The organism is Nonomuraea sp. NPDC049419 (genome assembly GCF_040676995.1).
GTDB classification, from domain to species: Bacteria; Actinomycetota; Actinomycetes; order Streptosporangiales; family Streptosporangiaceae; genus Nonomuraea; species Nonomuraea salmonea.
This window is the reverse complement of the sequence record NZ_JBFAQB010000006.1, coordinates 167434-223924: the sequence shown is the minus strand read 5'-3', so window position 1 is coordinate 223924 and position 56491 is coordinate 167434. Positions and strand designations below refer to the sequence as shown.

Sequence of the window (56491 nt, the reverse complement as noted above, 5' to 3'; positions counted from 1 at the left end):
CGTGACCTCATCCCAATCGATCACTCCGCTGAGCACTGGCAGTCCGTCACTCCACTCCCATAGGACGTTCTCGGCGCCCAGATCACCGTGCACCACCGCGTCGGTGATGTGGGGAAGGCTGTCGAGCGCCGCGAGCTCTCGCTCGGCTCGTTGACGCCCGCCATCGGACATGAGCCCGAACAACTCGGCGCGGACGTCCGCTGCGAACTGCCGCCATCGATCTTGTGGTGCTGGCAGGGCCGCTCGCACCTTCTCCTCAGCGCCGATCCTGGCCAGTTCGGTAAGCAACGTGACGTACTGCGTCGCCGCGGCCTCGGCCATCTGGGGATCTTCGAGTGCTTCGGCCTCCAGCGGGGCTCCAGGAACGCGGCTGAGGACGAGAAACGGCAGCTCGTCTGTGCCGTGTGTGCTGCCTTCCAGCAGTGGCTGAGGCGTGCGGAAGCCGCAATCGAACCCGGCGAGCAGGCGCAAGACAGCGGCCCTGTGCGGCAGCCGGGCCGCCGCCGCCTCGGTGCGAGGCAGGCACACGACACGGTCTGCGCCGATCACTACCTGGTGGAATTGCCCTTGGCGGACGATGAGATCTTCCGGTTTGGCGCCCGGCAGCAGCCGACTCAGCACAGCGCGATTCGTCTGCAGGATTTGCATGAGGTGCGAACTGTCCTTTCCTTCAACGTGGCGGGACGGACCGGGCGGATGATCACGCGGCGGGCGCCAGCGGACGGCCGCCCCAGCGGATGCCTTTCTCGCTGCGGACGCGGGCGCGTTCGCGGCGTTGGGCGGCCAGCATGTCGGGATGACGGGCGTGAGCGTTGCGCCAGCGCAGGTAGGCGTGCAGCGCCCTGGTCTGCACGGTGTGGTTGGGATGGTCGGAGTTGGTCAGGGTGAACTGGCGCAAGCGACGTAGATCGGCGCGCCGTCCGGGCGGGCGGCACGGATCGACTTCAGGGCGGCCCAGGTGTGGTCGCTGCCCTTGCGCCGGTGGTTGACGCCCCACAGCAGGTCGTCGCCGACGGAGTAGCAGCCGTGGAAGTAGGTGACGCCGTGGGTGCGTGGTAGGTGGCCGGCAGCCGGTCGGGCTCACCCTGTGGTGCCCAGCCCGTCCCGGCGGTGGGGCGGATGCCGAGCGGCCCGAACTCGTCGAAGGCGAAGGTGCGCTCGGGCCGCTGGGTCAGGGCGTACTCGATCTCGTCCAGCTTGGCGTCGAAGTCGGGGTCCGGTGAGTCTTTCCAGGTCTTGGTGCGCCGGGCAGGCCAGCCCGATCTCGTTGAAGCGATGGATCACATCTCGCACGGTGTCCTCGTCCGCCTGAACGAGCCGGGCGATGGCCGGCACGGTGTTGCCGCCGGCCGAGGCCGGCAGGATCATCGCCCGCCGATAGCGCACGGTGCTGGTCGTGCCGCGCCGCACGATCCGCTGCAGCTTCTGCCCCTCCTGGTCCGTCAGCCTGCGGACCTTGACCGGTTGCGTCACGCTGCCTCCCCAGCATCGATCGATGTGATCAACACCATCCAACTGGCAGGAGCGCCCTCCGCGCCAATCCGGTGGTCATTTCCGGTCACAGCGCTGGATGACACGCCGCGTTGTCCTGCTATGGACGGGCGGCGCGGACGTAGTACATCAGGTGCGGGAGCCGGCCTTCGGCCTCCACCTGGAAGCCCGCGTCGGGGATCATGGTGCCGAGAAGGTCGCGGGGGTCGTGCCGCATGGCGGGGCCGCTGAGCAGGCCGACCAGGTGCCGGGTGAGGTGGCCGTCCGGCGGGCGGAACTCGGCGATGAGCAGCCGTCCGCCCGGGCGCAGTACGCGGAACATCTGCCGTAGTGCCTCGGGCCTGGCCTCGCTCGGCATGTGATGGATGGCCAGGCTGGAGACCACCAGGTCGAAGGAGCCGTCGGGGTAAGGCAGGCGCTGGCCTTCCCCGACGGTGTAGGAGCAGTTCGCGGGGGAGCGCCCGCGGGCGTGGTCGATCATCGCGGGGGACGGGTCCAGGCCGGTGACGTGGCCGGTGGGCGCGACGACGGGGGACAGGATGCGCGTGAGGTAACCGGTGCCGCACCCCACATCCAGGACGCGGTCGCCGGAGTGCGGCCGGGCGGCGGTGGCCAGGCGGGTGAAGGCGGTACGCCGCGCGCCGAGGAAGGCGATGGAGGCGAAGGTCTCGTACATGCGGGGACGGTCGATGGTGCCGCCCGCGTCGGCGTGCTCCTGATGGCTGTGCAGAAGTTTCCCCAGTCCCATGACGGCTCCTCTGATGCCGGACACTGTGTTCGGTTATGAAGCATGCGTTCATAATGGATCGTGGTCAACGAGCAGTCCGGCCGTGCTGTGCCGTACCGGACAAAAGACGGAAAAGTGTCTGGAGACCGGCGGGTGCGGCGGACGCGGCGGCTGATCCAGGAGGCGCTGGTGGCGCTGATCCTGGAGAAGGGCTACGACGCGGTGACCGTCACCGACATCATCGAGCGCGCCGACGTGGGCCGGTCCACCTTCTACGCCCACTTCACCGACAAGCAGGACGTGCTGTTCAGCAACCTCGACCAGCTCGCCTTCCTGCACCTCGCGCCGAGGGGCGAGGCAAGGGAGCTGTTCGCCTTCAGCCGCCCGATGTTCGAGCACGTCCGCGAGCAGGAACGGCTCGTACGCGCGCTGATGGGCCGGCGCAGCGGCGGGCTGGTGCACGCGCGGGGCGAGCAACTGCTCGGGACACTGGTCAAGGAGGAACTGCTCGCCGCGGGCAGTCAGGCGTCGGTCTCGCTCGATCTGCTGGTGACCTGCGTGGTCGGTGCGTTCATGGGGCTCCTGCGCGCCTGGATCGACGGTGAGACCACCGCCTCGCCGGCCGAGCTTGACGCCGCGTTCCGCGCGGCCGTCCTGCCCGGCGTACGCGCGGCACTGCGACAGGACGGGCCCCTTCGGATTGATCGGTGAGCGTCGCGGAATCCGAGGTCGCTCAGTCGTGGCGGGGGATGCCTGACACCTCGTGGTCGGCGTGGAAAAGGATCTCCTTGATGAGGGAACGGACGTGGGCGTCGCGGGCCCGGTACACCACGTGACGGCCCTCCCTGCGTGTCTGCACCAGCCCGCCCGATCGGAGCTTCGCCAGGTGCTGGGAGACCGAGGGACGTGCCACGCCGAGGACCGCGGCGAGGCTGCCGACGTCGTACTCACCGTGGGACAGCAACCACATCAGCCGCAGCCGCGTGCCGTCGCTGAGCAGGCGGAACGCGTCCACCGCCGCGCCGACCTGCTCGGCGGTGGGCTGCGCCGGCCGGGAGTCGTCGTCAGGTGCGTACATGACTCCATCATCGATGGGTGAGCAGGGGTGCGTGGTGGTCCACCCCGTCGGGACCGTCCGGATCGGCGTGCACGGTCGCGGCCTTCAGTCTGGGCAGGGCGTGGATCAGGCGGTGCTCGGCCTCCACGGCTACGGCGTGCGCCTCGACCAGCGTCGACTCGTGGCCGACCTGGATGTCGACCTCGGCGCGCAGGGCGTGGCCGATCCAGCGCAACCGTACGGATCCCACGCGCCGGACGCCGGGCACGTCGGCGAGGATGTGCTCGGCCTGCTCGACCAGCTTGGGATCCACCGCGTCCATGAGGCGGTGGTAGATCTCGCGGGCGGCGCCGCGCAGCACGAACAGGATCGCGACGGTTATCAGCAGGCCGACGATCGGATCGGCCAGGGGGAAGCCGAGCGCGGCGCCTCCCGCGCCGAGCAGTACGGCCAGGGAGGTGAAGCCGTCGGTACGGGCGTGCAGGCCGTCCGCGACGAGGGCGGCCGAGCCGATCTCGCGGCCGACCTTGATCCGGTAGCGGGCGACGAGTTCGTTCCCCAGGAAGCCGACGAAGCCCGCGCCGGCCACCCAGGCGAGCGCTTCGACGTTCTGGGGGTCGATGAGGCGCTTGACCGCCTCGTAGCCCGCGAGCCCGGCCGAGGCGGCGATGAGCAGCACGATGACGATGCCCGCCAGGTCCTCGGCCCGGCCGTAGCCGTAGGTGAAGCGGCGAGTGGCGGCCCGGCGGCCGATCCAGAACGCGATGCCCAGCGGGACGGCGGTCAGCGCGTCGGCGACGTTGTGCAAGGTGTCGCCCAGCAGCGCCACCGAGCCTGAGCAGGCGACGATGACCGCCTGGGCCAGGGCGGTGACCATGAGCGCGGCGAAGGATATGGCCAGCACCCGCAGACCGCGGGCGCTGGACTCCAGGGCCGCGTCGGTCTTGTCCACGCTGTCGTGGCTGTGCGGGGTGAGCAGGTGCTTGATCCCGTCGAGCACCCGGCTGATCCCACGGTCGTGACCGTGGCCGTGTCCATGTCCGTGCTGATCCGACATATCTGCCCCTCCCTGCCCGAATCGGACTGTGAGGGGAGCATATGTAGTCATGTACGCACGCGACAACGAATCACGTGCCACTCCTGCGCAAGAGCACATGCCAGGGACATGCAGGTCAAGATGGTTCTCGCCGTCTTCCGCAGCTCAACGGCCACCCGGCCCCGATCTGCGGTCCCTGCGGTGCCGTCGATGAGCGTCGCAAATCTCTCGGTGGATGGACCCGCGCGCTTGGACCGAGCACGCGATGCCCATGGCCGCTCCAGGACGGGACGGGCTCACGGGCTCACGGGCTCACGGGCTCACGGGCTCAAGGGTCGGCTTGACCGGGCGCAACCCCGGCGGCCGGGTATGCCGGCGCGGTCCCCTGCGCCGCGCAGATCGGCCGGCTGTCGTGCGAGGTGCTGCTGCAAGGGCGGCCGCAGGCCCGGAGAACGTGCGGTAAGGCAAAGTTTAGGGAGAGATCAACGTGTATCGCACTATTTGGGATGTCTCGTTATGTCTGCCCTGTTGTCGTATTTGATGGCCGAAGAGAAGAGGCCGAGAGGAACAGTGCAACAACCGGGGGAGATCATGCAGAGCAGGCAGTATCTCGGGCTACTCGGGGTGAGGGCCCCGTCGGTCCCGTATCCGGATCCGCGCACGCCCAGCGGGAGCGGCACGGACAGCAGCCGTAGTTCGCGTCGCCGTAGGCGTCGCCGCTGACGTCAGTCACGACCTTGGCGGCGAGCACGGTGCCGAAACGCGGAACCAGATCCCTCACTTCGATGGCGGGGGTGCAGGGATCTGGCATCGAACGTCTTCACCCCGTGCGCGTGAGGACGGCGGCGGCCAGTTCCTCGTGCACCTCGGTCGGCAGGGTGTGGCACATGCCTCGCACGACCATCAGCCGCGCGTCGGGGATCTGCTCGGCGCTGATCGCGCCGTGCCCCGGCTTGGCCGGCGCGTGGTTGCCTCCTGATGACCAGCGTGGGGCCTCGACCTGGTACGCCTCGTCCTTGGCCGTCTAAGCTCCGGGCCACTCTCGAGCCCGTAACCCCCAGATCCCAACCACCGCGACTGAAGCCCGACCAGGGCCCGCCCCACAGCTTGCCGGCGGACCTTCAGGACATGAAGCCTGCCGACGTCAGCGGGTAGGACGCGACATACTCCTCATGCCCCGCTGATGTGACCGTGGCGCCGGCCGCACCCGGGATGAGGGCGGCGGCGATCACACCGGCCAGCGCGACGACACTCAGACGCTTCGCGAGCATTTTCATGGTGCTCCTCGAACAGAGGGGTTCCGCATTTTCGCCGATGCGAAGCGAGCGAGGAACGCCTACCTCGACGCCGGTGGACCGCCGACTGCCAGGTGGCCGCTCCACACCGAGGTGGTCGCTGCCCACGTCGTTCGCCATGAGACGATCTCGGACGCCGTCGTTCTCGTCTCCGCAGGCACCAGCAGGAGGAATCAGTGTCATCCACGCGTCCGCACACCGCCGAGGAGAAACTCGCCGACGCGAAGAAGCAGCTGAGCCTTCCGCCTATCGTCGTGATCTGCGGCTCCACTCGTTTCATGCCCGAGATGAGCGAGGCCGACGTGCGGGAGACCGTGGCCGGGAAGATCGTCGTCAAGCCGGGTTGCGACATGAAGTCGTCGCACGAGCTCTGGTCCGATCCTGTTGCGGCCGAGGCGCTCAAGGTGCGACTCGACGATCTGCACCGAGCGAAGATCCGGCTCGCTGACGAGGTGCTCGTCGTCGGCGACTACATCGGAGACAGCACCCGAGCCGAGATCGGCTACGCCCGGTCGCTGGGCAAGCCCGTGCGGTTCACCCACCCCGAAGTCGACCCCGACGCCTGACCGCCCGACGTCACTGACTCATTCTCGTCATGAAGGGGCCTGGGGCTCGAATCCCAAGGCAGCTCCGAGCTCAAGGGATGTCGCGGACGCAATCGAGCTGCGGCGGGCTTCCGTCACCAGGCGGCATGGCGGCATGGCGGCATGACGGATCTCCGGTGGGGCGAGGCCAAGGACTTCTTCGATCCCGACTCGATGGGCGCGCTGCCGGACCTCTTCGTTCCGGACGCCACGGTTGAGGACTGGCAGACCGTTCTGGACCTCGTCAGAGCATGCGGGTGGCAGTGGCAGTACTCGCAGGGCGACACCGTAGGGCCGCTGCCCACCGCCGCCGAAGTGTTCGCGCGCACGCCTGAGGCTGAGACGGTGTCGTTGCGGGTCTGGCCCGTTCCGGGGGTGCTCGCGATCTTCTGGTTCTGGCGGAGACCGAGATCGACTTCGATGTCGACCTTCGGGAATTGCAAGGTCAAGTGGGCGTCGACATTCTCTGCGACTTTCTGAGGGCCATTGGAACCGGCCGCCGAACGCCTCCTATAGGTCAGGGCGGGGTGAGGATGCCGCGGGCGATGGCGGTGGTGACGGCGGCGGTGCGGTCGGTGACGCTTAGCTTGTCGAAGATGCGCATCATGTGGCTTTTCACGGTCGCCTCGCTGATGAACAGTTCGCGGCCGGTCTCCGGGTTTGACAGGCCGCGGGCCGCGCACTCCAGCACCTGGATCTCCCGGGGCGTGAGGGAGGGGGTCTCGCCGCGCATGCGGGTGGCCAGCTTGGCCGCGACCGGGGCGGCGAGCACGGTGCCGCCCGTCGCGGCCGTGCGGATGCCGGCGACCAGTTGTTCCGCCGAGGTGTCCTTCAGCAGGTAGCCGGTGGCGCCCGCCGCGACGGCACGCAGGATGTCGCCGTCGGAGTCGTAGGTGGTGAGGACGACGATCGCCTTCGCGGTCCCGGCCGCGACGATCTGCCGGGTCGCCTCGACGCCGCCCATGCCGGGCAGCCGCAGGTCCATCAGCACCACGTCGGGCTCGACGGCCGCCGCCAGCTCGACCGCCTCCTCGCCGGTGCCGCACTCGGCGACCACCGTGAGGCCCTGCTGGGCGGCCAGCACGGCGCACAGCCCCTGCCGGACTATGGGGTGGTCGTCGACGATGAGCACGCGTACGGTCACGACGGCAGCTCCACCCGCACCACGGTTCCGGAGGGCGGGTTGGGGCCGACGGTCAGCGTGCCGCCGATCTCGGTGACGCGCTCGCGCATACCGCCGATGCCGTACCCGGTGCCGGGTTCGCGGGGGTCGAAGCCGTGGCCGTCGTCGCCGATGCGCAGGGTCACGCTGGCGTCCCCGTACGCCAGCACGCCCTCCACCCGGGCCGCGCCGGACGCGTGCTTGCGGACGTTGGCCAGGGCTTCCTGGGTGACGCGTAACAGCACCACTTCCTCGTTGGGGGTGAGCCTGCGGGGTGTGCCGGTCACCGTGAAGACGACGTCGAGCGCGGTCTCCGCCGCGAACCGCTCGGTGAGCCCGCGCAGCGCGTCCGGGAGGGAGGAGTCGCGGAGCTGGGGCGGCGGCAGCGCCGCGACCAGGGCCCGGGCTTCGGCCAGGTTGTCGATGGCGGTGCGGCGGGCCTGTTCGAGGTGGCCGCGGGCGGCTTGGTCGTGCTCGCAGGTGCCGGCCTTGGCCGCTTCGATCAGGAGCAGGACACTGGTGAAGCCCTGTGCGAGCGTGTCGTGGATCTCCCTCGCCAGCCGCTCCCGCTCGGCCAGCACCCCCGCCTCCCTGCTGACCTCGGCCAGTTGGGTCCGCGCTGCGGCCAGCTCTTCGACGAGCCTGGCCCGCTGCCGGCTCTGCTCGATGATCCGGGTGATCCAGACGCCGAGCACGAGGGCGGTCAGCAGCGCCACCGCCGCCATCAGGAGCACCGAGGCCGGCTCCTGCCCGTACGCGTCACTGCGGACGATCATGACGGCGGCCATCGACGCCACGCTCGCGACCGTCACGGGGATGGCTCTGCGCAGCGGCAGCAGCGCCCAGATGTGCGGGTACAGCATGAACGACATCAGCGGGCCGGACGGCGCCGCGGCCCACAGGGCCGCCGACAGGGGGAGAGCGCCGGCCAGGTAGACGACACCCAGCCGGCCCTGGGCGCGGTGGAGTGCGCGGGCGCCGGTGACGGCGTACCAGCCGCACAGCAGTGCGAGGACGACCAGGGCGGCGGGCCGCTCGGCGGTGGGCGGGCCTGGGTCGCCCATCATGATGAGACCGGCGGTGAGCAGGGCGAACACGGCGAAGGCGAGATGCCAGCCGGGAACGGTCCGGTGCCAGTCGTCCCGTCCGGGATCGACCGGAGCTGTGAGGGCGCTGCCAGCCATCCCGCCAGTATGGACCGGCGGTGTCTTCGCCGGGTATCCGACTGTCGTCGGAATCGGGGTCCCGTCCTCCGGTGACTGTCGGCGTGCCGTCGTGCTCGGGAAGACTCACCGGCCATGAACGCGAAACTCTCCGCACGGATCCTCGTCGCCCTGTCCGTCGTCTACGGCCTGGCCGTCGGCCTGCTGGCCATGCTCGGCGTCGCCGAGACGGCCATGATGACCTTCCTCATCGCCGGCGCCGTGGTGCTCGGCGGCCTGTGGGTCGTGCGCGGCCTGTTCACCGGACGCGGCTAGGGCTTCGGATTCGTCCGGCGATGAGCAGGATGCGGGCGTCGGCGATCTGTTTGGGGTCAGGGCGCGAGGACGGCCGACGACGCGGCCTCGGGTGCGGGGCGGCGTCGAGGTCTTCGCGGGTGCGGCCGGCTGAGCCTGGGGCTTATGCGTGGGTCTGGAGCCGTGGCAGGCGGCGGAGTTCGCCGCGTACGTCGAGCGGGTCCGAGACGCGCTCAAGCCCTGGATTCCGTGGGCCTACACCATCCTCGACGAGGACACCGCCCGCGCCCTCCTGCAGAGCTACGCCGACCGCCAGGCGGCCGACAGCGGCCGCATCTTCGGCGTGTACGTGTCGGGTGAGTTGCAGGGCGGCGTGCTGTACCGGACGTTCGACGCCGAGCAGGGAGTGTGCGAAATCGGCGTCTGGCTCGCCCCGGAGGCGCGCGGCAGGGGCCTGATCACCCGGGCCTGCCGGATCCTCATCGACTGGGCGCTCGACGTGCGCGGCATGACCCGTGTCGAGTGGCTGTGCGACCCGCGCAACGCCCACAGCATCGCCACTGCCCAGCGCCTCGGCTTCACCCACGAGGGCACTCACCGCAAGTCCTTCGCCTTCAACGGCGAACATCGCGATGTCCAGGTCTGGGCAATCGTCACCTGACCGCTCCTCCGCCTTGACGCCACGCCGACGAACCCCGGACGAACGATCCGACCCCACACGAAGACCACCGCTCGGGGCCGTACCCGGCGCCCGGACGGGCGCCGGAACAGGCTCGAAGACGGCCGGCCAGGTTGGTGCCTGCCGCTCATGGCACGCGGACGCACGGGGGGAGCCGCCGCGGGGCTGATGATCGATCGGCCCGTGTCACCGGCCGCGGCGCTGCGGGTCGTGGTGCCGCGGCGACAGCGCCTGCCACGACGCCTCGTACGCGGGGGGCCGGGCTGAGCCACCTGCGGTCGTGGGGGCGTTCCGGATCTCAGGGCGGAGGGTGTCGCGTCAGGGCTGCATCGCCGTCACGGACGGTGAGATCCGCGGCGCTCGTCCGGGATGAGCTTGCTTCCGGCACATCGGCTCGTCAGGGGCGGACAGCTCATAGTCGCCAGGGGACACCCGGAGTCGGGTGCTGTCTGCCGGGATGGGCGTGCTCGGGTGATCGAACGGCCGGTTGCGGTGCCAGAGTGCCGCTTCTGGCGCGCGTATGGAGGTCCTTTGCTGACGCATGACCGCTTCTGACGCGAATGCGTCATCAGGAGGGTAGGGGCCGAAGTGTACGAATCGGCTCGCTGGTAACGCCGGTGGCGGAGTGAGGGGAACGGCGGCGGGGGAGACGCATGATGACGTCGCTCGCCGAAGGACCTGGTCTCGCACTCTATGAACTCGTCCGTGACTCGCTGCCCGCAGGCCATGGCAACGGCGACACGCCTTGCGAGGCCCGTTCGGGCGAACATTGAAAGGCAGACATCTGTGCACACCATGACGACCCGGGAGTGGCACGAGTTCGTCACGCGCGGCGCGCGTACCGGGAAATTCGCGACATTGGGAGCCGACGGCGCTCCCCACGTCACGCCCGTCTGGTACGTCTTCGACGGCGAGGACTTCGCCTTCACCACCAACGGTGAAACGGCCAAGGCCCGCCACCTGCGGCGTGATCCGCGCGCGGCGCTGTGCGTCGATGACGATGCCCCGCCCTTCGCCTACGTCGAGGCTCGCGGCGAGGTGACTTTGAGCGAGGACCTGGACGAGCTCCTGGATGTCGCCACCCAGGCCGCCGCCCGGTATGTGGGCCCGGACCAGGCGGAGGAGTTCGGCAGGCGCAACGGGGTGCCCGGCGAGGTCGTCGTCCGGCTCCGCCCCACCAAGGTCATCGCCTACGGCGGCATCACCGAGTAGGACCCCGCATCCCGGGCTGGGGACAAGGCCGGCCGGAACAGTGAAAATGGCGGGACCACGTGTGGACGCGCGGGACGTGATCGTGGTCCGTGCCGGTTGGGCGGGCGGCCTGGCGTTGCGGGCGCTGCAGTGGCGGAGTGGCGGCCGGGCTGTCGTCGGCGCGGCGCACTTCGTCAGAGCAGGCATCGGCGGAGCGCTCCCGCCGCCAGTCGCAGGGCCGGGGCGGGAGCGAAGGGCGCAGGTTCCGCTGCTGTCGGGTCAGCGAGGCGGAACGGTCGAGGAGGGAGAGGGCATCGAGGGACCCTGGGGCCGGTGCGCCGGCAGGAGGGGGAGCGCGGGCGATCGGCTGGTCAGCAGGATCGAGACGAGGGTGATGAGCGAGGCGAGCGTGAGGGCGGTGGCCAGCGCTCGCAGCGGGCGGTGCTGATGGTGATCACCCGAGCGCAGGGACGGCCGGTGGTGGCGGCTCAGCAGCCAGCACGAGACGCCCAGAAGCAGGATGATCAGGCCCACGGGTGGTACGGCCTTGATGACGGCGGCGCCCAGGGCCAGCAGGGACACGGTCGTCCTGATCCAGGCCAGATGCGTGCGTTCGGGGGCCAGGCCTGGATCTCGGCCGGGGGTGCCGCCATGGCGCCGGCGAGGCTCGGGGGTCATGAGCCGCGCAGGACGACGAGGGCGGCGAGCAGCGCGACCGCTGTGATGATGATGACGAGGATGCGGGGCAGCAGGGAACGTGGCAGGCGGTGGCCGTGGCGCATGGCGTGCTGGTTGCGCCGCCACTCGAGGTAGGCGCCGCCGGGCAGGAGCGCACCTAATGCGATCAGGGGCACCGCGAGCATGCGCCGCGCGCCGGGCAGGCCGGGGAAAGGGGGTAAGACCTGCACGATCGCCAGTCCCGCGATCAACAGGGCGAGGGCGGTGCGGCTCCAGGCCAGGAACGTGCGTTCGTTGGCGAAGGTGAAGCGGACATCGGGTTCGGCGTCGGTGGGGGTGGCGTTGTGGCCGGGGGCGGGGGCTGAAGCTGTATTCTCCATGTAATCAATAGATAACTGAACGCAGTCATTTGTCCAGGTGTAAGAGGCGCCGGGCGAGACGGGCGGCAGGGCCCCGGCGCCGGCCGGTCCGGCTGGAAAATGTCGCCGGCGGGCTCGGTGGGGCGGACGGTAATGGACTGCTTTGCGCCAGGTGGGCGCGCGGGGGCGACAAGCATCTGTCTCTGCGGCCACTTGATGCACAAGCATCACATCCAGCTACTGAGAGTAGTTGCTCATTACTCACGGTAAGGATCCTGGATGGCCATCTCCTTCGCGCTCCTGCACGGTCTGGCGCCTGCCCCGCGTCATCGCCGGCCATCACCGCTCAAACGCAGAAGACACGCCCGCCGCACGCCTCTGGTCCGCAGGAGGCAGTTCGCGTGATCGTCGACTTCCCTCTCCTGGCCGGCTCTTTCCTGGTCGCGGTGATCGTCGGCCTCACCGGGATGGGCGGCGGCGCCCTGATGACCCCCATGATGATGCTGTTCTTCAACGTGCCGCCGCTGGCCGCCATCTCCAGTGACCTGGTCGCCTCGGCCGTCATGAAACCCATCGGCGGCTACGTGCACCTGCGTCACGGAACCGTCAACCTGCGCCTGGTCGCCTGGCTCTGCGCCGGATCGGTTCCCGCCGCGTTCTGCGGAGTGTTCCTGGCCCGCGCCTTCGACACCGAGGCCGCTGCCCAGCAGGCTGTGAAGTACGCCCTCGGCGTCGCCCTGCTGCTGGCCGTGGCCGGCCTGGTCGCCAAGGCCTTCCTCGCCGTACGGGAACGGTCCGGAGCCGAAGCCGACATCGCGCAGATCTCCCTGCGCCCGATCCCCACCCTGCTCGTCGGCATGATCGGAGGAGCGACCGTCGGCATCTCCTCGGTCGGCGCCGGCTCCCTGATCATCGTCGCGCTGCTCGCCCTCTATCCCACGCTGAAGGCCAACCAGCTCGTCGGCACCGACCTGGTCCAGGCCGTCCCCATGGTCGCCGCCGCCGCCGTCGGCCACCTTCTCTACGGCGACTTCCAGCTCCACCTCACCACCTCTCTCATCCTCGGCTCCATCCCCGGCGTCTACCTCGGCGCCCGGATCTCCTCCCGCGCCCCCGGCGCCGTCATCCGCGCCATGCTCGCCGTGGTCCTGCTCGCCTCCGCCCTGAAGCTGCTGGAGGTGAGCAACCAGGCCACCGCGTGGATCCTGTGCGGCGCCACAGCGACAGCCACGGTCTGCTGGTACGTCCTGCGCCGCGGCCGCCCAGGACTGGAGGAGCAAGCCACTGCGGCACCCGCCCCGGCCAGCCGTCCGGGCTGAACGCCGAGCCCGCCCGGGGTTGCGCAGAGGTCATGCACGTCTGCGCCGTCGAGCGGGACGGCCACTTCCCGGACGCGGGCCGGTCATGTCGTGCTCAGGGGGCATCCTGCCGTTCCAGCCACTTCACCATCGCCTGGTTCGTTTCTTCCGGCTTCTCCTGCTGGATCCAGTGACCGCAGTCAAGGCTGACCACCTCCACGTCGGGCACGAACTCCGCCAGGTTCTCAGCCCGTGCGACCACATCCCTGTCGCCATAGATCATGAGTGCGGGCTGCCGGATGATCGGGTCCACGTCGGCCAGCAGGTGCCAGTTGCGGTCGAGGTTCCGGTACCAGTTGATGCCGCCGGTGAATCCCGATGATTCGAAGGCGGAGACGAGGACGGCCAGTTCGCCGTCGCTCATGATGGGCTCACCGCGGGGTGTTTCCGCTCGGGCGAGATCGATCAGCGCCATGCCCGGCTGAGGCTCCCCGGGGGGCTCGTTCTTCCGGTACAGGTTGCGGAGGAACTGGAAGGTGTGGTCTTCGAACACGGCGTCCGCGACGCCCGGCCGCCGGTTGAAGTGGACGAAGTAGAAGTCGCCGCCGAACGTGTCTTCCATGAACTCGATCCAGGGTTTCTCTCCCCGCGCCTGGTACGGCAGGCTCAGGTTGATCACCTTGTTCACACGGTCGGGATGCAACAGCGTCAGTCCCCAGACGACGAACGCCCCCCAGTCATGGCCGGCAAAGGCGGCGTCTTCGTATCCATAGTGGTCGAGGAGCGCGACGAGGTCACCTGACAGGTGTTCGATGTCGTAGTCCGTCACTTCGGCCGGGCAGGACGAGTTGCCGTAACCCCGCTGGTTCGGTGCGATGACGTGGTAGCCGGCTGCGGCGAGGGCGGGCATCTGGTAACGCCAGGAGAAGGCGTGCTCCGGCCAGCCGTGGCAGAGCACGATGGGTTTTCCCGCGTTTTCTCGGCCCGCTTCGAAGACTTCGAGTTCCACGCCGTTGACCGGTATAAGCGTGGGCTGGGGAAAATCGGTTGGATTGAACATCGCGTTTCCTGTCTGTCTTCTCGGGGTGATCGGGCGGCGGAGATGTGGCCATCTTGGCAACCGGAACCGGTCACCTCATGACCGGTTTTTTGTGCAAGTGTTGTCGGCGTGCGAACCGACCGGCTGGTGGCCGTCCTTCTCCTGCTGCAACGGCGCGAGCGGGTGACAGCAGCGGAGGTCGCCCGGGAGCTAGAGGTTTCCGAGCGGACCGCCCGCCGTGACCTCGACGCTCTGGCCATGGCAGGGGTCCCCGTGTACTCCGCGCGGGGCCGGGGAGGTGGCTGGCGGCTCGTGGGCGGCGCCCGTACCGACCTGACCGGGCTGACCGCTCGGGAGGCCAGGGCGCTGTTCCTGGTGGCCGGCCCGGCCGCGGCGGCGGACCCGGCCGCGAAGGCCGCTCTGCGCAAGCTCGTCCAAGCCTTGCCGGAGCCCTTCCGCGTACCAGCACAGGCGGCGGCGTCGTCGAGGCTGGTGGATCCGCATCGATGGGGTGTGAGCCGGGTCGAGTACCCACCCCCGCCGCTCCTCGACGACGTCCAGGACGCGGTGATCCGTGGCGTCCAGACTCGGCTCGGCTACGTCGACGGCGACGGCTCAGGAACCGAGCGGATCGTCCACCCGCTCGGCGTCGTCGCCAAAGGACCGACGTGGTACCTCGTCACGCACACCGACGCCGGTCGACGGACGTTCCGGATCGACCGCGTGTCATCCGTCGAGCCGACCGGCGATCCCGTGCACCGACCCGAGGGGTTCGACCTCGCTGAGAGCTGGAGGGAGATCGCCGACGAGGTCGACCGAAGGCGAACACCTCTTGAAGTCCAGGCCGTGTGCGCTCCCGAAGGGATCGGCAAGCTCCGCATGACGCTTGGGGACCGGCTCGAGGTCGGAGGTCCCACGATCGACGGCCGCATCGAGGTCGTGATCCGCGGCTACAACGAGTACGCGCTCGCGGGCGAGCTGGCCGGACTGGTCGAATGGCTCGAAGTGACCGGCCCACCTGGTGTGCGGGACCACCTCACCTTGATCGGCAACGCGCTCGTCGAGCGATACGGCTGAGACAACCCCGACGGTCCCGGCCTGAACCCGTCGGTGGAGGCAGGTCAGTCAGGCGGCAGTTCGCCGAGCAATTGCTCCACGCGCGAACGGATGTCGTCCCGGATCAGGCGGACGGCTTCGATGCCCTGCCCCGCCGGATCGTCGAGCTTCCAATCCTCATACCGCTTGCCGGGGAAGATCGGGCAGGCGTCGCCGCAGCCCATGGTGATCACCACGTCGGAGGCCTCGACCGCGTCGGCCGTGAGGACCTTGGGGTGGGCGGCGGTGATGTCGATACCGACCTCTCGCATCGCTTCCACCGCGACCGGGTTGACCTGCCCGGCGGGTTCCGACCCGGCCGAGCGGACTTCGATCCGGTCGCCGGCCAGGTGGGTGAGCCATCCGGCGGCCATCTGGGAGCGGCCGGCGTTGTGGACGCAGACGAACAGGACGGACGGCTTGTCAGGCACGGGCGGGCTCCTCGGGGGTGAACAGGCGGCGGCCGGCCAGGCTGACGTAGACCAGGGCGACCAGGACGGGAACTTCGATGAGCGGGCCGACCACGCCGGCCAGGGCTTGGCCGGAGGTGACGCCGAAGACGCCGACCGCCACGGCGATCGCGAGTTCGAAGTTGTTGCCGGCGGCGGTGAAGGCGAGTGTGGTCGTCTTGTCGTACGGCAGGCCGATCGCCTTGCCGGTCAGGAAGCCGCCGCCCCACATGAGGGCGAAGTAGGCCAGCAGCGGCAGCGCGATGCGGGCGACGTCGCCGGGCTGGGAGGTGATGGTGCGGCCTTGCAGGGCGAACAGGATGACGATGGTGAACAGCAGGCCGTACAGGGCGATCGGGCCGATGCGCGGCAGGAAGCGCTGCTCGTACCAGGTGCGGCCGCGGGCGCGCTCGCCGAGCTTGCGGGAGGCGTAGCCGGCGGCGAGCGGGATGCCGAGGAAGACGAGCACGTAGAAGGCGATGTCGAAGGCCGAGACGTCGAGAGCGGCCTGGGACAGGCCGAGCCAGCCGGGCAGCACCTGGAGGTAGAACCAACCCAGCGCGCCGAAGGCGATCACCTGGAAGATGGAGTTGAGCGCGACCAGGACGGCGGCGGCTTCCCGGTTGCCGCAGGCCAGGTCGTTCCAGATGAGCACCATGGCGATGCAGCGGGCGAGTCCGACGATGATCAGGCCGGTGCGGTACTCGGGCAGGTCGGGCAGGAAGATCCAGGCCAGCGCGAACATCAGTGCCGGGCCGAGCACCCAGTTGAGCAGGAGCGAGGAGATCAGCAGGCGGCGGTCGCCGGTGACGGTGCCGAGCCGGTCGTAGCGGACCTTGGCCAGCACCGGGTACATCATCAGCAGCAGGCCGAGCGCGATCGGCAGCGAGATCTCCCCGATCTTGACGGCGTCCAGCGCGGTGTCCAGGCCGGGCACCAACCGCCCGAGCAGCAGCCCTGCGCCCATGGCCGCGATGATCCACACCGGCAGGAACCGATCCAGCACCGACAGAGCACCGATCACGCCGGCCGGAGGCGCGGCGGCCTGTGCGGGTTGAGCCGACATCATCGCGGCACCGCCGCCGCACCGGCCGGCAGGCCGGCGGCTTCGCCGGTGGGCCCACCGGCGGGCAGGGTCAGCAGGGCCGACAGCTCAGCCAGCGTTTCGGGCACCAGCCGGTAGTACACCCAGGAGGCGCGCCGCTCGGAGGTCAGCAGCCCGACCTCTTTGAGCACCTTGAGATGGTGGCTGATGGTGGGCTGGGACAGGTCGAAGGCGTCGGTGATGTCGCACACGCAGACCTCGCCTCCGGCGCGGCTGGCCACGATCGACAGGATGCGCAGCCGTACCGGGTCGCCCAGCGCCTTGAACACGCGCGCCACCCCGGCCGCCTGCTCGGCGTCCAGCGGCTCGCGGGTCAGCGGCGGGCTGCACTCCAGGATGTCCAGCAGTTCCATCCACTGCCCTTCCGTATAGACACTCATCGAAATAGGTGGATGTCTATATTGACATGTGTCTCTGCCCGCTGGGTACGTGATCCTGCTCTCAGCCGGCCGTGGCGCTGCGGCGTTCGATCAGCATCACATCGCGCCAGAGGCCGTGGTGGCGGCCGCGCATCGACACGTCGCGCTCCGAGCCCGGCTCCCGAGGAGGCGGCTTCGATCCGGCTCCACAACAGGCTCACGATCAACGCCTCTCGGGCCGATTGATCGACGCCACCCAATCCCCCGAAACCATCACTGAACGGCGTGAAGTCAGGAGTTCAACGACGGGCGATCAGGAGCGCCGCCCGTTTCCGCCGTATTCCGGTGGCACTCCCAGGAGTAGTCGTTCCCGTCCCGGCAGGTCGCCGGGACGCGCCGGTTCGCGGTGGCCCGGCCAGCCGGAGAACGCGTGCTGGCCGCACTGACCTGCGACTACGTCCCGCTGATCATCGAGCGGGAGCCGGTGGCGGTGATCAGCGGCAGGCGCATCGTCACCGCCCCCGGCGAGCCCTCACGCTCGCGCCGGCCGCGCGCGCCCGCGCCCTGCTCTGGGGCGACCTCAACCCGGCCGTCGTCGCCTCCTTGCCGCCGGCCGCCGAGGTGCCCCTGGCGAAGCCGGCCTGACAGCCGATCAAGCGGTTGAAGGTCTGCGGATCAAGGACGGCGCCCTGAAGGACGTGTTCCGAGATGGAGCCTCCTGCACCAAGAACGACAACCATTGTCATAGTGCCATGATCGCCGCAAACCGTCCATCGCTATAGAAATGATTATCGTTCGCATCTATTCTGGCGGGGCACCGATGGACGGACGGCGGGCCTGCCCGCGCGTCGTCCTTCCATGAAGACCGGTTGATCGGAGATGGCATGTCCTTGTCCCACGCCCCGCATGACGACCTCGAAGCCGAGCTGAGCCGGATCTGGGGAGAGTTGCTCGACGTGGACCCCGAGGAGATTCCTGCCGACGCCGCATTCCTGCGGCTGGGCGGCGACTCGGTCCTGGCCGTACGCATGTCGGCCATGGTCCGCAGGCGGATGGCGGTGGAGCTGGCGCTGTCGGACGTGACGGTGGAGATCACCTTGGCCCGGCTCGCGGAAGCGATTCGCCGGCGCAGGGCCCGCGGGAACGGAGCACAACGCGCCCTGCCGGTGGAGATCGAGCGTCGTGCGGACCCGTCGGCGCCGTTCCCGCTGATGCCGCTCCAGCAGGGATACTTCGTCGGGCAGCACGACGGCTGGGAGCTGTCGTACGAGTCGGCGCACTTCTACGCCGACTTCGGGCTCGCCGGCCTGGACGGCGACGAGGCCCCGGAGGCGCTGGAGGACGCGCTGGCGCGGCTGGCCCTGCACCAGCCGATGCTGCGGGCACGGATCACCCCGCAGGGAGAGCAGTACGTCCTCGCGCCCGACGCGCCCGGCGCGATCCCGCGGCCCCGCGTGTACGACCTGCGCGCGGCCGGCCCGCAGGAGGTGCAGGCGCACCTGCTGGCCGTCCGGCACGAGATGCGCACCACCGGGCCGAACCCGCTGCACGGACCGGGCCTGGACATCCGGCTCAGCCTCCTGCCCGGCGATCGAGGGCGGCTGCACACCGGCGAGAGCCTGCTCATCATGGACGGCTGGTCGGCGACCCTCCTCAACCGCGAACTGCTCACCCTGGCCGCCGATTGGAACGCCGTCCTCGCCCCGCTGGACGTCGACTTCGGCGACTACGTGACCTCGCTCGGCCGGCTGCGTGACAGCGAGCCGTACGCCGCGGACCGCGACTGGTGGCACGCACGGCTCGGCGACGTGCCGCGCCCGCCCGCCCTGCCGCTGCGCGCCGACCCCCTGGACGTGCGGGCCAGCACCATGGAGACCCTGGAGAACCACGTGGCGGCGGACCGCTGGGCGGCGCTGCGCGACCAGTGCGCCCGCCGGGAGGTCACGCCGTCCGCCGCGATGCTGACCGCCTTCTCCGTGGTGCTCGCCCGCTGGGCCGGTCACCGGCGGATGCTGCTCAACTCCCTGCAGCTCAACAGGTTGCCGTTGCATCCCGACATCCATCGCGTCATCGGCGCGTTCGCCACCACGATGCTGATCCCGCTGGAGCCGGCGCGGGGCCGTACGTTCGCCGAACTGGCGGCGGAGACCCAGCGGACCTTCACCGAGCACGCGGCGCACAACCTGGTCTCCGGCGTGGAGGTGTCACGGGAGCTGGCCCGGCGGCGTGCCACCACCCGGCCGGTCGCACCCGTGGTCTTCCAGAGCACCCTCGGCATGGACGCGGCGATCGGCGCGCAGGCGGAGTCCGCGGGACCGCTGGGCGATCTGAACTTCGACGACTTCCACCAGCAGCTGCGCACCCCGCAGGTGGCGCTGGAGGCCCGCTTCTACGAGCTGCGCGACGAGCTGGTCCTCGTCTTCTCGCTGGTGAAGGAGCTGTTCGACACCGAGCAGGTGGACGCCGCCTTCGCCGACCTGCTGGCGCTGGTCGAGACGCTGGCCGACGAGGCGGGCTGGGACCAGGTCGTCGGCCTGCCCGCCGCGGCGGCTGCCGAGCCCGTGCCCGGCCTGACGCTGGACCGGCTGCCGGAACCCGATGCCGACCACGGTGACGGTCCGCCGGTCGACGAGCTCGAACAGCGGATCTGCGCGGTCTGGGAGGAGGTTCTCGGCGTCCCCGTGCTCGACCGGGGCGCCGGCTTCTTCTCCCTCGGCGGCGACTCGCTGCTGGTGGTCCGCACCCTGGCCCGGATCGCCAAGGAAACGGGCGGCGCGCCAAGCGTGCGCGAGGTCCTCAACGCCCCCACGGTGGCGGGCGTGGCGGCGGCGGTCCGGGCGCGCCTGGCGGACGCGCGGCCATGACGGTGATCGGCGTCCTCGGCGGCGCGGGAACGGTGGGCCGGGTGGCCGTGGACCGGCTGGCCGGCGAGGGCCTTGGTGAGCTGCGCATCGGCGGGCGGGACATCGACCGGGTGCGCGCCGTCTGCCACGCGACGCCGGGCGCGGCCGTTCCCCGGCGGGTGGACCTGCGCGACCCCGATGAACTGCGCGCCTTCTGCGCGGGCTGCCGGGTCGTGGTCAACTGCGCCGGGCCGTCCTACCAGGTGCTCGACACCGTGGCACGGGCCGCGCTGGCGGCAGGGGCGGACTACGTCGACGCCGGCGGGGACGTGACGGCCATCGGCGCCTTGGAGTCCGCCGCGCCGCCGGAACTCGCCGAGCGGGCGGCGGTGTTCTCGGCCGGGGTGATGCCGGGGCTGTCCGGGCTGCTGCCGCGCCTGCTGGCGACCGGACCCCTGGCCCGGCTGGACGGCTACGTCGGAGGCGCCGCCCGCATCAGCGCCTTGTCGGCGGTGGACGTGCTGCTGACCCGGGGCCCGCGCTTCGGCACCGCCCTCGCGGCCTGGCGGGACGGACGGACCGCACCCGGTGCCCTGGCCCCCCTGCACGAGGTGACGTTGCCCGGCTTCGCCGGGCGGGTGCACGCCTGGCCGTTCCTGTCGGCCGAGGTCGCCGGACTCGCCACCGAGCTGGACGTCGCGGAGGTGCGCAACTACACCGTGTACGTCACCGACGCCATCCCCCGGGCACTGGCGGCGGCATGGGCGGACGACGCGCCCATCGAGGAGCACGTCCCCTCGGTCGTGGCGGCGGCCGAGGCCGACCTCGCCGCCACCGGCCCGTACTACACGCTGCTCTTCCAGGCAGTGCCCGCCCCAGGGCCCGCCCCAGAACCCGCACAGAGCACGGCGCCGCGCCGCCTGATCCTGCGGACGCCGGACTCGTACGCGCTCAGCGGCGTCGTCGCGGCCATCGCCACCGGCGAGGTGCTGGGCGGCCGGGTCAAGCCGGGCGCCTGGTCCGCCGCCGAATGCCTGGACGCGGCCGCCGTCTTCGCCCGGCTGGCCGGAGACCCGCTCGTGACGCAGGCCGAGATCCGCTAGCGCCCCTCCTTTTCCGAGCATGAAGGATGAAGATGATCAACGGTAAGAGCCAGACGAGATACGACGTGATCGTGGCCGGCGGCGGCCCCGCGGGGCTGAGCGCCGCCCTGGTCTTCGGACGGCAGCGACGGCGGGTCCTGGTGATCGACGGGGGCGACGTGCGCAACGCGCCGGCCTCCGAGATGCACATGTATCTGAGCCGTGACGGGTTCCCGCCCGCGCGGCTGCTGGAGCTCGGCAGAGCGGAGCTGGCGGCCTATCCGTCCGTGGAGCTCCGGCGGGGAGCCGTGCGGTCGGCCCGCGGCAAGAAGGACGACTTCGAGGTCGAGCTCGACGATGGAGCGGTCATGCGGGCGCGGCGGCTCGTCCTGGCCACCGGGCAGGTGGACGAGCCGTACCCCATCGAAGGGCTGAAGGAGCGGTTCGGGCGCGGCGTCTACCACTGCCCGTTCTGCCACGGCTGGGAGACGCGCGACCGGTCCCTGGCCGTGATCACGCGCGTCCCCGCGGAGACCTCGCTCGCGCTGTACGTCGCCGACCGGTTCAGCGACGACGTGGTCCTGTGCACGCACGGCCCGCTGGAGCTGCCCCCTGTGCTCGCCACCAAGTTCGGCGAGCAGGGCGTCCGGGTGATCGACACCCCGATCGTCCGGGTGACGGGCGAGCCAGGCGCCCTGGAGCTGCACTTCGCCGACGGCAGCACGCTGGCCCGCCAGGACCTCTACCACCGTGCGCCCACCCGGCAGCACTCGGCGCTCGCCGCCGAGCTGGGCTGCGAGCTCAACGCCGACGGGACCGTCCGGGTGAACGAGCTGCAGGAGACCACGGTGCCGGGCGTAGCGGCGGCGGGTGACACCGCCAAACTTCCCGCCGTCCCGGACGCTCCCACGCTGGTCTCGCTGGGCGCCGCGGACGGGGTGCGCGCGGCGGTGTGGATGGACGGCGACCTGTTCCGCTCCGACCTCGGCCTGACCCCGTCCTGACCCCGTCCTGACCTGGTGTGGTGGCCGGAGCTCCAGGCTCCGGCCACCGTACCGGCTCACCTCCGGCGGGCCACGAACAGGTGCAACCCGGTGGCGGCGAGCGGGTGATCATCGCCCGGCAGCGTGAACATCGGGTCCAGGCCCGCCTCGCGCAGCACCTTGAGCCATTCCTCGCGGGTGAGGAACACCCGGTCCCCGGCGTCGCGCGGATCGCCGGGATAGAGCCGCGGCCCGCCGGTTCGCGGCGACATCAGGAACTGCATCGAGGTCAGGATGGCGGGCATCTCCCGGCAGGTCTCCACGAAGACGAACAGGCCGCCCGGCGCCAGCGACCGGCCGAGTGCGGCGACCGCGTCCGGTGCGTGGCGGGCGTTGTGGAGCACGTTCGCCGACAGCAGCACGTCCTGAGAGCCTGGCGGCACGCCCTGGCCGGCCGGGCCGGCGTTGATGTCGAAGAGCGCGAACCGCACCCCGGGCCGGTCACCGAAACGTTCCTGCCCCAGTGACAGGAAATAGCGCGACACGTCGGTGAACAGGTAGTCGATGTCCTGGCCGGTCAGCGCCCGCAGCGCGTCCACCGTCGTGCCACCGACCCCCGCGCCCAGCTCCAGCACCCGCAGCGGCTCCGCCCGTCGTCCGGCCGCCCAGCGCAACGTCTCTCCGGCGGCGGCGTTGAGGTAGCGGTTGACGGTGTTCTCCCGGTACGCGCCATCGGCCGTGCTCATGTCGTCGCCGGCGAACAGCAGCGCCTGCGCCGGCACCTCGTCGCGCAGCAGTTCCGGCAGCCGGTTCATGGCGGCCAGCAGGAACCGGGTCGTTTCCGCCGGATAGCCGATCGCGGCGCCGTCGGCCTCCAAGCCCCGGCCCGCCGCGACGACCTCGTCCCTGCGCACCTTGCGCAACCCGTGGAAGCGGCCCTGCGCGTCGCGACGCAGCAGCCCTTCGCGCGTGAGCGCCTCCAGCCAGCGGCGCAGGATCCACCCGTGCCGCTCAGCCACCTTCAGCGCGTCCATGATCTCGCCGGCCGTGGCGCCGTCCCTGATCAATCCGGCCGGACGCAGGGTGCACGCCATCGCCAGCAACGCCGCCTCGTCCAGCCGGCGCAGGAAGCCCGGCAGCCGCGCGGCGTCCACGTTCGCGACCGCCTCGGCGGCGCGCGCGGCGGCGCGTCGCCGTATCTCCGCGTCCCCGTCCCCGTCCTGATCCTCGTCCCGGTCCTCGCCGATGCCGGTGGCGGGTGGCTCGACCACGACGGCGATGTCGCGGTGGGAGGGCACCGACCGGCGCAGGACGGAACGCGAGATCTCCTGGAGCCTGCGGCGGGTGAACGCGATGAACGGGTCGTGCGCCGTCCCGCCCACAAGCTCTTGCACCGGCCGGGCCGCCGCGTCGGCCGGGCCGGCCACGCCCAGCGTCGCCGGGTCGCCGGGATCCGCCACCACCGCGGCGCCGGGACCGGCCGCGGCCCGCAGCCGGGACGGCGCCACCGCTCCCGGCCGATCGCGCCCGAGCACGGCGTTGGGGATGCCGCGCACGTGCACCGGCTCACCCGACAGCAGGGCCGTCAGCGCGCCGAGACGGTCGTCGCCGGGCAGCGACGTCCAGTCGACCTCCTTCGGCACGGGAGGCGGGCCGGCGTCCACCCGCAGCACCGCGTCGAAGCGGTAACGGGTCAGCTCCGTGTCGTCGGTCATGGTCTTGGGATGGACCCGCAACCGGGCGGTCCGCCCGCTGTCCCGGGCCAGGTCCGCGGCCAGCCGCGCCAGTAGCGGCGGGTCGAACAGCAATTCCTCGTCGCGGGCGGCACGGTCCGCGGCCCGCCGCGCGATCTCGCCGGCGGCGGTGGACGGGGCGGTGGCTTCCTCCACCCAGCGGGCATAGGCGTGCAGCAGCCGGGAGTCGCGGACGTCACCGACGATCACCGAGCCGCCCGGCGCGACCAGTCCCATCACGTCGCCCAGCACCACCCGCAGGTAGTCCACGCCGGGGAAGCACTGGGTGACGGAGTTCAGCACCACGCAGTCGGGACGGCCTCCGGGCGCGCCGATCTCCTCGAGCGCGGCGCGGACCGCGGGGGTGGTCGCCTCGTGGGCCGCCGCCCGCACGATCGCGGTCCGGGGAAGGCCGCGGGCACGCAGGGCGGCGACGGCGGCGGCCGAGACATCGGTGCCCACGTAGCCCTCGACGCGATCGAGCAGGCGGTGCATCAGCAGCCCCGTGCCGCTGCCGAGTTCCAGGATCCAGCGCGGACCGGTGCCGAGCACCAGGTCGACGGTGTGATCGATCCACTCGCGCATGTGGGCGACGGGCAGCGGGCGGCCCGTGTCGGATGCGCGCCAGCCGGACAGGTCCAGGTCGGGGGAGTGCCGGGCGTCGTCGTGCGTGTAGGTCCAGTCGTAGACCTCGCCCCAGTGTTCCAGGTACTCGGTGACCAGGCCGCCGACGGGCCGGATGGTCAGGGCGGAGTGGTCGGGGCGGACGTGCAGGCGACCGCCGGCGCCCGGCCGGGCTTCGCCGATCCAAGGGTGGGCGAGCAGGGTCAGGGCCGCTTCGGCGAGCGGGGATTCCGGATCAGGGTGCACGGGTGTGGGTCTCCGTTCCGATGGCTTCAGGGGACAGCCGGTGGCCCGCCAGGTACAGCACGCGGTCGGCGCGGGCCGCGACCTCGCGGTCATGCGTGACCAGCAACACGGCCAGGCCGCCGGCGCGCAGGCGTTCCAGCAGGCCCAGCAGCCTGGCGGCGGTCACGCCGTCCAGCGCTGAGGTGATCTCGTCGGCGAGCAGCACGGTGGGGCCGGCGGCGAGCGCGCGGGCGAGCGCCACCCGCTGTCGCTGCCCGCCGGACAGTTCCCCCGGTCTGCGGGCGGCCACGGCCGGGTCGAGCCCGACCTGCCGGAGCAGCCGCGGCACTTCGGCGTAGGCGTGGGCGCGGGGGAGCCGGCGAAGGACGCGCGCGGGCCGGGCGAGCGCCGTCGCCACGCGGTGGGCGGGATTGAGCGCCCCGGCCGGGTCCTGGCCGACGAGCTGCACGGCCCGCAGCGCCGTACGGGGCCGCCGGTCCAGCGGCCAGGCGAGGGGAAGCCCGCCGGACCACAGGCCGCCCGCCTCGGGAGGCAGCAGGCCGGCCAGCGCGCGCAGCAGGGTGCTCTTCCCGGCGCCGGACGGCCCGAGGATCGCGACCAGCTCGCCCGGACACAGGGTCAGCCCGGCGCCGGCCAGCAGCGTCTCGCCGCCTCGCGCCAGCCGCACCCCCTGCGTCCGGAGCAGCGGCTGCTCGCCGCGAGCGGGTCGCGCGGCCAGGAGAGCGGAGCCGGGGGCCGCGATGTCCGGCACGACGATGGACGAGAGAGCGGGGGCGCGCTCCGTGGTGTCCGGAACTCCGGCGATCGAGGGACCCGGGTCGAGGCCCGTCGCGTGCCGCACGCCTACGGGTGCGGGAGCCGGGGCAGAGCCCGTGGTCGACGGGCGGCTCGCGGGCGGTGCGCCGATGGTCAGGACGCGGTCGGCGACGCGGGACACGAACTCCTCGTCGTGGGAGATCACGAGGGTCACCGACCGGCCGTCGGCGCGGCGCCGTCCGATGGCCTGGACGACCAGGTCGAGGGCGGCGGGGTCGAGCCCGCTGGTGGGCTCGTCCAGCACCAGCAGGCCGGGTTCGCCGAGCAGGGCGCGGGCGAGCGCCACCCGCTGAGCCTGGCCGCCGGACAGCTGGTGGGGCCGGCGGTGCCACAGCCGGTCGGCGTCCAGGCCGAGCGCCGTCAGCATGGCCCGCACGTCTGCCGGCCGGCGAGAACGGTCCTCACCGACCAGGGCGCCCACGCCGAGCAGCGGATTCAGGGAGCCGGCCGGGTCCTGGTCGAGCAGGCCGGCGTGCCCCCTGCGCCAGCGTCGCGCGGCCCGCCCGGGGCGTACCGGGCTCCCGCGCCAGGTGACGACGCCGTCCGTCCTGCGCAGCCCGGGACCGAGGACGTCGAGCGCGGCCCGGACGAGCGTGGTCTTCCCGCCGCCGGACGGGCCCGTGATCGCGACGACCTCTCCGGGACCGGCGTGCAGGGCGCCTCGCGTGACGATCGGCCGCCCGCGGCCGTCGGCGACGGTGAGCCCCGCGACCTCCAGCACGGCGTCCCCGGCCGTCCGCCCGGCCCGGGACGCGGAGGGGCCGTCGTGCCTGGCGGGCACGGAGAGGTCGTGCCTGCCGGGCACGGAGGGACTGTCGCGCCCGGCCCGGGGCACGGTGCGCGGGCCGGGCGAGGAGCCGAGCGCGGCCGACAGCAGCAGGGACGCCAGGGCGAGCACGGTGAGCGCGGCGGCCGGGGCCACCAGGGCCGCCGGATTGAGCGTCGCGCCCGGCAGGTTCTCCCGCAGCATCGATCCCCAGTCGGGCGCCGGCGGCTGCGGCCCCAGGCCGAGCATGCCGAAGGCGGCGGCCAGCTGCACCGCCATGACGAAGCGGAGCACCACGTCCGCCGAGGCCAGCCCCGCGACCGACGGCAGGATCTCCCGCGCGACGATCGAGACGGCCGTCTCGCCGCGGCAGCGGGCCGCCTCAACGTAGCCGGTGTGGCGGGCCTGCCGGACCAGGTCGCGCACCATGCGCAGGCCCAGCGGTGCGCCGCCGCACACCGTGCCGGCGACCACGGCGGCCGGCGCCGGCAGGGCGACGGCGAGCACCAGCGCCGTCAGCATGAACGGCGCGGCCAGCAACAGGTCGGCCAGCGCCGTCAGCCACCGCCCGGTCCGCCCGCCCGCCCAGCCGGCGACCAGCCCGCCCGCGACGCCCGCGAGAGCGGCCGTCGTGGCCGCGACCAGCGCCGTCAGCGTGAGGTCGCGGCCCCCCGCCAGCACGCGCGACAGCACGTCACGCCCGGCCGCATCGGTGCCGAGCGGCCAGGCGGCGCCGGGCGGCGCCCACGGCATGCCGATCGACGCGGCCGGATCGTGCGGCGCGAAAGCACCGCCGCACACAGCCGCCAGCACGGTCACCGCCGCCAGTGCCGCGGCCAGTCCCGTGGCCAGTCCCGTGGCCGTCCCGTCACGCCGGCGCACGGACGCCTCCCCGTTCCTGATCCGACCACGCGGCGAGCACGTCCGCGACCGCCGACCCGGTCAGCACCACCACGGCGGCGAGCATCGCCACGGCCTGCACCACGGGGGTGTCACGGGTGCCGATCGAGCTGACCAGCAGCTCTCCCAGGCCGGCGTAGCCGAACATCATCTCGATCACCGCGGTCGCCGCGACCAGCGCGCCCCCCGTCATGGCCAGCACCCGCACGGCCGGAGCCAGCAGGAAGGGCGCCACGTGCCGCAGCGCCACCCGGTGGCGCGGCAGGCCGCGCGCCACCGCGTCCCGTACGTGCGGGCGCCGCACCGTGTCGGCGACCGCGCCGCCGAGCAGTCCCGCGCCGAACGCGGCGGCCGGCACCCCGAGCGAGAGCGCCGGGAGCGTCAGCCGCTCCACGTCGAACACCGGCGCGTCCGCGGCGGGCAGCAGCGACACCGGCGGCAACCAGCCCAGCACCACGGCGAACACGACGATCAGGCCGGTCGCGAACACCACCTGCGGGACCGCCGCCACCGCCGTCACCACGGTCGACAGCGGCTCGCGCCATCGCGGCGCCGCCGTGCCGACCAGCCAGGCCAGCAGCAGCGTCAGCGGAACGGCCACCGCCAGCGCACAGCCCGCCAGGGTGAGCGTGGCGGGCAGCCGCTCGGCGACGATCTGGGCGACCGGCCGGTCGGTGACGAGCGAGGTGCCCGCCACGCCCCGGCACAGCCCCGCCAGCCAGGACAGATAGCGCTGCCAGGCGGGAACGTCCAGCCCGAGCTCGGCCCGCAGCCGTTCGAGCTGCTCGGCGCCGGCCCGGCCCCCGGTACGGCTCTGCGCCGCGTCCGAGGGCAGCAGCTCCGTCGCGCAGAACACCAGCACCGACACCGCGACGAGCAGGACCAGCGCCCGTGCCAGCGCCACACCGGCGACGCGTGTCATCACCCGTCCAGCCGGACCTGCTCGATGAAGGCCAGGTCGAACCCGGGTCCGTCAGGCAGGCCGGAGACGCGCGACGAGGCCAGGTCGAGGCCGTCGCCGAGACCCCACACCACGTATCCGCCCTCCTCACGCAGTTCGCTCTGGAGCTTTCCGAGAGCCTCCCGCCGGCGCGTCTCGTCCTCGATCGCCATCGCCTCGTCGTAGCCGGCGTCCCACTCGGGGCGGTGCCAGGCGGTCTCGTTGGTGGGGGAGTCGCTGAGCAGGGAGACGCGGGCGACGTCGGTGAACGGGATGCCGCCGAAGAAGCCGGTGTAGAAGCCGCTCTGGGCGAACACCTTCGTCCAGTAGGTGTCCGGCGGCTCGGTGGTCACCCGCACGGTGATGCCGGCCTCGCCGAGCTGGCCGGCGAACAGCGTGGCGGCGGTGTCCATCCCCGGGTAGGAGGTGGTGGTGGCCAGCTCCAGGACCAGGCCGTCGGCGTGTCCGGCCTCCTTGAGCAGTTCCTTGGCGCGGGCGACGTCCCTCGCCCGCTGCGGCACGCCGGTCGGGCTGGAGGGATCGGCCGGGGTCAGCAGGTCGTTGCCGAGCTTCCCGTACCCCAGGAAGACCTTGTCCAGCAGTTCCTGGCGGTCGGTCGCGAGTTTGATCGCCTCACGCACGCGGGGATCGTCGAACGGCTTGCGATCCAGCCGCATCACGAACGGGTACATGGTGACGGCCGGGCGGTGCACGACCTTCAGGTTCGGGTTCCCCGAAACCTGGCGGACGGCGGCGGGGCTGACGCTGCTCGCCACGTCCGCCTGACCGGAGATCACCGCCTGGGCGCGGGCCTGCGGGTCCGGTACGGCCATGAGCTCGATCCGCGGCGTCGGCGGCGGGTCGCCCCACCACCGGTCGTTGCGTTCGAGCATGGCCCGCTGCGCGTTCCCGCCGGTCATCCGGTACGGGCCGGAGCCGGTCACGGGGCGGTCGAACGCGGTGGTGCCCTTGGGGACCACGAACGTGAACGACGCCAGCGCCCGCGGCACCTCGGCGTACGGCTTGACGGTGACGAGTTCGAGGGTGTGCTCGTCCACGACCCGGGAGGCGTCCATGTCGAACATCGCCATCCGGCCGAAGTTCTCGGCGGCCTTGTCCGCGATGCGGCGCAGCGAGAACAGCACGTCCGCCGCCCGCACGGGCCGGCCGTCGGTGAAGGTCACGCCTTGGCGCAGCCGGATCGTCCACGTCGTGAGCTTGTCGTCGGCCTCGAAGGAGGTGGCCAGCCGCGGCTCCAGGGTGCCGTCCGGCTGGAGGGTCGCCAGGACGTCATACATCAGGGCGAAGCGGGTCAGGTCGGACTGGTTGCCGACTCCGCCGTGCGGATCGTAGATCGCGGTGGCGGGGGCGCCGACCGCGACGTACCGCAGCGTCTGGACGGTCTGACCCGCCGGGGCGGCGGAGCCGCCGGCATCGCCGCCGCATCCGGCCGTCACCATGGCCAGACCGAGCGCGAGAGCGCCGAGGCGTGCGGGCAGGGAGATCATCAAAGGGTTTCCGTTTCTCGTGCGGTTCGGTCAGTGCCGGGCGAGCACCCGGTTGATCAGCTCGGCGAGCCGGGTGACGGCGGGCGGGCGCAGCACGCCGTAGTGGTCGGTGTCCAGCCCGTGGATCTCCAGCGGGCCGGCCAGGTGGCGGCCCCAGCCGAGGTCGGGCAGGTCCGGCGGGGTGTCGTCCACGCCCATGCCGATGCCGGAGTTGCGCGACGCCCGCCGCTCCGCCCGGACCAGCAGGGTGGTCGCGGCCGGGTCGGCGAGCCGCCGGGGCGTGTGGGCGCCCAGGCCGCGCAGGTGGCGGGCGAAGACGGCGACCCGTTCCCGGGGGTCCTCGCCGCGGCCCAGGAGCCGGTGCGCCCGCAGCCGCGCCGCGACCGTCTCCCACCGCTCATCGGCAGGTGCCGCGAGCAGCGCCGCACGCTCCTCCGGCGTGCCGACGCCCAGGTCGAGCCCGAGGTACGCCTCGAACGCGCCGAGCTGCCGTGCGGTCGCCTCGGCCATCTCGTCGCCGGGCAGCGGCGTGATGTAGGTCGGGTCGTTGGAGTCGACCATCAGCAGCAGCCCGACGGCGGCGCCGTCCTCGTGCAGCTGACAGGCCACCTCCTGGCCGAGGCTGCCGCCCATCGACCACCCGCCGAGCAGATAGGGCCCGTGCGGGCGGTGCCGCCGGATCGCCTCCCGGTAGCGGCGGGCCAGTCCGGGCAGGTCGTCCGGGGCGGGCGTCCCGGCCAGCGCGGGGTCGGTGAGCGCGACGATCGCGAACCGCTCGTCGAGCAGCCGCGACAGCTCGGCGTAGCACAGCACGTCGCCGCCGGACGGGTGGAGGAGGAACAGGGTCCGCTCGCCCGTGCCCTCCCGCATCGGCACCATGATGTCGTCGTGGCCACCGGACACGGCGGCCGGCTCGCCCCGCGCCGGAGGAACGACGGTCTCGTCCCATGCCGAGTGCTCGGTGGCCAGGCGGCGCACCCGGGCCGCGTACCGGGCGAACATCTCGTCCACCTCCCCGTCCGGCAGCAGCCCGGCGACGGCATCCCACTGCAGCAGCAGTTCCTCGCGCTGCACCAGCACCTGGTGGTCCAGCCACGTCTGCGGGGTCTGGCTGAGGGCGTGCACCTGCTCGCCCACCCACTGCAGGTCGGGCCGGCCGCCGACGAGGTCCTCCAGGCCCAGGGCGCTGGTGAACACCACGGGCACGGAACCGGCGCGGCCCTGCCCGGAGGCGCGTTCGGCGAGGAAGTCCAGCGCCGAGTAGGCGCGGTGGTCGAGGTCGGAGAAGAGCCGGTGCTGGGTCCGCTCCGCCTGCTCGGCGAACGTCCCGGCGGCCCGCCGGTCCACTTCGTGCAGCAGCAGCGAGGTGAAGTCGCCGACGACCCTCTCGACGTCGGGGTGGATCGGCGGGCGGTCGAACAACGTGAGCGTGAGGGCGAAGTGCTCGCTCCCCGACCACGTCGCCAGCGTCTCGGCGTAAGCGGTCAGCAGGACGGCGGCGGGGGTCAGCCTGCGCCGGGCCGCCTCCCGAGTGAACTCCGTCCACTGCCCGGCCGTCAGCCGCGCGGTGCGGCGGACGAACCGCGGAGCACCGTCGGGCACGGTGACGGGCAGCGGTGCGGGGCCGGGCAGCGTGTCCAGCCGGGCCCGCCAGTAACCGGCGGCGCGCCGCCAGTCGTCGCCCGCGCGGGCCCGTTCCAGGGCGCGCACGCAGGCGGCGAAGTCGATGCCCGGCTCGGGCAGCGGGGTGCCCGGGTGCTCGTAGAAGTGGCGGACCTCCCGATCGATGATCCAATAGCTGCCGGCGTCGCAGACCAGCACGTCCACGCCGACGAACAGCCGTACCCGTCCCTCCGGCAGCAGGGCGGCCTGGATCTGCACCAGCGGCCAGCGATCGGCCGGCCCCGGGTCACGGGAGATCCGCTCACGCAGCCGGGCCAGCCGCTCGGCCGCGGCCGTCGCGCCGGCGTCCCTCAGGTCGTGCACCCGGATCCGGTACGGAGGCACGTGGTCGAGGACCTTCAGCCGCCCCTGGCGGGTGACGATCGCGCGCAGCATCGCGTGCCTGGCGATCACCTCCCGCCAGGCGCGCTCATAGCGGGCAAGGTCCAGGTCGGGACAGTCGTACTCGAGGTAGAACTGGCAGGCTATGTCGCCCAGCGCGTAGCCGCCCTCGCGGCCCACCCAGTAGGCGTGCTGGACGCGGGTCATGGGGAAGGTGCCGTCCGTGTCCTCCTCGCGTGCCGCCGTGACCTCGGGCTCGGCAGGCCGGACCGGCTCGCGGACGGTCAGCAGCCTGGCGAGCGCGCCGACCGTGGGGTGGGCGATCAGGTCCCGCAGCCGCAGCCGCACCCCGTGCGATTCCCGCAGCAGGGCGAGAATCCGGGTGGCCAGCAGGGAGTGCCCGCCGAGGGCGAAGAAGTCGGCGTCCGCCGAGGTCACCGGCACGCCCAGCAGCTCCGTCCACAGCTCGGCCACCGTCCGCTCGGCGGGGTTGAGCGCGCTCTCCTGCCCGGGGCCGGCGCCCTGCCGCGGTGGCGGGGTGTAGGCGGCCTGAGCGGCGCGTTCGCGCAGGCCGGTGGTGGAGACCGCGACCACGGGCGGGCGGGTGCGGCGGCGGGTCACGATCCGGTCCAGCGCCGCCATCCCGGTCCGGGCCCCGAGCGCGAACGCCAGCCGCACCGTCCGCTCCGTCCCGGCGGGGCCGACCTTCCAGGCGTCCCACACCACGCTGACCCATCGGGTCGCACCGGTGCCGGTCTCGGCTTCGGCCAGGGCGTCCAGGTAGCGGTTGGCCGCGCAGTACGGTCCCATGCCGATGCCGCCGACGAGGGTGCCCGCCGAGGACATCAGCACGACGTCGCGGGGCCTGCGCTCGGCCGCGAGCCGCTCGACCGCCTCGCGCAGCGCGAGCGCTCCGGCGATCTTGGCGTGCACGTGCTCCGTGACCTGGCCGGGGCCGGCCGCGCGCAGCGGGCGCAGGTCGGCGGTCGCCACCACGCCGGCCGCGTGCACGACCAGGTCGATCGGCCCTTCGGCCGACAGCTCCGCGAGCAGCGCGGCCGTGCCCTCGGTGTCGGCGGCGTCCAGCCGCCGGACGTCGACGGGCAGTCCTTCCTCGGCCAGCGCGCGCAGGGACGAAGCGCGGCTTCGGGCGGCGGGATCGGCGTCGTCGGGGGAGGGCCGCCCGCTCCGGGAGGTGACCACCACGCGCATCCCCTTTCGGGCCAGATGAGCGGCGGTGGTGAGTCCGACGTCGCCGAGCCCTCCGATGATCAGCGCCGTGCCGCCCGCGGAGGCGTCCGGGGCCGGTGCGGGCCGCCAGGGGCTGATCGCCCGCAGCCAGCGTGCGCCGCCGCGCAGGGCCGGCTCGGCTCCCGAGTGCTCGGTGGCGAGGAGGTCGGCGAGTTCCGCGGGCACCGCCTCGGCCAGGTCGGTGTGCTCGTCCACGTCCAGCACACGCCAGCGCACACCCGGCTGCTCCTGGGCGATGACCCTGGGCAGCGCGTGCAGCGCCGCGGTCGCGGGATCGGGCCGGTCGGCGCCGGTGACCCGCTGCGCTCCCCGGGTGACCTGCAGGAGCACCTGGGCTGACCGCTCTCCGGTGAAGAACCTCTCGGCCAGCCGGGCATGCGTCAGCACACCGCCGGTCACCGCCTCGGGATCGGCGCGGTGCGTGGTCCGCCGGCCGGCGAGCACCACCACGCCCGTCCACTCGGTGCCGGGACACTCGTCCGCGCGTGCCGCGGGGATCGCCTGAGCACCGGCCGCGGACAATGACTCGACCACGGCGGTGACCTCGGCTTCGTCGTCGCCGGCCACCGCCCACCGGCCGTCCGGCGCGGCCACCGGATCGAGGGGGGCGACCTGCGTCCAGACCGGGATCTGCAGCGGCTCGTCCTCGTCCGGCTCCTGCGCCGCGGTGACGGATCGGGCGGGCTGCTCGGGAGGATCGATCCACAGCCGCCGCCGCAGGAACGCCTGCCCCGGCAGCGCGACCCGCCGGCGCCGGTGGTGCATCGCCGCGAAGTCGGGCTGCACGCCGTGCGTCCACAGCCGGCCGGCCGTTTCGCGCAGGGCCGCCAGATCGCTGTCGTCCCGGTCGGCCGCGAGAGTGGTCAGCGCCGCCCGCAGCCGCGGCAGGCGGTGGGCCCGGGTCAGGGCCGCCAGCGCCCCGCCGGGCCCGACGTGAAGGAGCACGACCGGCGGCCCTGCGGCCGGGTCCAGGGCCGTGCGCAGTGCCTGGGAGAACCGCACCGGCTCACGGAGCTGCCGCACCCAGTGGCCTGCCGTGCCCAGCTCCGTGGAGACCGCTTCCCCCGTCAGCGTGCTGACCACCGGCACCGCCGGTCTGGCGGCGACCAGCCCCGTCGCGGCCGCCTCCAGCCGGGGCAGGGCCGGTTCGACGAGCCGCGAGTGCGCCGCCCCGTCGAACCGCAGCCGAGCCGGCTCGTGTCCGGCGTCCCTCAGCGTCTTCTCCAGCGCCGCCACGGCCGGCTCCGGGCCGGAGACCACGCACGCGCCGGGGGCGTTCAGCGCCGCCAGGTCGATGTCTGGATGGCGGCGCAGCAGGTCGCGGGCCTCGTCCTCACCGAGCGGCACGGAGAGCATGGCGCCGTCGCCGGCGGCTTCGGCCATGGCCAGGGAACGGACGGCGACGAGCCGTACCGCGTCCGGCAACGGCAGCGCTCCGGCGACCACGGCCGCGGTGTACTCGCCGAGGCTGTGCCCGAGGACCACGTCGGGGCGTACCCCCCAGGTCTCCAGCAGCCGGGCCGTCGCCAGGCTGACCGCGAACAGAGCCGGCAACCCCGGCACCGGCCCGCGTACGTCGTCCTCCGCGCCGCGGATGACCCCGCGGATGTCACGGCCCAGGTGGGCGGAGAACAGCTCGGCGCACTCGTCCACGCACGCGGCGAACGCCGGCTCGGCGTCGTACAGGGTGGCGCCCATGCCGGCACGGGCGCTGCCGCCACCGGGAAAGGCGAACACGAGCCGCGGCGGCACGCCGGGCACGGCGACCGGCGCCGCATCGCGCAGCGCGGCCACGAGGCTCCCGTCCTCGGCGACCACGCTGACCCGATGACGCTGGTGGCGACGGCCCTGCTGCAGCGTGTACGCCAGGTCCGCCGGCGACAGGGCGGGCGTGCTCTGCGCCCAGGCGGCCAGATCGGCGACCGTCTGCTCCAGCGCCTCGGGGGTGTGCGCCGACAGCACCACGGGGTGCGGCCGGTGATCGGCGGGCGGCTGGGGCCGCTCGGGCGCGGGCCCGACGACGACGTGCGCGTTGGTGCCGCCGATGCCGAACGAGCTGACCCCGGCCAGCTCGGGACCGTCCCACCGGCGCGTACGGCTCACCACCTCGAACGGCGACCCCGCCAGGCCGAGCAGCTCGTTGACGGGCTCCGCATGCAGCGAGGCGGGCAGCACGCCTTGCCGGATCGCCAGCACCGTCTTGATGAACGACGCGATCCCGGCCGCGGAGTTGGCGTGCCCGAGATTGCTCTTGACCGAGCCCAGCCCGCACCAGGCGGGGCCGGCGTCCCCGAACACCTGGCGCAGCGCGGCGACCTCGATCGGATCGCCCAGCCGGGTGCCGGTGCCGTGTGCCTCGACGTAGCCGATCTGACGGGGGTCGACGCGGGCGACCCCCAGGGCCTCGGCGACGGCGCGGGCCTGGCCACGTACCGAGGGCGCGGTCAGCCCCGTCTTGTCCGCTCCGTCGTTGTTGACGGCCGATCCGTGCACGACCGCGAGCACCGGGTCGCCGTCGTCCAGCGCGTCACGCAGCCGCCGCAGCACGACCGCGCCCACGCCCTGGCTGTAGACGATGCCGGTGCCCTCAGCGGAGAACGGGCGCACCTTGCCGTCCTCGGAGTAGATGCCGTCGGGAGTGGCCAGGTATCCCCGGCCCTGCGGGACGATCAGGGAGACGCCGCCCGCCAGCGCCGTGTCACACTCACCCGACAGCAGAGACTGCACGGCGAAGTGCACCGCGACCAGCGACGTCGAGCAGGCGGTGTTGACCGAGACCGCCGGGCCGGTCAGGTCAAGCCGGTAGGCGACCTGCGCGGGCAGGTAGTCGGTCTGCGTGGAGATGGCCGTCTGCAGGCTGCCGCCCGGATCCTCGCCGCCGCCGGTGGGGTCCCAGCGTCCGGACAGGTTGGCCGCCAGGTAAGCGCTCTGCGCGGCCCCGGCGAAGACCCCCACCGCTCCGGCGCCGCGGCCGCCTCCGTGCCCGGCCTGCTCGAGCGCCCGCCAGCAGATCTCCAGGAACAGCCGCTGCTGCGGGTCCATCAGCGCGGCCTCGCCGTCGGTGAGACCGAACGGCTCGGGATCGAACAGGTCCTGGCCCTCGATCAGCCCGGCCACCGGCACGTACGCGGGGTCGCGGCGCAGCCTGCCGGGCACCCCGCGCGCGGCCAGCTCGTCGTCGGTGAGCCACGTCAGACCTTCACGCTCTTCGACCAGCAGCCGCCACAGTGCGTCCGCGTCGGGCGCGCCGGGGAAACGACAGGCCAGGCCGGTCACGGCGACCAGGTCGTCATGGGCGTTCATCGGGTGCCCTCCTCGGCCTTGAGCCGGGCCAGTCGCCTGGCCTTGGCCCGCCGCGTGGCGTCGCCGTTCCCGGCCGGCGCCGGAGGCGGGACCGCCGCGCGGCGTTCGGTGATGTGCAGCGCGAGCGCCCGGACCGTGGGGTGGTCGAACAGGTCCACGACGGTCAGGCGCGGATCGAGCTGCTCGGTCAGCCGCACGTGGGCGCGGACCAGCGTCAGCGACGTGGCCCCGAGCCGGAAGAAGGGCACGCTCGGATCGACGTCCGCGCCGTCGAGCAGCTCGCTCAGCACCCGGCTCACCACCCGCTCCACCTCGGCGTCCGGCCGCGCCGCCGCCGGCCTGCCGGGCGGCGCCGCGAGCCCTGCTCCAGCGTCCGGCGCCGGCGTGCCGGACGGGGGCGCAGCCCCGGCCTGCGGTCCTGCCGGATGGGGCCGGCCGGGCGGCGTGCCGGGGCCCTCCGTGTCCGGCGTGCCGGGCAGGACCGGCAGCTCGATCAGCGCGCCGCCGGCGGCCAGCCGCTCGCCGAGCGTCAGGCCGCCGGACGCCGCCGTGCGCAGGCGTTCCGCCCAGCCTCCGGCCGCGGCCATGGCGCGCGCCGGGGACAGCGTTCCGGCGGCGATCCGCACGGTGATCTCCAAGCCGTCCTCGACCGCCTCCCGGATCAGCGCCACGAAATCCGGCTCAGGAGCCGCCGGCGCGGGCGCGGGCGGAGCGGCCGCCTGGCGCCGGTAAGGGTTCGGCAGCGCCTTGTAGTCGATCTTGCCGTTGTCGGTGAGGGGGAACTCGTCCACCAGCACGAACCGGCTGGGCACCATGTAGTCGGGCAGGCGCTCCCGAAGCCGGGCGGCGATCTCCTCGTCGGCGGGCGGCCGTGCGGGATCGGCCGCGGCCACGTACGCCACCAGCCGTGGCCGGTCGTCCGGGCCGCGCACCGACAGCGCCACCGCGTGCTGAACGCCCTGGACGCGGCGCAGCACCGACTCCACCTCGCCCAGCTCGATCCGATGCCCGCGGATCTTGACCTGGCGGTCCATCCGGCCCAGGAACTCGATGGTGCCGTCGAAGCGCCAGCGTCCCAGGTCACCCGTGCGGTACAGGCGCCGGCGCAGGATCGCGTCGGTGATGAAGCGCTCGTCGGTCTGCCGCGGGTCACCGACGTAGCCGCGCGCCAGCCCGTCCCCGCCGATGTGCAGCTCACCGGCTCGTCCCACCGGGCACGGGCGCCCTTGGTCGTCCAGGATGTGGAAACTCTGGCCGGGCAGCGCGCGGCCGTACGGGATGCTCGCCCAGGACGGAGACACCTCGCCGATCGGGTGGCAGATCGACCAGATCGACGCCTCCGTGGCACCGCCCAGGCTGATCACCTGGGCGTCCGGCGCCAGGGCGCGGATGCGGCCCGGCAGGGTGACCGGGATCCAGTCCCCCGACAGCAGGACCAGCCGGAGCGACGCGAGCGCCGGCCGGGCCCGGTCCGGGTCGATCTCGGCGTACTCGACCAGCATCTCCATCAGCGCCGGGGCGGTGTTCCACACCGTCACCCGATGGCGTTCCATGAGGTCGAGCCAGTGGCCGGGGTCGCGCCCGCGGGCGGCGTCCGGCAGGACGAGCGCGGCGCCGGCGCCCATCATCCCGAAGAAGTCGTGGACGGACAGGTCGAAGCTGAAGGCCGACAGCGCCAGCACGCGGTCCTCGGGGCCGACGGGGAACCTCTCGCTCATCGCGTCGATCGTCGTGCGCGCGGCCCTGTGCTGGATGCCCACGCCCTTGGGCCGCCCGGTCGAACCGGACGTGAAGATCACGTAAGCGAGGTCGTCCGGGCTCGGCCGGCGGACCGGTGCCGACGGCTCCTCCTTCTCCAGGTCGGGCAGCCGGTGCACGCTCACCGTGCCGGGCCAGGCGGCAGGCCCGCCATCCGGGGGCACCAGCGCGTGGCGGATGCCGGCCTGCTCGCAGACGGAGGCGATCCGCTCCCGCGGCCAGGCCGGTTCGACCGGCACGTATCCCGCGCCGCTCGCGCAGACACCGAGCAGGGCGGTCACCTGGTCGACGCTCTGGGGGAAGGCGACCGCGACGAGATCGCCGGGGCCGGCGCCCAGGGAGGCAAGGACGGCGCCGATGCGTTCCGCCCGCCCGGCCAGCTCCCCATGGGTGAGGTCGCCGCCCGCGGCGAGCAGCGCGTGCCGGTCGGGCATGGCGCCGGCCACGGCGCGCAGGGGATCGGTCAGGAGGGGACCCACGTCCGAGCGGCCGTTCAGCGGCTCGTCGGCCAGGAACGACGGATCCCAGCCGAGGGCGGCGTCGCGCCAGGCGCCGGGCTCGGCGGCCAGCCGGCGCAGCAGCCGGTGGTGCGCGTCGCGCATGCCTTCGACGAACCCGTCGGCGAACAGCCCCTCGACCGCGTCCCAGCAGATGCGCAGCCTTCCGTCCTCGTCGTGGACGATGTGGTCCAGAGCCACCTGAGGAGTCTGGGAGACACCGAAGACCTCCTCGCCCAGCCAGCTCGCCGGCGAGTCCTCCGGCGCCAGGCCGATGCCACTGGTGAAGACCACTGGATGGTCGGGGGTGAGCCGGGCCGGCGTCGCGGCCGCACGCATCACCTCGACGGCCGAGACGGCACGGTGCTCCAGATCGGTCCAGAAACGCCGGTTGACCTGAGCCGCGAAGTCCTCGAACCCCTTCCAGTGCCGCAGGTCCGCCCGCGGGAGCTCGACGAGGACCGTGGTGGTGAAGTCGCCGACGACGTGTGCCAGCTCGGGGTCGTCGGGGCGGTCGAACAGCGTGGTGTTCAGGCAGAACGCCTCGTCGGCGCCCCAGCGGGCCAGCACCAGCCCGAACGCGGCGAGCAGCACCCCGGTGGGGCTCAGCCCGCGCCGTGCCGCCTGTTCCTTCAGCGCCTGCCATTCACCGCTGTCCAGCTCGGCGTACGTGCGATGGAACCGGTGAGCGTGCACGTGCGCCAGGTCCTTGGCCCACGGCAGGCGCGGGCCGGGCGGCAGCGACGCGGCCCGGTCCCTCCAATACTCCAGGTCGCGTTCCCGTCGTCGCGCCTCACCGGGATCGGCCTGCCGGTGGCGGACGACCTCGGCGAAGGTCGTCGGTATGGAGGGCAGTTCGGTGCCGGGATCGGCGACGAGCCGTCCCCATTCGGACATGATCTGCATCCACCCGCTCATGTCCAAGGCGAGGATGTCGGTACCGAAGAAGATCCGGGTGCGGCCGCCGGGCAGGAAGGCCGCCCGGACGTCGAACAGGGGCCACCGGTCGGCGGGGCGCAGCTGGTGGGAACATTCGTGGCGCAGCCGGCGCACGCGCTCGCGCACCTCGTCCGTCCCTGCCCCGCGCAGGTCCTCGACGGCGATCTCGTACGGGCCGGCGTCCGGCAGGATGTGCTGGCGGCCCTGCCGGTCGACGATCATCCGCAACATGGGATGGCGTCGCACCAGCCGGTTCCATGCCCGCGTCAGGTTCGCCAGATCGGCCTCGGGATCGCCTGTCTCGCGCTCGTACTCCCGGTAGTAGTACGTGGCGACGCCACCCAGCGGGAAGGCCGGATCCCTGCCGATCCAGTAGGCGGTCTGCAAGGGGGTGAGGGGGAAGCCCTCCTCTCCGGTCGTTCCTTCCGGGTCGGCCGTGCCGGCCGCGACGGTGCGGACCGTCGCGGCGCCGAGAAAGGCCGTCATCGGCAGGTCGAGGCCGAGATCGCGGAGCCGTCGACGCAGCCGGACGGCTGTGAACGACTCCAATCCCAACGTGGTCAGCGCGGTGTCGGCGGCCACTTCCGCGGCAGGGAGCCCAAGGACCTCTGCGACGAGATCCGTGACGTCCTCAACGGATACGGGGGAGGGGGGCGCTTCCGGCATGGGTCTCCTCCAGATATACGCACGACGGCCAAGAGCAGCACAGTCTCACTCAGATGTGCAGTGATAATCATTATCATGTTCTTTTGTCCGCCTCTAGAGCCTGTGCTCGCTATCGGCCTGTTTGGAGGAGAAATGTCGGCTTCGGGGCCGCTGCGCAGCGTGAGCGGCACCTCCTCGACCGGAGCGCCGTCGCGGCCTCGCGCAGGTGAGCGCCTCGCACCTCCTGGCCGCCGAGGGCGCGAGCGCGGCTGGGACCGCCGTACCTGAGTCAACACATCCTCAACGAGTCCTCCACATGCCCCGCCTTACCGTCGGTTCCGCAAGGTCAGACAAGGTGTTCATCCATCTCAGGAGAGGAAGCGATCGTCATGCGGGTTCGTATGACCATGGCCGCACTCGCCGCAGCCGCGGCGGTCTCGCTGGCGCCGGGCGTGGCGGGCATCTCGGCGGCCTCCGCCCAGGCAAGCCCTGCCGTCACGAGCAGCGCCTCCGCCTCCCTCGCCGCTGCTTCGACCGCAGCGGCGAAGTGGCACTTCATGGGAGTGTTCGCCGTCAAGCAGGCGTGCCAGGTCGCGGGGCGCTACTACAAGGCCGTCGGCTACGCGAAGGACTACAAGTGCAACAAGATCCTGGTGGGGCCGCTCCACCGCCTCTACATCCGGAGGTGAGCCGGCGCGGCGGGCCTCCCGACCGGGAGGCCCGCCGGGCATCAAAAACGCCTCACTGACGGACCATTTCTTTTCCGGACCATGAACCAATCCCCCTGCGGCCGGCCCGTAAAAATGCCCGCAAAACCCGATGCCATTCCCTATGGCCATCCGTCAATGCCGTGGCTATCATCAAGCGGTGCTGATCGACACCGCAGGAGGTAGTTGATGGGTCGCATCAAGAAATTCGCCGTTTCGGCGGCCGCCGCGGCCGGGATCGCCGCCGCGACGACTCTCCTTTCGCCGGCTTCCCCCGCTCAGGCGGCGACCTGCAGCACGGACGCGCAGATCGGCACTCCCGGCGGCACCGGCTGGGCGCTGTGCAGCGGCACTGGAGTGACGCAGACACGGGTCGTGCTCTTCTGCCAGAACAGCAGCGGTGGCTACACCACGCTGTACGGCCCATGGGTCGCCAATTCCGTCAAATCAAACGCTAAATGCAGCAGCACTTCGTGGCCGATCTCGGTCGGATATCAAACGCTTTGATCCGCCACCGGCTCATGGACGCGATAAATAGCTTTCATCGCGTCCATGAGCGCAACGCTGAAATGCGCCGGAAATAGGCCGCACACCCGGCCGGGCGGGGCCGGGCGCGCTCAAATCCAGGGATGTACCTGTCCCGGTCCGCGGGGGACAGCGGGCCCGTTTCGGCGCACAGGCGCTTCTTGATCTGCGCTGCTCCGATGGGGCGGGCGTCCCGGACGCCATCGCCGCCGAGGTGTGGCCCGCGGCGGCGTGATCACCACGCTTCTCGCCGTGATCCTCTCTGCGGGCCGTCACCCGCATCCAGCCCGCGCTGACGGACCTCCTGCGTGCGCTCGTCCCCGTACGCCGAGGACTCCTCCACGGGCCGCCCCCGGCGAAGGCGTACCTGACGCTCCGCCTGGCCGATGACGCGGGGCCTACTTCGATTAGACGCGTCCGATGGGCGGGATGCCGGCGGCGAGCGCCGCGGTGGCCCGCGTCCACGCCGGGTCTTCGGGGTGGAGCCCGCTGCGCAGGTAGGCCCAGATGAGCGCGTACGGCGGCGACCCGGTCGGGGTTCTCGTCGGTGCTCTTGAGTGAGACCTTGGTCCGGACGGTTTCCAGTGGAGTCGTTCAGGTCTTCGTGTCGTCGAGCGGAGTCATCGGCCTGCTGGGGGATACACGGTGTCGATGAGGTCGGTCAGGAACGCGTCGAGGTCGTCGAGGCCGTACGCCGTGAGCGTTTCGGGCGGTTGGGTGAGCAGGGTACGTCAGCGCGCTGTTCACGCACATCGTGACCATGGCGGCGCTCCGCCGGGTCGCCGGCAGGCCGGCCGCTCTGTGCGCTTCCAGGTGCAGCGCCTGGGCGGCGCGGGTGAGCTCAGCCATCGTCTCCTGCAGGCGCGGAGGCCTTGGCGATCAACGCCAGCCACACCAGGTACCCACCTGGAACACTCGTCGCCCAAAGGGCGCCAAGGCCGTGACGACCGTCGGCACGATCACCGCCGCCCGTCCAGGCCGCCAGGTGCCGGAGACGGGCTTCGCCTTGTCCATGCTCCAGACATAGAGATGGCCCAGTTGGGGCCTATGTGCCCTTCAGATCGCGGCTGCGGAAGCCGTACAGGCCGATGAGAAGCAGGCCCGCCGCGAGCGCGGTGAGCATCACCAGCGGGGCGAGGCGGAAGTCCTCGACCGGCAACCGGGGGATGTGGTCGAACGGGGACAGCCCTCGAGCCCAGCCCGGCAGGTCCGCGCCCCAGAAGCGTACGACGACGCCGAGGGCGAGCACGGCCCATGTCAGGGGGACGGCCCTGGGCGCGAGCCCGAACAGTGTGGCGGCGACCCCCAGAAGGAAGAGGATCTCCGGGGTGCGGGCGATCACGGCGGCGGCCGCCGCCCCCGCACGGGCGGCGTCACCGAGCGCCAGGGCGGTGCCGGCGGCCATCGACAGGCCGGACACCATGAGCAGCGATGATCGCGGTCACGAACTTCTCTCCGCTCAGGTGCCGGGACAGGCTCGACTTCAGTCGCTCGCTCACGTCGTCGAGCGCGGGTTCATCGTAGGCGGCCTCGCGGAAGGCGCCGAGCACCCAGGTGGCGGTCTCGACCGCGTCGAGCCCCTTGCCCTGGACGTCCCCGACGAGCAGTCGCACCCCGTGGGGCGTGATGACGACCTCGTACAGGTCGCCGCCGATCCTCGCCCCGGCTCACCGGTCCGGGGCCGTGGCGCCGCTCACGTCGTCGTCCTGTCGCCGGGTGATCTCGTCCAGCCGGTCGCGCACCTCCCGCAGTTCGGCCAGGACGAGTCGGAGGTCGGCCTCGTTGCGCGTCTCCGCGGCCGAGGTCTGCTGGAAGCGTTCGACGAACCAGGCGGCGATCGAGGCGGTGACGACGCCGAGCAGCGCGATGCCTGAAAGCATCAACGTCGCCGCGATCAGCCGGCCCTCCAGCGTCGTCGGATACAGATCTCCGTAGCCCACCGTCGTCATCGTCGTCAGTGACCACCACAGGGCGTCGGACAGGGTGACGATCGTCGGCTCGGCGGAGCGGCGTTCGGCGTCCAGCACCGCGATGGCGCCGACCAGGGCCAGGAAGCAGGCCCAGCCGCTGACGTACACGGTCACCCGCATGCGTAGCGGCAGCGTGACCCGGCGCATCAGCGCGGTGAGCAGCAGCAGCGAGCGCAGCACGGCCAGCGGCCGTAGCAGCGGCAGCAGGACGACCAGCAACGCGGGGATGTGGGTGGCGATGAAGTGCCCGCGCCGGTCGGACAGCCACACCCTGATGGCGTAGTCGGCGGCGAACAGCGCCCAGGCCGTCTGCTGGGCGCGTTCCATCCATCGGTCGGCGTTCTCCGGCAGCTCGGGCAGCACGATGGGAAGTGCCCAGCTGGCCAGGAACAGCAGGCCGACGCCGAGCAGCACGGGATCGGTCCGGCGTTCCCAGGCGTGCAGGCGCCGTGATGGCGGGGGTGCTGGTGCTGTGCGGGGCTGTTCCATCCTCGTCCTCAGGGTGCGGGCAGGCGGGCTGTCAGGCGGCGGACGAGCTCAGGAAGCCCTCCTTGCTCAGCCACTCCTCGCTGACCTTGTCCGGCTCCTTGCCCTCGACGTCCACCTGTGCGTTGAGCTGCTGCATGGTGGCGTCGTCGAGCTTGTCGATGACGGGCTGGAGCACCTTCTCCAGTGCCGGGTGCTTCTCGAAGGTCTCCTGCCGCACGGTCACCGCGGCGTTGTAGATCGGGAAGAACTTCTTGTCGTCCTCCAGCACGGTGAGCCCGAGCGCGGCGATCCGGCCGTCGGTGGTGAACACCTCACCGAAGTTGCAGGTCTGCCCCTTGTCGGTCTCGGTGTAGACGACGCCGGTGTCGAGCAGCTTGGGGACGGAAACGCATGTCAGAAACACCTCGTGTGGGGGTTGCGTGGGGGAACTGCCTGACGAAACGGGGGGGATGTGCGGGGGCGGGATCACATGCCGCGTGGTTTGAGCGCGTGCTCGGCCAGACCGCCGAGCCAGTCGATGAGGAACGCGATGCACGCGGTGAGCACGCCGCCGACGATGGTGACGGGCATGCGGTTGAGTTTGAGTGACCACCCTCGCCTCCGCTTGCATGGATTCGCAAACGTATGCGACCTGTTGCGATGAGCGCAAAACTGAGTGCAGCTAGCGCAACATGAGTGCAACGCTTTCGTTATGAACGGACAGGGGAAGAGCGAGAATGCGCCGGTGTCGCCGGCGGGTCCGGTGTCAGCTGGATCGCCGAGCGGCTCGGCAGGGAGAAGAGTCAGGTGTCGCGGGCGCTGCGGCGCTCGAACTCGAGGGCATGGCGCAACGCGACCCGCTCACCCGCCGGTACCGGCTGGGCTGGCGGCTGTTCGCGCTGGCTGAGCCGCTCCATGGTGGTGTGCCTGCAGTCGGTTCCGTCCTCACGGGCTCGTCGCCCCAGCAGGTGTGCAGGTTCGGATGTCGCTGGTGAGCGGGCGGCCTCATCGCATCACGGATTCGTTGCAGTATGCAACATTTTCTTGGCATATCGGCACATATCCGGATCGAATGGTCATTCGGCGTGCCCCCAGCCGCTGTGGGCGCGCGGCAGGAACGGGTGCGATGAGGAAGGGACGCTGTCGTGTCGTGGAGGCTCCGCGCACTGTGGATCGCCGCGGTCGGCCTCGTCGCGGCCACCCTCGGCCTCACCTTCGCGCGCCTGCTCGAGATGCCCGTCGGGCTGGCCTTCGACACCACGCTTCGCGTACACCTGAACGACCGCCTGTACCCGCGTCTCACGTATGCGAGCGGGTTGGTGGAGGCGCTAGCCGTGATCGCGGCCACCGCGCTGGCCATCGCGGAGCGGGGCATGAACCGGTTCTGCCCGACCGTCCTCGCCGCCGCGCTGGTGATCGCCGCATTCGTGCTGTGGCTCGTGGTGGTGCATCCCGTGAACGGGGTGTTCGCCAGCTGGACGCCGCAGTCCGTCCCCGGGGACTGGCGGCATTGGCGGCTGCGCTGGGCGCAGGGGCAGGTCGGCGGCTCCGTGCTGCTGAGCAGTGCCCTGATCCTCTTGCTCGTCGCTCTGGCGGGCCCGCGGCGAAGCGCGGTCTCTTGCGGGGCGCGACAGCCGTGCGGGAGATGAGGCGGACGAAGTGCTCATCATGAAACCCTTGCCCAACGCAACGAACAAGACGAGGTCATGGACGGTCGCCGCACTCTTGCCTGGCCGCGTTCGCCGCTGTGCCGGCTGCCGGTTGCGCTTGCCGACGGGTGCAGGACGCATTTCACCTCCACCCCCGATCGGAGAGGCGGGCAGGAAGGGATGACCGTCAGGTCGCCCTTCCGCCCGTCCGGGCTGCTTGGAAGCCATAAGGAACAGCCCATCTGGGTGAGGCGACGGTGCTTCCGATGCGGTGGCGCGGCAAACGCTCTGGTGTGCGGGCTTCGGCGGTGCTAACGTCCGGGACGGAGCGCCGGGAAGCCTGGTCGGCATCGTTGTGAATGATGCCGACCGTGGGAGAAGGCACGATGAAACTGGTGCAGCTGCCTGACATCGATGGCTCCATGCTCGGCCTGGTGGGCGGTAAGGCCGCCGGGCTCGGGGAGCTGATCAGGGCGGGGGAGCGCGTTCCCGGCGGCTTCTGCCTGACCGTCGAGTCCCACCGGTCGGGGCAGCTGCCAGAAAGAGAGCTGGTCGAGGCGTACGAGCGGCTCGGCGGCGGGCGGGTGGCGGTCCGCTCCAGCGCCACCGCCGAGGACCTGCCGGACGCCAGCTTCGCCGGTCAGCACGACACCTACCTCAACGTCAAGGGGACGGCGGAGCTGGTTGACGCGATCCGCCGCTGCTGGGACTCCCTGCTCACCGAGCGGGCCGTCGCCTACCGGGACGCCGCCGGCATCGACGAGGCGGCCATGGCGGTGGTGGTGCAGCGGATGATCGACCCGGTCGCGGCCGGGGTGCTGTTCACCGCCAACCCCATCACCGGCTGCCGCACCGAGATGGTCATCGACGCCGCGCCGGCCCTGGGCACCGCCGTCGTGGACGGCACCGTCGTGCCCGACCACTACGTGCTCGACCGGCGGACGCCGGCCGTACCGAAACCCGGGGGTTGTCTGAGCGCGGAGCAGTTAGGCGAGCTGCGCGCAGCCGGGGAGCGGCTGGAGGAGCGTTTCGGCTCGCCGCAGGACGTCGAATGGGCGATCGACGCCGAGGGCGCGCTGTGGCTGCTGCAGTCCCGGCCGATCACCACGCTCTTCCCGCAGCCGCCCGACACCGGCGACACCCGGCTGTACCTGGAGTTCGGCCACGTTCAGGGCATGCTCCGCCCGTGCACTCCGATGGGCGTGTCGCTGCTCAAGACCGGCGGAAGCATGTGGTTCCAGGCAGCGGGCGCCAAGATCGACCGGCGTGACCCGTTGCCCCGATTGGTGTCGATCGGCGGCCGGCTCTACTTCGACGTGACCGACTTCCTGCGCAGCAGGACCATGCGCGAACGCATCGGAACCTCCCTGGAGGTCTACGGGCCGAGGGTGCAGGGCGCCGTGCTGCGCATGCTCGACGACCCGCGGTTCGCGCCGCGTCCCGGCCTGCCCTTCCACCTCGGCAGCGCGCTCAAGGGCGCCTTGCGGATGGTGCCCGGGGGGCTGGCCGGAATAGTGTCGAGCCTGTCCAGCCCGGCTCTCGCGCGAGCCCGCGCCTACCGCGGCGTCGCGGAGATCAAGCGGATGATCGTTCCGCCGGGCGAATCCGCCACGGCCGCCGAACGGCTGCGCTGGGTCGCCGAGGACTCCCACAAGGCGGTCATGAGCATCGACATGCGCGGGATCATGTGGCCGCTGGCGACCGGCATGATCGTCGGGACGCTCCCCGCCGCGTTGCTCAAGGGCATCGCCACGGACGAGGAGCTCGACACCGTCCTCGGCGGCATGCCCCACAACGTGACCACGCAGATGGACCTCAAACTGTGGGACCTGGCGGTGACGGCGCGCGAGCACCGCGACCTCTTCCTCCTCACCCCGCCGGAGGACCTCGCCGCGAAATACTTCGCCGGTGAGCTTCCCGACATCGGGCTGGCCGGCTTCCTGGCCTCGTACGGCATGCGTGCGGCGGCCGAGATCGACGTCGGCGTACCGCGCTGGGACGAGGACCCGGCGCCGCTGTTCGCCACGATCGCCAACTACCTGCGCGTCGCTGATCCTGCGCAGGCGCCTGATGTGCGGTTCGAAGCGGCGGCGGCCAAGGCGGAACGGATGATCGAGACGCTGGCACGGCGGGCACGGCACAGGCGTCCGCTCCGGGGCCGGCTGGCGGTGTTCTTCATGCGCCGCTCGCGGCAGCTCACCGGACTGCGGGAGCTCGCGAAGTTCGCCTGGCTGCCTGCCATCCAGGCATGCCGGCGACAGCTCCTCCTGGCCGGCGCGGACCTGGCCGGCCGCGGCCGGCTTGAGCGCGCCGACGACATCATGTTCCTGACCCTGGACGAGGCGCGGGCCGCCGCCGCCCACGATCAGGCCGGCCGGCGGGAGCTGGCCGCGATGCGGCGTGCGGAGTACGAGCGGGAACTGCGCCGGCGCATCGTCCCCGGCGCCTTGCTGTCCGACGGGACCGACGTGGAGATGCTCGCACCCGCCGAGCCGGCACAGGACGGCGTGCTGACCGGTATGTCCGGGGCGGCCGGGCAGGCGACCGGCAGGGCGCGGGTGATCCTCGATCCGGCCGGCGCCCGCATCGAACCAGGGGAGATCCTGGTCGCACCCACCACGGATCCTGGGTGGACCCCGCTGTTCCTGACCGCGGCCGGCCTGGTGACCGAGACCGGTTCCCCTGTGGCGCACGGTCCCACAGTGGCCCGCGAGTACGGGATCCCCGCCGTCATCTGCGTCCGTGACGCGACGAAGGAGATCAAGACCGGACAGCTGATCACCATCGACGGCGCATCGGGGACAGTCCGTGTGGAACCCGAATAACGTCGGCGAGGTTGTGGTGCGGGACTTCAGCATGCGGGAGACGCCGAGTACCGGTGGCGACCACAGCCGCGCGACAGACACCTGAGCGCTGCGAAAGCCCGTCGATGCCGTTTCACCACTGCGCGATGAGCGGTGTTCCCCGTGCATGCCGCCGCCAGGTCTCGGCGAGGCGAGCCAGCCGGGCGGGCGCGGCGATCCCTCGCACGGTTGCGATCCGGCCGTCGGCCAGGTCGAACGTCACGACACCGGCGACCCGGTCGCTGACCACGAAGAGAAGGGCGGGAGCCCCGTTGACGAGCGCGTAGTGGACGTCCGACGCGCCGCCGGCAAGACGCCGTTTGGCGGGTGTGGGCTTGAACCCGGCCCGTACCACCGCGGCGATGCGCTGCTGCTGGAGCGCGAGTTTCTCGTCGCCGCGGACATCATCCGGACGGTCGCGATCTCCCCGACGTTCGCGAGCGTCGGCGTCCTCGCGGTGATCGTCCTGGTGCGCACGTTTCACAGCTTCTCACTGGAAGTGGAGCTGGAGGGCCGCTGGCCCTGGCAGCAGGGGCCGCCGGGCGCGCGGACGAGGCAGACATGAGGTGGCGATCCTGGCGCCGTGCTCACCGGCCGGCCGTCCGGGACGATGAGCAGCGCGAGGAGATCGAACGCCAGGTGGGCCACATCGTCGCCGAGATCCTGTCGTCCACTCCTGACCACGACGTCGAGCCGATCCACGACATGGCCGAACGTGTCCGGCTGGTCCTGGCCGGACGGATACGGCGCGGCCTACTCCTCCTTCCACCTCCTGCGCCGTGCTGATCGGGTCCTCGCGATGGGTTGAGCTCCTGCCCGTGCACGATCACACGGCAGGCGCTTCGCAGCGGTTTCGCAGGAGAAGGAGGGCGGTGTCGTCCGTACGCTGCTCGTTCGCCGTCGAGTCGACGAGCGAATCCGCCAGCGTGTCCGCGGACTGGCCAGGTGCGGGGGTGAAACGGGCGGCCAGGGCGGCGATGGAGTCACCCAGGTCGCTTCCGGGCTTCTCGATGAGGCCGTCGGTGTAGAGGGTCAGCATCGAGCCGGGCGGAAGCTGCAGGTCCGTGGTGGCGTACTGTGCATCGGGGTCGATGCCGAGGAGCAGGGCGGGTGCCGTGTCGATGGCCTGGGTGGGAATGCCCGGGTGGCTGAGCAGGGGCGGAGGGTGTCCGGCGCTGGCCAGGCACGCGGTGTGCTCTTTGAGGTCGAGCGTGAGGTAGAGGCAGCTCGTGAAGCGTGCTGGGGCGAGCTCGGTCATCAGGCGGTTGGTGTGCGTGAGCACCTCTCCGCAGTCGGCTCCGGCGGCGGCGTGCGCGTGGATGATGGTGCGCACCTGGCCCATGAGCGCGGCGGCGGTCATGTCATGACCTTCCACATCCCCGATGACGGCCGCGACCTCGGTGTCGCTGAGGCGGATCAGGTCGTAGAAGTCGCCGCCGATGTCCATGCCGGGGGTGGCGGGCACATACCGCGCGGCCACGTCCAGACCGGGGATCTCGGGGAGATGCTGCGGCAGCAGGCTTGCCTGCAGGCTCTGGGCGAGCTGGTGCCTGGTGTCATAGAGCCAGGCACGTTCGAACGCCTGGGTGATCAGTCCGCCGAGCGAGGTGAGCATGGCCCGCTCGCCGTCGCTGAACTGATGGGGACGGTCGTAGGCCAGGACGCACGTGCCGATGGACCGCCCCTGGGCGACCAGCGGCAGCAGCGCCCAAGCGCCCATGTCGTCGATCCGGATGGCGTCGGGGTAGGTGCGACGGAACTCCTCCCAGTTCGGGTAGAACGCGACTCTGCCCTCGTCGTAGCCGCGTGTCCAGCGGACCGGCCGGACTACTGGGCGGCCGTGGAACCCCTCCAGGCCCCGGCGGCTGTAGCCGCGTGAGGCGAGCACGCGCATACGGCCGCCGTCCCAGGTGAGGATGGCCATCGCCCGGGCGTCGCTCACCGGCATGACGTGGTCGGCCACCAGGTCGACCACGTCCTGCGGGGTCATGGCCCGTGCCAGGCAGGTCGCCAGGTGCAGCATGTCGTGCAGCCCGATCACTCGCGCACGCCGCTCGGCATCGACCACGGGAGGACCGGACGTGGCGGGCGTGATCCGGAGGGTTATGCCAGGTACGCTCGGATAGCAGTGAAACGACAGCTGCCGCCCGTCGGGGTGCCGGGCGCTGAAGTGCGTGGCCTGGTGGCTGACGACGGCGGCACGGTAGCAGTCTTCATAGACGGGGTCGTCCAGCCAGGGCAGTGCCTGGCACAGGCGTTGCCCGACCATCTCCGACGGTTGCACGGCCAGTATTTCCGCGGCGGGCGTGGTGACCAGCGTCACCCGCCCATGCGCGTCCAGGTGACAGTAGCCCTCGGGCAGGCCGTTGAGACAAGCCAGCGCCGTCCGGCCGGCGTGCGGCGGCGGCCTGTGAGCGCGAACCGGGTCCAGGATCCGGGGCCGGGGGCCTGCGATGATCGGCCTGCCACGCTCGCTCGCCCGGCGGAGCAGGTCGCCCATTCTGGCGCCGATGCCGTCGATGACGTCGCGCCGGCGCTGGGTGAGCTCGGATTCGCCTGTCGCGGGCCACCCCAGGACGAACCCTCCCCAGACGGCTCCTCCGGAGCTGACCGGTGAGCAGGCCACCGCGAAGTGGTACGGCAGTTGCAGAGCCACCGCCGGGAAGCTGCGGGCCATGGCCACGTGGTCGCTGAGCCAGATCAGCCGCCGCTCCCGCACCGCGACCGCGACCATCACACAATCGTTCGTCTTGATTCTGGACCATGTCCGGGCGAGCGCGGCGGGAACACCTAGCGCCGCCTCCAGCTGCAGGGTCCGGCGGTCGGCGTCAAGGATGTATAGGACGCCGAAATGGGCCCCGGCGCTGAACACGGCCTCGGTCAGCAGATCGTCCAGGCGAGACGATTCCATGGCGCTCCCTGGTTTGAGGACTCACCTCGCGATCCCGGCACAGCGCGCCCGGTCACCGCAGGAGCAGCTCGACAGCCGTTTCGTCCACTCCATGCGCCCCACGCTACACCTGCCTATGTCGAGAAATCCCTAAGAACCTGCTGGCGAGGGACTTGGGTGGCGGGGCTCGGGTCAGGAGAGGGTTGGCGTGCGGTCATCCTTGCGCCGTCGACCGGTGAAGGGGAGGGGGTGACCTTCATGGCATCAGACATGTCCCGGTGAACCGGGTCGACAACGTTTTCAAGCCGTACGCCGGTGCCGCGCGGGCGGCTCTCGGTGGTGTACTGGCCGCCGCGCACGGAACCCGAAGGTCCGTTCGAACTGCTCGGCACCCTCGTTGACCAGGTGATCGGCACTCCGTGCGACGACACCGAGCAGCCGCGACCGGCCGGACGGCTCGCCGAGGCGGGCGCGGTGGTCGAGCGCGACGAGGACGTCTCGCCCCCGATCAGCCATCCCGACGCCGAGACGTTCTGGACCGCCATGACCGACGGCGGCCCCCTCCGCGATCTTTGCCAGGGTGGCGGGACGTCACGGGCACGCCGCCGGCGAGCGGTCCCGCGTGGCCGGTGAGCCGGGGAAGCCTGGTCGGCGATCTGACTCCCCGCTGGAAAGGCAGTCCCGTTGGCTTCCCCAGCCATCTACACCTCATCCGCCGGGCGGCGCTCGTCCGCGACTGGTGCCAGGACCGGCTGGACTCCTGGACGACGGAGCACCATCTGCGCACGCTGGAGACCAGCCTGGTGCCCACGCCGCTGCCCGGCCCCGTCGTCCGCCGCTGAGCAGGCACCCGGTGGTCGTGGCCACCGGAACCGAGGATCACTTGCACCCGCCGTCCCGCATCGCCAGGCCGGCCCGGGCTCTGCTGGGCACCGACGTCGTCGCCGTGCCGGGCCTGGGGCATCTCGGCCCGCATGAGGGCCCCACCCTGCTGTCCGCCCTCCTCAGCCGCCTGCGGTCATAGCCCGGCACGTCCGCGTGCGGGCACGGCGATCGCGCGACCCCCCTTCGCCGGTGCGGCGAAGGGGGGTGACCACTGGCCGGTGATCGTTGATAAGTTGATCGAAGGTGTGCCGGGAAGCCTGGTCGGCGATGTCATGTCGTCGAACCCGAAAGAGGCTTGTGGATGCGTGCGCGCCTTCTGGCTTCCGACTTTCCCACCGTCACCCTGGACACCTCCGTCGTCGACGCTGCCCGGCTGCTGGCCGAACAGGATCTGCCGGGCCTGATCGTGGTCGATGAGCGGGGGCTGCCCTTGAGCGTCCTGCCGGGCACGCAGGTGCTGTGGCTGGCCGTACCGGACTATTGCCGGGACGATCCCGCGCTGGCGCGGGTCGTGGACGAGCCGCACGCCGACCTGTTCTTGCGGTCGCTGGCCGAGCGGACCGTACGCGAGGCGTTGCCGAGGGAGTCACGCGAGTTGCCGGTCACCGATGCCGACGCCACGGTGCTGGAGCTGGCGGCCTTAATGGCCCGCACGCGCAGCCCCCTGGTGGCGGTCGTCGAGGACGGGCGGCTGATCGGCGCGGTCACCCTGCAGGCGCTGATGGACTGGGCGGTGTCCGCATGACGGTCACCGCATGGCTGGCGGTGGCGGTCTTCCTGGGCGCGTACGCGCTGATCGCCACCGAGAAGATCCACCGCGTCGCGGCGGCGCTCGGCGGAGCGGGGATCATGCTGCTGATCCACGCCACCGACGCCGGGGCGGCGTTCTACGACGAGCACACCGGCATCGACTGGAACGTCGTCTTCCTGCTGCTCGGCATGATGATCATCGTCGGTGTGCTGAAACAGACCGGGGTCTTCGAATACCTGGCCATCTGGGCCGCCAAACGCGCCAAGGGGTATCCGTACCGGCTGATGGTGCTGCTGGTGGTCATCACCGCCGTCGCCTCTGCCCTGCTGGACAACGTCACCACCGTGCTGCTGATCGCGCCGGTGACGTTCCTGGTGTGCGAGCGGCTGGCGCTGCCGGCGGCGCCGTTCCTGATCGCCGAGGCGATGGCCTCCAACATCGGTGGTGCCGCGACGCTGGTCGGCGACCCGCCGAACATCATCATCGCCAGCCGTGCCGGGCTGAGCTTCAACGACTTCCTCATCCACATGGCGCCGTTGGTCGTCGTCCTGATGATCGTCTTCGTCGGGTTGTGCCGGGTCCTGTTCCGGAAGTACTTCCGCTACGACCCCGAGCGGGCGGCCGAGATCATGGCGCTGAACGAGCGGGAGGCGATCACCGACCGGCGGCTGCTGTGGCAGTCGCTCGTCGTGCTGGCCCTGGTCATGGTCGCGTTCGTGCTGCACCCGGTGTTGCACTACGAGCCGTCCGTGGTGGCGATCCTGGGCGCGGGCATCCTGGTGGCCGTCACCAAGGTCACCACCCAGGACGCGATCGCCGAGGTGGAGTGGCCGACACTGGTGTTCTTCGCCGGGCTGTTCGTGATGGTCGGCGCTCTGGTGGAGACCGGCGTGATCGGCCAGATCTCGCAGGCCGCGGCCGAGGTGACCCAAGGGCAGCTCGGGCTGACCGCCATGGGCCTGCTGTGGGCCTCGGCCGGACTGTCGGCGATCGTGGACAACATTCCCTACGTCGCCACCATGAGCCCGATCGTCGCCGACCTGGTCCAGGCGGCCGGCGGCAACGGCCCGGCCCAGGTGCTGTGGTGGGCGCTGGCGTTCGGCGCCGACCTCGGCGGTAACGCCACCGCCGTCGGCGCCGCCGCCAACGTGGTCGTCCTCGGCATCGCCGCCCGCAACGGCACGCCCATCAGCTTCTGGCAGTTCACCAAGTACGGCCTGATCGTCACGCTGGTCACCATCGCGCTGTGCGTGCCGTACCTGTGGCTGCGCTACCTGTGAGCCACCGCGGCCGAGGTCCGGCACGCCGCGCGAAGCCGCGTGGGGTTGCGCCCCAGGGGTGCCGGACCCGGGCTCCGGCTCATGGGTGCGTGGTCGGCGACGGCAGATGCGGCGGCCGCCACCGCCAGGTGGCGTTGCCGTCGGCGGCGATGCCCTTGCGCCACAACGACGCGGGCATCAGCCGGATCATGGTCACCATCGCCCGGTAGGCGGCAGCCGAGGTGGTGCGCTGCCCGTCGGCGCGAGCGCCGCGAGCGGTGGCCTGGGTGCGGGGGCGGCGTTCGGCGTCGTAGCGGCGCAGCGCGGCCTCGATCGCGGGTTCGCCGGCGAGGGCGGCGGCGAGCACGACGGCGTCTTCGAGGGACTGCCCGGCACCCTGGCCACGATCGGGGCTCATCGCGTGCGCGGCATCACCGAGCAGCGCCACCCGGCCGCGGACGTAGGTGGGCAGCGGTGCCAGGTCGCGGATGTCGACATGGATCACCGCCTGCTCCGGGGTGGCCTCGATCAGTGCCGGGATCGGCTCGTGCCAGGTGGCGAGGCGGCGGGCCGCCTCGGTCTTCTCCTCCTCGTAGCGGATGCCCGGTTGGCCGGCGGTGGTGACGTAGGCCCAATACGCGCGGCCGCGGCTGATCGGATGGATGAGGACGTAGCCGCCGGGGCCGAGCGTGATGCTGCCCGGCAGGTCGGCCATCTCGGCGATGCCCAGCCAGGCGGTCCGGCCCAGGAAACGCGGCGGCGGCGCGTCCGGCCACAGCAGCCGGCGCACCGTGCTGTGGACGCCGTCGGCGGCGACGACCAACTCGCCGCCGAGCTCGATGTCGCCGTAGGTCACCGTGACACCGCTGTCCTCCTGCCGGACCGCGGTGACCTCCGCCCCGGTGCGCACCCAGCCGTCCGGCAGCGCATCGAGCAGCACCTCGTGCAGGTCGGCGCGGTGGAAGGCGAGCATGGCGGTCGCATCGTCCGGCCGGGCGCGCTGCAGGTAGCGGCCATCGGGCAGGCGCAGGTTACCGGACGCGTGGGTGGGCGTGCCGACGAGTCGGGCCTGGGCGCCGACGCCGAGCTCGTCCAGCGCGCGCATGGCGTTCGGGGCCTGGGACATGCCGGCGCCGATCTCGCGCAGCTCGGCCGCTCGCTCCAGCACGACGGCGTGCCACCCGATCCGGTGCAGGGCCAGGGCCGCGGCCAGCCCGCCGATGCCGCCGCCGATCACGATCGCCTGTCCGCTCACGAGGTCACCTCATCGTCGAGATCGTTGGCAGGGTCGTCCTTGGCCGGATCGGGGCGCAAGGGTGGCGCGTTGTCGAAGATCGTGGCCATCCATGCGAAGGTGGCGTGCGCCTGGCGGATGCGCGCGGCCCGCGCATCGCCGGAGCCGACCAGGTCGAGGCCGTCACGGGTGATGTCGAGGAAGGAGGTGATGCCGGCGATCTGCTTGCGGACCACCACCGCCCAGGCGTCGTCGGCCATCCGGTAGTAGACGGTCCGCTCGCCCGGCCGGGTGCGCCAGGTGAGGAACCCCATGCTGGTCAGCAGCCGCAGATTGGAGGTGAGCGAGGCGCGGCTGGCACCGATGGCCTGGCTGATGTCCCCGGCGGACTGCTCCGGCGGATCGCACACCATCAGCCAGCCCAGCACCCGCCCGGCGATCGGCGGCACTCCATCACGCGCCAAGTACATGGCTACCCGCTCCACCCATTCCAGCAGCGGATCCTGTTGCGTCATGCCGGCGCCATCCTCTCTTCCAGTTATTTCAGTATAAACTAAAATAGCTATATCGCGTGAGGAGGGCCGGGATGGTGACGAGAATGCCTGGCTCGCCGCGGAGGGCCGCGTGTCAGCCGATGATCACCTTTTCCTCCGGCAGTTCGTAGCGGCGGGTGCGCTGTTTCAGCGCGAGCGCCGAGCCGAGGGTGAGCGGGCCGATGCGGCCGATGAACATCAGCACGCTGAGCAGGACATGCCCGGCCAGTGAGGTGTGGGCGGTGATGCCGGTGGACAGCCCGTTGGTGGCGAAGGCTGAGATGGCCTCGAACAGCACCTGGTCGAGGCTGTGCGGAGTGATGATGAGCAACAGCCAGGTGGAGATCGTGACCAGGATGACGCCGAGCAGGCCGATGGACAGCGCCTGCCGTTGCGTCGCGGAGGGCAGGCGCCGATGGCCGATGTTGACCTGGTGCTCACCCCGCATCTCGGACCAGATGATGAAGAGCAGGAAACCGAACGTGGTGACCTTGATGCCGCCGGCGGTGCCCGCGCTGCCGCCGCCGATGAACATCAGTACATCGGTGACGAGCCAGGAGGAGGGGTACATCTGGCCGATGTCCAGGGTGTTGAAGCCGCCGGAGCGCGGCATGACGGCGGCGAAGAAGGCGGCCAGCAGCTTGCCGGAGTCGTCGAGGGGGCCCATCGTGGCTGGATTGCGCCACTCGGTCATCAGGAACGCGAGGGTGCCGACGCCGAGGAGGAGGACGCTCGCACCGACGGTGACGCGGGTCAGTACGGACCAGCGCCGCGGGTGTCGCCAGGTGCGCAGCAGTTCGAAGACCACCGGATAGCCGAGACCGCCGACGATGACCGCCAGGGCGATGGTCAGGCAGATCCACGGGTCGGTGACGAAC

Annotated in this window: 49 protein-coding genes and 1 pseudogene (2 of these 50 running past the window's edge); 22 read left to right on the top strand and 28 right to left on the bottom strand. The window is 71.7% G+C overall.

Annotation, left to right across the window (positions count from 1 at the left end; genetic code table 11):
* The 3 genes and pseudogenes from vph to AB0K12_RS20700 form a co-directional block, all read right to left on the bottom strand.
* Window positions 1-648, bottom strand: the 5' portion of a protein-coding gene (vph, locus tag AB0K12_RS20710) for a viomycin phosphotransferase (RefSeq protein ID WP_364563292.1). The gene continues 213 nt to the left of window position 1, outside the view; only the first 648 of its 861 coding nucleotides appear in the window; the start codon lies at window positions 646-648; its stop codon lies beyond the left edge, outside the window.
* 52 nt (window positions 649-700) lie between these two features.
* Window positions 701-1473 (bottom strand): annotated as a pseudogene (locus AB0K12_RS20705) (helix-turn-helix domain-containing protein).
* Between the two features lie 118 nt (window positions 1474-1591).
* Window positions 1592-2239 carry a class I SAM-dependent methyltransferase gene (locus tag AB0K12_RS20700; RefSeq protein WP_364563289.1) on the bottom strand — a complete coding sequence of 216 codons (648 nt, stop codon included), beginning with the start codon at window positions 2237-2239 and terminating at the stop codon, window positions 1592-1594.
* Window positions 2240-2353: 114 nt separating this feature from the next.
* Between AB0K12_RS20700 and AB0K12_RS20695 the strand changes: the two genes are divergently transcribed.
* Window positions 2354-2929: a TetR/AcrR family transcriptional regulator gene (locus tag AB0K12_RS20695; protein ID WP_364563286.1), complete on the top strand. Its 576-nt coding sequence runs from the start codon at window positions 2354-2356 to the stop codon at window positions 2927-2929.
* Between the two features lie 22 nt (window positions 2930-2951).
* Here the strand turns inward: AB0K12_RS20695 and AB0K12_RS20690 are convergent, their stop codons facing one another.
* The 3 genes from AB0K12_RS20690 to AB0K12_RS20680 form a co-directional block, all read right to left on the bottom strand.
* On the bottom strand, window positions 2952-3296 hold the full coding sequence (locus AB0K12_RS20690; RefSeq protein ID WP_364563283.1) for a metalloregulator ArsR/SmtB family transcription factor: 345 nt from the start codon (window positions 3294-3296) through the stop codon (window positions 2952-2954).
* 7 nt (window positions 3297-3303) lie between these two features.
* Window positions 3304-4332: a cation diffusion facilitator family transporter gene (locus AB0K12_RS20685; RefSeq protein ID WP_364563280.1), complete on the bottom strand. Its 1029-nt coding sequence runs from the start codon at window positions 4330-4332 to the stop codon at window positions 3304-3306.
* A 1100-nt stretch (window positions 4333-5432) separates the two neighbouring features.
* Complete coding sequence (locus AB0K12_RS20680; RefSeq protein ID WP_364563277.1) at window positions 5433-5588, bottom strand: hypothetical protein; 156 nt, start codon at window positions 5586-5588, stop codon at window positions 5433-5435.
* Window positions 5589-5782: 194 nt separating this feature from the next.
* Between AB0K12_RS20680 and AB0K12_RS20675 the strand changes: the two genes are divergently transcribed.
* The gene (locus AB0K12_RS20675) at window positions 5783-6172 is read left to right on the top strand and encodes a hypothetical protein (protein WP_364563274.1); all 390 of its coding nucleotides are present in this window, start codon (window positions 5783-5785) and stop codon (window positions 6170-6172) included.
* Between the two features lie 141 nt (window positions 6173-6313).
* A complete protein-coding gene (locus AB0K12_RS20670) occupies window positions 6314-6670 on the top strand; it encodes a hypothetical protein (RefSeq protein WP_364563271.1) in 357 nt (118 codons plus the stop codon).
* Between the two features lie 37 nt (window positions 6671-6707).
* On the opposite strand, the gene AB0K12_RS20665 is transcribed toward AB0K12_RS20670, so the two are convergent.
* Both AB0K12_RS20665 and AB0K12_RS20660 read right to left on the bottom strand, forming a co-directional pair.
* The gene (locus AB0K12_RS20665; RefSeq protein WP_364563268.1) at window positions 6708-7334 is read right to left on the bottom strand and encodes a response regulator transcription factor; all 627 of its coding nucleotides are present in this window, start codon (window positions 7332-7334) and stop codon (window positions 6708-6710) included.
* Window positions 7331-8536: a sensor histidine kinase gene (locus tag AB0K12_RS20660; RefSeq protein ID WP_364563265.1), complete on the bottom strand. Its 1206-nt coding sequence runs from the start codon at window positions 8534-8536 to the stop codon at window positions 7331-7333. Before AB0K12_RS20660 ends, AB0K12_RS20665 begins: the two co-directional genes overlap by 4 nt.
* Before the next feature lie 114 nt (window positions 8537-8650).
* Between AB0K12_RS20660 and AB0K12_RS20655 the strand changes: the two genes are divergently transcribed.
* From AB0K12_RS20655 to AB0K12_RS20645, 3 genes are all read left to right on the top strand, one after another.
* Window positions 8651-8830, top strand: a complete 180-nt coding sequence (locus AB0K12_RS20655) for a hypothetical protein (RefSeq protein WP_364563263.1) — start codon at window positions 8651-8653, stop codon at window positions 8828-8830.
* Between the two features lie 148 nt (window positions 8831-8978).
* Window positions 8979-9470, top strand: a complete 492-nt coding sequence (locus AB0K12_RS20650) for a GNAT family protein (protein WP_364563260.1) — start codon at window positions 8979-8981, stop codon at window positions 9468-9470.
* Between the two features lie 813 nt (window positions 9471-10283).
* Window positions 10284-10700: a PPOX class F420-dependent oxidoreductase gene (locus AB0K12_RS20645; RefSeq protein WP_364563952.1), complete on the top strand. Its 417-nt coding sequence runs from the start codon at window positions 10284-10286 to the stop codon at window positions 10698-10700.
* 258 nt (window positions 10701-10958) lie between these two features.
* On the opposite strand, the gene AB0K12_RS20640 is transcribed toward AB0K12_RS20645, so the two are convergent.
* Both AB0K12_RS20640 and AB0K12_RS20635 read right to left on the bottom strand, forming a co-directional pair.
* Window positions 10959-11357: a DUF202 domain-containing protein gene (locus AB0K12_RS20640; RefSeq protein ID WP_364563257.1), complete on the bottom strand. Its 399-nt coding sequence runs from the start codon at window positions 11355-11357 to the stop codon at window positions 10959-10961.
* Window positions 11354-11737 (bottom strand): DUF202 domain-containing protein, encoded by a 384-nt coding sequence (locus AB0K12_RS20635; RefSeq protein WP_364563254.1) that lies wholly within the window; start codon window positions 11735-11737, stop codon window positions 11354-11356. The genes AB0K12_RS20640 and AB0K12_RS20635 overlap by 4 nt, the downstream gene beginning before the upstream one ends.
* A gap of 380 nt (window positions 11738-12117) precedes the next feature.
* On the opposite strand from AB0K12_RS20635, the gene AB0K12_RS20630 reads away from it, so the two are divergent.
* Window positions 12118-13035, top strand: a complete 918-nt coding sequence (locus AB0K12_RS20630; protein WP_364563251.1) for a sulfite exporter TauE/SafE family protein — start codon at window positions 12118-12120, stop codon at window positions 13033-13035.
* 94 nt (window positions 13036-13129) lie between these two features.
* On the opposite strand, the gene AB0K12_RS20625 is transcribed toward AB0K12_RS20630, so the two are convergent.
* Window positions 13130-14074 (bottom strand): alpha/beta hydrolase, encoded by a 945-nt coding sequence (locus AB0K12_RS20625; RefSeq protein WP_364563249.1) that lies wholly within the window; start codon window positions 14072-14074, stop codon window positions 13130-13132.
* Window positions 14075-14182: 108 nt separating this feature from the next.
* Between AB0K12_RS20625 and AB0K12_RS20620 the strand changes: the two genes are divergently transcribed.
* Window positions 14183-15130: a WYL domain-containing protein gene (locus AB0K12_RS20620; protein WP_364563246.1), complete on the top strand. Its 948-nt coding sequence runs from the start codon at window positions 14183-14185 to the stop codon at window positions 15128-15130.
* A gap of 44 nt (window positions 15131-15174) precedes the next feature.
* On the opposite strand, the gene AB0K12_RS20615 is transcribed toward AB0K12_RS20620, so the two are convergent.
* The 3 genes from AB0K12_RS20615 to AB0K12_RS20605 are packed head-to-tail and all read right to left on the bottom strand — an operon-like array spanning window position 15175 to window position 17055.
* Window positions 15175-15579, bottom strand: coding sequence for an arsenate reductase ArsC (locus AB0K12_RS20615; RefSeq protein ID WP_364563243.1), 405 nt, complete (start codon window positions 15577-15579; stop codon window positions 15175-15177).
* Entirely contained in the window at window positions 15572-16663 is a 1092-nt protein-coding gene (gene arsB / locus AB0K12_RS20610; protein ID WP_364563950.1) for an ACR3 family arsenite efflux transporter, read from the bottom strand. The genes AB0K12_RS20615 and arsB overlap by 8 nt, the downstream gene beginning before the upstream one ends.
* On the bottom strand, window positions 16663-17055 hold the full coding sequence (locus AB0K12_RS20605; protein ID WP_364563240.1) for a metalloregulator ArsR/SmtB family transcription factor: 393 nt from the start codon (window positions 17053-17055) through the stop codon (window positions 16663-16665). Before AB0K12_RS20605 ends, arsB begins: the two co-directional genes overlap by 1 nt.
* An 890-nt stretch (window positions 17056-17945) precedes the next feature.
* Between AB0K12_RS20605 and AB0K12_RS20600 the strand changes: the two genes are divergently transcribed.
* From AB0K12_RS20600 to AB0K12_RS20590, 3 genes are read left to right on the top strand one after another with little or no spacing between them, the layout of a single operon-like run.
* Complete coding sequence (locus AB0K12_RS20600; protein ID WP_364563237.1) at window positions 17946-19925, top strand: phosphopantetheine-binding protein; 1980 nt, start codon at window positions 17946-17948, stop codon at window positions 19923-19925.
* The gene (locus AB0K12_RS20595) at window positions 19922-21007 is read left to right on the top strand and encodes a saccharopine dehydrogenase NADP-binding domain-containing protein (RefSeq protein WP_364563234.1); all 1086 of its coding nucleotides are present in this window, start codon (window positions 19922-19924) and stop codon (window positions 21005-21007) included. Before AB0K12_RS20600 ends, AB0K12_RS20595 begins: the two co-directional genes overlap by 4 nt.
* A 32-nt stretch (window positions 21008-21039) precedes the next feature.
* Entirely contained in the window at window positions 21040-21990 is a 951-nt protein-coding gene (locus AB0K12_RS20590) for an NAD(P)/FAD-dependent oxidoreductase (RefSeq protein WP_364563231.1), read from the top strand.
* Between the two features lie 56 nt (window positions 21991-22046).
* On the opposite strand, the gene AB0K12_RS20585 is transcribed toward AB0K12_RS20590, so the two are convergent.
* The 6 genes from AB0K12_RS20585 to AB0K12_RS20560 are packed head-to-tail and all read right to left on the bottom strand — an operon-like array spanning window position 22047 to window position 39920.
* The gene (locus tag AB0K12_RS20585; RefSeq protein ID WP_364563228.1) at window positions 22047-24572 is read right to left on the bottom strand and encodes a methyltransferase; all 2526 of its coding nucleotides are present in this window, start codon (window positions 24570-24572) and stop codon (window positions 22047-22049) included.
* A complete protein-coding gene (locus AB0K12_RS20580; RefSeq protein WP_364563225.1) occupies window positions 24562-27036 on the bottom strand; it encodes an ATP-binding cassette domain-containing protein in 2475 nt (824 codons plus the stop codon). The genes AB0K12_RS20585 and AB0K12_RS20580 overlap by 11 nt, the downstream gene beginning before the upstream one ends.
* On the bottom strand, window positions 27023-27976 hold the full coding sequence (locus tag AB0K12_RS20575) for an ABC transporter permease (RefSeq protein WP_364563222.1): 954 nt from the start codon (window positions 27974-27976) through the stop codon (window positions 27023-27025). Before AB0K12_RS20575 ends, AB0K12_RS20580 begins: the two co-directional genes overlap by 14 nt.
* Window positions 27976-29502 (bottom strand): ABC transporter substrate-binding protein, encoded by a 1527-nt coding sequence (locus tag AB0K12_RS20570; protein ID WP_364563220.1) that lies wholly within the window; start codon window positions 29500-29502, stop codon window positions 27976-27978. The genes AB0K12_RS20575 and AB0K12_RS20570 overlap by 1 nt, the downstream gene beginning before the upstream one ends.
* A gap of 30 nt (window positions 29503-29532) precedes the next feature.
* Complete coding sequence (locus tag AB0K12_RS20565; RefSeq protein ID WP_364563217.1) at window positions 29533-36060, bottom strand: SDR family NAD(P)-dependent oxidoreductase; 6528 nt, start codon at window positions 36058-36060, stop codon at window positions 29533-29535.
* Window positions 36057-39920 carry an amino acid adenylation domain-containing protein gene (locus AB0K12_RS20560; RefSeq protein ID WP_364563215.1) on the bottom strand — a complete coding sequence of 1288 codons (3864 nt, stop codon included), beginning with the start codon at window positions 39918-39920 and terminating at the stop codon, window positions 36057-36059. The genes AB0K12_RS20565 and AB0K12_RS20560 overlap by 4 nt, the downstream gene beginning before the upstream one ends.
* 368 nt (window positions 39921-40288) lie before the next feature.
* On the opposite strand from AB0K12_RS20560, the gene AB0K12_RS20555 reads away from it, so the two are divergent.
* Together AB0K12_RS20555 and AB0K12_RS20550 are read left to right on the top strand one after the other, a co-directional pair.
* Complete coding sequence (locus AB0K12_RS20555) at window positions 40289-40588, top strand: hypothetical protein (protein ID WP_364563212.1); 300 nt, start codon at window positions 40289-40291, stop codon at window positions 40586-40588.
* 207 nt (window positions 40589-40795) lie between these two features.
* A complete protein-coding gene (locus tag AB0K12_RS20550; protein WP_364563209.1) occupies window positions 40796-41113 on the top strand; it encodes a hypothetical protein in 318 nt (105 codons plus the stop codon).
* 1063 nt (window positions 41114-42176) lie between these two features.
* Here the strand turns inward: AB0K12_RS20550 and AB0K12_RS20545 are convergent.
* The 4 genes from AB0K12_RS20545 to AB0K12_RS20530 are packed head-to-tail and all read right to left on the bottom strand — an operon-like array spanning window position 42177 to window position 43993.
* Window positions 42177-42554 carry a hypothetical protein gene (locus AB0K12_RS20545; RefSeq protein ID WP_364563206.1) on the bottom strand — a complete coding sequence of 126 codons (378 nt, stop codon included), beginning with the start codon at window positions 42552-42554 and terminating at the stop codon, window positions 42177-42179.
* Complete coding sequence (locus tag AB0K12_RS20540; RefSeq protein WP_364563203.1) at window positions 42505-42744, bottom strand: SpoIIE family protein phosphatase; 240 nt, start codon at window positions 42742-42744, stop codon at window positions 42505-42507. The genes AB0K12_RS20545 and AB0K12_RS20540 overlap by 50 nt, the downstream gene beginning before the upstream one ends.
* A gap of 54 nt (window positions 42745-42798) precedes the next feature.
* A complete protein-coding gene (locus AB0K12_RS20535) occupies window positions 42799-43590 on the bottom strand; it encodes a potassium channel family protein (RefSeq protein WP_364563201.1) in 792 nt (263 codons plus the stop codon).
* Window positions 43591-43621: 31 nt separating this feature from the next.
* The gene (locus AB0K12_RS20530; RefSeq protein ID WP_364563198.1) at window positions 43622-43993 is read right to left on the bottom strand and encodes a glycine betaine ABC transporter substrate-binding protein; all 372 of its coding nucleotides are present in this window, start codon (window positions 43991-43993) and stop codon (window positions 43622-43624) included.
* A 721-nt stretch (window positions 43994-44714) separates the two neighbouring features.
* Between AB0K12_RS20530 and AB0K12_RS20525 the strand changes: the two genes are divergently transcribed.
* The 4 genes from AB0K12_RS20525 (at window position 44715) to AB0K12_RS20510 (ending at window position 48847) form a co-directional block, all read left to right on the top strand.
* Window positions 44715-45218: a hypothetical protein gene (locus AB0K12_RS20525; protein ID WP_364563195.1), complete on the top strand. Its 504-nt coding sequence runs from the start codon at window positions 44715-44717 to the stop codon at window positions 45216-45218.
* A 386-nt stretch (window positions 45219-45604) separates the two neighbouring features.
* Window positions 45605-48043 (top strand): PEP/pyruvate-binding domain-containing protein, encoded by a 2439-nt coding sequence (locus tag AB0K12_RS20520; RefSeq protein WP_364563192.1) that lies wholly within the window; start codon window positions 45605-45607, stop codon window positions 48041-48043.
* A 145-nt stretch (window positions 48044-48188) separates the two neighbouring features.
* Window positions 48189-48626: a DUF1622 domain-containing protein gene (locus AB0K12_RS20515; protein ID WP_364563189.1), complete on the top strand. Its 438-nt coding sequence runs from the start codon at window positions 48189-48191 to the stop codon at window positions 48624-48626.
* Entirely contained in the window at window positions 48623-48847 is a 225-nt protein-coding gene (locus tag AB0K12_RS20510; RefSeq protein WP_364563186.1) for a hypothetical protein, read from the top strand. The genes AB0K12_RS20515 and AB0K12_RS20510 overlap by 4 nt, the downstream gene beginning before the upstream one ends.
* A 40-nt stretch (window positions 48848-48887) precedes the next feature.
* Here the strand turns inward: AB0K12_RS20510 and AB0K12_RS20505 are convergent, their stop codons facing one another.
* On the bottom strand, window positions 48888-50972 hold the full coding sequence (locus AB0K12_RS20505) for a SpoIIE family protein phosphatase (protein WP_364563183.1): 2085 nt from the start codon (window positions 50970-50972) through the stop codon (window positions 48888-48890).
* 384 nt (window positions 50973-51356) lie between these two features.
* Here AB0K12_RS20505 and AB0K12_RS20500 point away from each other — a divergent pair, with 384 nt between their 5' ends.
* From AB0K12_RS20500 to AB0K12_RS20480, 5 genes are all read left to right on the top strand, one after another.
* Window positions 51357-51584, top strand: coding sequence for a hypothetical protein (locus AB0K12_RS20500; RefSeq protein ID WP_364563180.1), 228 nt, complete (start codon window positions 51357-51359; stop codon window positions 51582-51584).
* The gene (locus tag AB0K12_RS20495) at window positions 51581-51793 is read left to right on the top strand and encodes a hypothetical protein (RefSeq protein ID WP_364563177.1); all 213 of its coding nucleotides are present in this window, start codon (window positions 51581-51583) and stop codon (window positions 51791-51793) included. The genes AB0K12_RS20500 and AB0K12_RS20495 overlap by 4 nt, the downstream gene beginning before the upstream one ends.
* Before the next feature lie 17 nt (window positions 51794-51810).
* A complete protein-coding gene (locus AB0K12_RS20490) occupies window positions 51811-51975 on the top strand; it encodes a hypothetical protein (protein ID WP_364563174.1) in 165 nt (54 codons plus the stop codon).
* 162 nt (window positions 51976-52137) lie between these two features.
* Window positions 52138-52581: a CBS domain-containing protein gene (locus tag AB0K12_RS20485; protein ID WP_364563171.1), complete on the top strand. Its 444-nt coding sequence runs from the start codon at window positions 52138-52140 to the stop codon at window positions 52579-52581.
* Window positions 52578-53867, top strand: coding sequence for an ArsB/NhaD family transporter (locus AB0K12_RS20480; RefSeq protein WP_364563168.1), 1290 nt, complete (start codon window positions 52578-52580; stop codon window positions 53865-53867). The genes AB0K12_RS20485 and AB0K12_RS20480 overlap by 4 nt, the downstream gene beginning before the upstream one ends.
* Window positions 53868-53946: 79 nt before the next feature.
* On the opposite strand, the gene AB0K12_RS20475 is transcribed toward AB0K12_RS20480, so the two are convergent.
* The 3 genes from AB0K12_RS20475 to AB0K12_RS20465 form a co-directional block, all read right to left on the bottom strand.
* Window positions 53947-55101: an FAD-dependent monooxygenase gene (locus AB0K12_RS20475; protein ID WP_364563165.1), complete on the bottom strand. Its 1155-nt coding sequence runs from the start codon at window positions 55099-55101 to the stop codon at window positions 53947-53949.
* Complete coding sequence (locus AB0K12_RS20470; protein WP_364563162.1) at window positions 55098-55595, bottom strand: transcriptional regulator; 498 nt, start codon at window positions 55593-55595, stop codon at window positions 55098-55100. Before AB0K12_RS20470 ends, AB0K12_RS20475 begins: the two co-directional genes overlap by 4 nt.
* A 112-nt stretch (window positions 55596-55707) precedes the next feature.
* Window positions 55708-56491 carry the 3' portion of a potassium transporter TrkG gene (locus AB0K12_RS20465; protein WP_364563158.1) on the bottom strand. It continues 569 nt past the right edge of the window, so only the last 784 of its 1353 coding nucleotides appear in the window; its start codon lies beyond the right edge, outside the window; the stop codon is at window positions 55708-55710.

Excerpts from the sequence above, each read along its gene's own strand:
- AB0K12_RS20700 (WP_364563289.1), bottom strand. The coding sequence starts at position 2,239 with ATGGGACTGGGGAAACTTCTGCACAGCCATCAGGAGCACGCCGACGCG.
- AB0K12_RS20690 (WP_364563283.1), bottom strand. The coding sequence starts at position 3,296 with ATGTACGCACCTGACGACGACTCCCGGCCGGCGCAGCCCACCGCCGAG.
- AB0K12_RS20685 (WP_364563280.1), bottom strand. The coding sequence starts at position 4,332 with ATGTCGGATCAGCACGGACATGGACACGGCCACGGTCACGACCGTGGG.
- AB0K12_RS20680 (WP_364563277.1), bottom strand. The coding sequence starts at position 5,588 with ATGAAAATGCTCGCGAAGCGTCTGAGTGTCGTCGCGCTGGCCGGTGTG.
- AB0K12_RS20670 (WP_364563271.1), top strand. The coding sequence starts at position 6,314 with ATGACGGATCTCCGGTGGGGCGAGGCCAAGGACTTCTTCGATCCCGAC.
- AB0K12_RS20660 (WP_364563265.1), bottom strand. The coding sequence starts at position 8,536 with ATGGCTGGCAGCGCCCTCACAGCTCCGGTCGATCCCGGACGGGACGAC.
- AB0K12_RS20655 (WP_364563263.1), top strand. The coding sequence starts at position 8,651 with ATGAACGCGAAACTCTCCGCACGGATCCTCGTCGCCCTGTCCGTCGTC.
- AB0K12_RS20645 (WP_364563952.1), top strand. The coding sequence starts at position 10,284 with ATGACGACCCGGGAGTGGCACGAGTTCGTCACGCGCGGCGCGCGTACC.
- AB0K12_RS20640 (WP_364563257.1), bottom strand. The coding sequence starts at position 11,357 with ATGACCCCCGAGCCTCGCCGGCGCCATGGCGGCACCCCCGGCCGAGAT.
- AB0K12_RS20635 (WP_364563254.1), bottom strand. The coding sequence starts at position 11,737 with ATGGAGAATACAGCTTCAGCCCCCGCCCCCGGCCACAACGCCACCCCC.
- AB0K12_RS20625 (WP_364563249.1), bottom strand. The coding sequence starts at position 14,074 with ATGTTCAATCCAACCGATTTTCCCCAGCCCACGCTTATACCGGTCAAC.
- arsB (WP_364563950.1), bottom strand. The coding sequence starts at position 16,663 with ATGTCGGCTCAACCCGCACAGGCCGCCGCGCCTCCGGCCGGCGTGATC.
- AB0K12_RS20605 (WP_364563240.1), bottom strand. The coding sequence starts at position 17,055 with ATGGAACTGCTGGACATCCTGGAGTGCAGCCCGCCGCTGACCCGCGAG.
- AB0K12_RS20600 (WP_364563237.1), top strand. The coding sequence starts at position 17,946 with ATGTCCTTGTCCCACGCCCCGCATGACGACCTCGAAGCCGAGCTGAGC.
- AB0K12_RS20595 (WP_364563234.1), top strand. The coding sequence starts at position 19,922 with ATGACGGTGATCGGCGTCCTCGGCGGCGCGGGAACGGTGGGCCGGGTG.
- AB0K12_RS20590 (WP_364563231.1), top strand. The coding sequence starts at position 21,040 with ATGATCAACGGTAAGAGCCAGACGAGATACGACGTGATCGTGGCCGGC.
- AB0K12_RS20575 (WP_364563222.1), bottom strand. The coding sequence starts at position 27,976 with ATGACACGCGTCGCCGGTGTGGCGCTGGCACGGGCGCTGGTCCTGCTC.
- AB0K12_RS20570 (WP_364563220.1), bottom strand. The coding sequence starts at position 29,502 with ATGATCTCCCTGCCCGCACGCCTCGGCGCTCTCGCGCTCGGTCTGGCC.
- AB0K12_RS20565 (WP_364563217.1), bottom strand. The coding sequence starts at position 36,060 with ATGAACGCCCATGACGACCTGGTCGCCGTGACCGGCCTGGCCTGTCGT.
- AB0K12_RS20560 (WP_364563215.1), bottom strand. The coding sequence starts at position 39,920 with ATGCCGGAAGCGCCCCCCTCCCCCGTATCCGTTGAGGACGTCACGGAT.
- AB0K12_RS20555 (WP_364563212.1), top strand. The coding sequence starts at position 40,289 with ATGCGGGTTCGTATGACCATGGCCGCACTCGCCGCAGCCGCGGCGGTC.
- AB0K12_RS20550 (WP_364563209.1), top strand. The coding sequence starts at position 40,796 with ATGGGTCGCATCAAGAAATTCGCCGTTTCGGCGGCCGCCGCGGCCGGG.
- AB0K12_RS20545 (WP_364563206.1), bottom strand. The coding sequence starts at position 42,554 with ATGGTGTCCGGCCTGTCGATGGCCGCCGGCACCGCCCTGGCGCTCGGT.
- AB0K12_RS20535 (WP_364563201.1), bottom strand. The coding sequence starts at position 43,590 with ATGGAACAGCCCCGCACAGCACCAGCACCCCCGCCATCACGGCGCCTG.
- AB0K12_RS20520 (WP_364563192.1), top strand. The coding sequence starts at position 45,605 with ATGAAACTGGTGCAGCTGCCTGACATCGATGGCTCCATGCTCGGCCTG.
- AB0K12_RS20515 (WP_364563189.1), top strand. The coding sequence starts at position 48,189 with ATGCCGCCGCCAGGTCTCGGCGAGGCGAGCCAGCCGGGCGGGCGCGGC.
- AB0K12_RS20510 (WP_364563186.1), top strand. The coding sequence starts at position 48,623 with ATGAGGTGGCGATCCTGGCGCCGTGCTCACCGGCCGGCCGTCCGGGAC.
- AB0K12_RS20505 (WP_364563183.1), bottom strand. The coding sequence starts at position 50,972 with ATGGAATCGTCTCGCCTGGACGATCTGCTGACCGAGGCCGTGTTCAGC.
- AB0K12_RS20485 (WP_364563171.1), top strand. The coding sequence starts at position 52,138 with ATGCGTGCGCGCCTTCTGGCTTCCGACTTTCCCACCGTCACCCTGGAC.
- AB0K12_RS20480 (WP_364563168.1), top strand. The coding sequence starts at position 52,578 with ATGACGGTCACCGCATGGCTGGCGGTGGCGGTCTTCCTGGGCGCGTAC.
- AB0K12_RS20470 (WP_364563162.1), bottom strand. The coding sequence starts at position 55,595 with ATGACGCAACAGGATCCGCTGCTGGAATGGGTGGAGCGGGTAGCCATG.